This is a genomic window from Campylobacter sp. RM12637, from assembly GCF_020137645.1.
GTDB lineage: Bacteria > Campylobacterota > Campylobacteria > Campylobacterales > Campylobacteraceae > Campylobacter_E.
Genome location: NZ_JACGAV010000005.1, coordinates 1 through 57,671, shown reverse-complemented (window position 1 = coordinate 57,671; position 57,671 = coordinate 1). Strand labels below are relative to the sequence as shown.

The 57,671-nt window shown below is 26.6% G+C and carries 62 protein-coding genes (1 of these 62 running past the window's edge); 50 read left to right on the top strand and 12 right to left on the bottom strand.

Going from position 1 to position 57,671, the window contains the following annotated elements; all coding sequences use genetic code 11:
* The 13 genes in view from AVBRAN12637_RS03975 to AVBRAN12637_RS03915 are tightly spaced (at most 60 nt apart) and all read left to right on the top strand, a layout consistent with a single transcriptional unit that may run on beyond the window.
* Positions 1–91, top strand: partial view of an ankyrin repeat domain-containing protein gene (locus AVBRAN12637_RS03975; protein WP_336607148.1) — the 3' end only. The gene continues 962 nt to the left of window position 1, outside the view; only the last 91 of its 1,053 coding nucleotides appear in the window; its start codon lies beyond the left edge, outside the window; its stop codon occupies positions 89–91.
* Positions 88–837 carry an SDR family NAD(P)-dependent oxidoreductase gene (locus AVBRAN12637_RS03970; RefSeq protein WP_214117569.1) on the top strand — a complete coding sequence of 250 codons (750 nt, stop codon included), beginning with the start codon at positions 88–90 and terminating at the stop codon, positions 835–837. Before AVBRAN12637_RS03975 ends, AVBRAN12637_RS03970 begins: the two co-directional genes overlap by 4 nt.
* Positions 834–2,087 carry a UDP-N-acetylglucosamine 1-carboxyvinyltransferase gene (gene murA / locus AVBRAN12637_RS03965; RefSeq protein ID WP_336615354.1) on the top strand — a complete coding sequence of 418 codons (1,254 nt, stop codon included), beginning with the start codon at positions 834–836 and terminating at the stop codon, positions 2,085–2,087. Before AVBRAN12637_RS03970 ends, murA begins: the two co-directional genes overlap by 4 nt.
* Entirely contained in the window at positions 2,084–3,250 is a 1,167-nt protein-coding gene (locus tag AVBRAN12637_RS03960) for a molybdopterin molybdotransferase MoeA (protein ID WP_336613965.1), read from the top strand. The genes murA and AVBRAN12637_RS03960 overlap by 4 nt, the downstream gene beginning before the upstream one ends.
* Positions 3,234–3,842, top strand: a complete 609-nt coding sequence (gene flgA / locus AVBRAN12637_RS03955) for a flagellar basal body P-ring formation chaperone FlgA (protein WP_336607146.1) — start codon at positions 3,234–3,236, stop codon at positions 3,840–3,842. The genes AVBRAN12637_RS03960 and flgA overlap by 17 nt, the downstream gene beginning before the upstream one ends.
* Positions 3,839–4,381 carry a UbiX family flavin prenyltransferase gene (locus AVBRAN12637_RS03950; protein WP_336613963.1) on the top strand — a complete coding sequence of 181 codons (543 nt, stop codon included), beginning with the start codon at positions 3,839–3,841 and terminating at the stop codon, positions 4,379–4,381. The genes flgA and AVBRAN12637_RS03950 overlap by 4 nt, the downstream gene beginning before the upstream one ends.
* Positions 4,378–4,839 (top strand): pantetheine-phosphate adenylyltransferase, encoded by a 462-nt coding sequence (gene coaD / locus AVBRAN12637_RS03945; protein WP_214120471.1) that lies wholly within the window; start codon positions 4,378–4,380, stop codon positions 4,837–4,839. The genes AVBRAN12637_RS03950 and coaD overlap by 4 nt, the downstream gene beginning before the upstream one ends.
* Complete coding sequence (tmk, locus tag AVBRAN12637_RS03940; protein ID WP_214117563.1) at positions 4,836–5,420, top strand: dTMP kinase; 585 nt, start codon at positions 4,836–4,838, stop codon at positions 5,418–5,420. Before coaD ends, tmk begins: the two co-directional genes overlap by 4 nt.
* On the top strand, positions 5,404–6,648 hold the full coding sequence (gene hisS, locus AVBRAN12637_RS03935; protein WP_336615353.1) for a histidine--tRNA ligase: 1,245 nt from the start codon (positions 5,404–5,406) through the stop codon (positions 6,646–6,648). The genes tmk and hisS overlap by 17 nt, the downstream gene beginning before the upstream one ends.
* Positions 6,645–8,465 (top strand): biosynthetic arginine decarboxylase, encoded by a 1,821-nt coding sequence (speA, locus tag AVBRAN12637_RS03930; protein WP_214117561.1) that lies wholly within the window; start codon positions 6,645–6,647, stop codon positions 8,463–8,465. The genes hisS and speA overlap by 4 nt, the downstream gene beginning before the upstream one ends.
* An 11-nt stretch (positions 8,466–8,476) precedes the next feature.
* A complete protein-coding gene (locus AVBRAN12637_RS03925; RefSeq protein WP_214149962.1) occupies positions 8,477–9,643 on the top strand; it encodes a pyridoxal phosphate-dependent aminotransferase in 1,167 nt (388 codons plus the stop codon).
* Positions 9,640–10,302, top strand: a complete 663-nt coding sequence (gene queC / locus AVBRAN12637_RS03920; protein WP_336615352.1) for a 7-cyano-7-deazaguanine synthase QueC — start codon at positions 9,640–9,642, stop codon at positions 10,300–10,302. Before AVBRAN12637_RS03925 ends, queC begins: the two co-directional genes overlap by 4 nt.
* Before the next feature lie 60 nt (positions 10,303–10,362).
* The gene (locus AVBRAN12637_RS03915) at positions 10,363–10,800 is read left to right on the top strand and encodes a hypothetical protein (protein WP_336612482.1); all 438 of its coding nucleotides are present in this window, start codon (positions 10,363–10,365) and stop codon (positions 10,798–10,800) included.
* A gap of 48 nt (positions 10,801–10,848) precedes the next feature.
* Here the strand turns inward: AVBRAN12637_RS03915 and AVBRAN12637_RS03910 are convergent, their stop codons facing one another.
* The 7 genes from AVBRAN12637_RS03910 to AVBRAN12637_RS03880 are packed head-to-tail and all read right to left on the bottom strand — an operon-like array spanning position 10,849 to position 17,543.
* The gene (locus AVBRAN12637_RS03910) at positions 10,849–11,220 is read right to left on the bottom strand and encodes a flagellar basal body-associated FliL family protein (protein WP_214117557.1); all 372 of its coding nucleotides are present in this window, start codon (positions 11,218–11,220) and stop codon (positions 10,849–10,851) included.
* The gene (locus tag AVBRAN12637_RS03905; protein WP_214117556.1) at positions 11,217–12,503 is read right to left on the bottom strand and encodes an ATP-dependent DNA helicase; all 1,287 of its coding nucleotides are present in this window, start codon (positions 12,501–12,503) and stop codon (positions 11,217–11,219) included. The genes AVBRAN12637_RS03910 and AVBRAN12637_RS03905 overlap by 4 nt, the downstream gene beginning before the upstream one ends.
* Complete coding sequence (locus tag AVBRAN12637_RS03900) at positions 12,490–12,879, bottom strand: hypothetical protein (protein WP_214117555.1); 390 nt, start codon at positions 12,877–12,879, stop codon at positions 12,490–12,492. The genes AVBRAN12637_RS03905 and AVBRAN12637_RS03900 overlap by 14 nt, the downstream gene beginning before the upstream one ends.
* Positions 12,880–12,893: 14 nt before the next feature.
* On the bottom strand, positions 12,894–14,063 hold the full coding sequence (locus AVBRAN12637_RS03895) for an ABC transporter permease (RefSeq protein ID WP_214120632.1): 1,170 nt from the start codon (positions 14,061–14,063) through the stop codon (positions 12,894–12,896).
* Entirely contained in the window at positions 14,060–15,223 is a 1,164-nt protein-coding gene (locus AVBRAN12637_RS03890; RefSeq protein ID WP_214117553.1) for a hypothetical protein, read from the bottom strand. Before AVBRAN12637_RS03890 ends, AVBRAN12637_RS03895 begins: the two co-directional genes overlap by 4 nt.
* A gap of 51 nt (positions 15,224–15,274) precedes the next feature.
* A complete protein-coding gene (gene uvrC, locus AVBRAN12637_RS03885; RefSeq protein WP_336615351.1) occupies positions 15,275–17,047 on the bottom strand; it encodes an excinuclease ABC subunit UvrC in 1,773 nt (590 codons plus the stop codon).
* Positions 17,016–17,543, bottom strand: coding sequence for a hypothetical protein (locus tag AVBRAN12637_RS03880; protein WP_214117551.1), 528 nt, complete (start codon positions 17,541–17,543; stop codon positions 17,016–17,018). The genes uvrC and AVBRAN12637_RS03880 overlap by 32 nt, the downstream gene beginning before the upstream one ends.
* A 147-nt stretch (positions 17,544–17,690) precedes the next feature.
* Here AVBRAN12637_RS03880 and nhaD point away from each other — a divergent pair, with 147 nt between their 5' ends.
* The 5 genes from nhaD (at position 17,691) to AVBRAN12637_RS03855 (ending at position 22,753) form a co-directional block, all read left to right on the top strand.
* Positions 17,691–18,986, top strand: a complete 1,296-nt coding sequence (gene nhaD, locus AVBRAN12637_RS03875) for a sodium:proton antiporter NhaD (protein ID WP_214117550.1) — start codon at positions 17,691–17,693, stop codon at positions 18,984–18,986.
* 12 nt (positions 18,987–18,998) lie between these two features.
* The gene (gene guaA, locus AVBRAN12637_RS03870; RefSeq protein ID WP_214117549.1) at positions 18,999–20,534 is read left to right on the top strand and encodes a glutamine-hydrolyzing GMP synthase; all 1,536 of its coding nucleotides are present in this window, start codon (positions 18,999–19,001) and stop codon (positions 20,532–20,534) included.
* Positions 20,535–20,733: 199 nt separating this feature from the next.
* Positions 20,734–21,357, top strand: a complete 624-nt coding sequence (locus AVBRAN12637_RS03865) for a hypothetical protein (protein WP_336615350.1) — start codon at positions 20,734–20,736, stop codon at positions 21,355–21,357.
* Between the two features lie 33 nt (positions 21,358–21,390).
* Positions 21,391–21,996, top strand: a complete 606-nt coding sequence (locus AVBRAN12637_RS03860; RefSeq protein ID WP_336615349.1) for a hypothetical protein — start codon at positions 21,391–21,393, stop codon at positions 21,994–21,996.
* Positions 21,997–22,012: 16 nt separating this feature from the next.
* The gene (locus tag AVBRAN12637_RS03855; protein WP_336615348.1) at positions 22,013–22,753 is read left to right on the top strand and encodes a hypothetical protein; all 741 of its coding nucleotides are present in this window, start codon (positions 22,013–22,015) and stop codon (positions 22,751–22,753) included.
* 59 nt (positions 22,754–22,812) lie between these two features.
* Here the strand turns inward: AVBRAN12637_RS03855 and AVBRAN12637_RS03850 are convergent, their stop codons facing one another.
* A complete protein-coding gene (locus tag AVBRAN12637_RS03850) occupies positions 22,813–23,313 on the bottom strand; it encodes a hypothetical protein (protein WP_336615347.1) in 501 nt (166 codons plus the stop codon).
* 56 nt (positions 23,314–23,369) lie between these two features.
* Positions 23,370–24,011, bottom strand: coding sequence for a thioredoxin domain-containing protein (locus AVBRAN12637_RS03845; protein ID WP_214117544.1), 642 nt, complete (start codon positions 24,009–24,011; stop codon positions 23,370–23,372).
* Positions 24,012–24,137: 126 nt separating this feature from the next.
* Between AVBRAN12637_RS03845 and AVBRAN12637_RS03840 the strand changes: the two genes are divergently transcribed.
* The 6 genes from AVBRAN12637_RS03840 to AVBRAN12637_RS03815 are packed head-to-tail and all read left to right on the top strand — an operon-like array spanning position 24,138 to position 29,500.
* Positions 24,138–24,707 (top strand): hypothetical protein, encoded by a 570-nt coding sequence (locus AVBRAN12637_RS03840; RefSeq protein ID WP_336615346.1) that lies wholly within the window; start codon positions 24,138–24,140, stop codon positions 24,705–24,707.
* Between the two features lie 50 nt (positions 24,708–24,757).
* On the top strand, positions 24,758–26,695 hold the full coding sequence (abc-f, locus tag AVBRAN12637_RS03835) for a ribosomal protection-like ABC-F family protein (RefSeq protein ID WP_336615345.1): 1,938 nt from the start codon (positions 24,758–24,760) through the stop codon (positions 26,693–26,695).
* Entirely contained in the window at positions 26,682–27,869 is a 1,188-nt protein-coding gene (locus AVBRAN12637_RS03830; protein ID WP_214117541.1) for a M48 family metallopeptidase, read from the top strand. Before abc-f ends, AVBRAN12637_RS03830 begins: the two co-directional genes overlap by 14 nt.
* Complete coding sequence (locus tag AVBRAN12637_RS03825) at positions 27,853–28,656, top strand: HemK/PrmC family methyltransferase (protein WP_336615344.1); 804 nt, start codon at positions 27,853–27,855, stop codon at positions 28,654–28,656. The genes AVBRAN12637_RS03830 and AVBRAN12637_RS03825 overlap by 17 nt, the downstream gene beginning before the upstream one ends.
* Positions 28,643–29,080 (top strand): DUF4149 domain-containing protein, encoded by a 438-nt coding sequence (locus AVBRAN12637_RS03820; protein ID WP_336615343.1) that lies wholly within the window; start codon positions 28,643–28,645, stop codon positions 29,078–29,080. The genes AVBRAN12637_RS03825 and AVBRAN12637_RS03820 overlap by 14 nt, the downstream gene beginning before the upstream one ends.
* A gap of 33 nt (positions 29,081–29,113) precedes the next feature.
* Positions 29,114–29,500, top strand: coding sequence for a hypothetical protein (locus AVBRAN12637_RS03815; RefSeq protein ID WP_214120460.1), 387 nt, complete (start codon positions 29,114–29,116; stop codon positions 29,498–29,500).
* 19 nt (positions 29,501–29,519) lie between these two features.
* Here the strand turns inward: AVBRAN12637_RS03815 and AVBRAN12637_RS03810 are convergent, their stop codons facing one another.
* Positions 29,520–29,921 (bottom strand): hypothetical protein, encoded by a 402-nt coding sequence (locus AVBRAN12637_RS03810; protein WP_239803692.1) that lies wholly within the window; start codon positions 29,919–29,921, stop codon positions 29,520–29,522.
* A gap of 56 nt (positions 29,922–29,977) precedes the next feature.
* On the opposite strand from AVBRAN12637_RS03810, the gene mobB reads away from it, so the two are divergent.
* The 13 genes from mobB (at position 29,978) to AVBRAN12637_RS03745 (ending at position 42,816) form a co-directional block, all read left to right on the top strand.
* The gene (gene mobB, locus AVBRAN12637_RS03805) at positions 29,978–30,448 is read left to right on the top strand and encodes a molybdopterin-guanine dinucleotide biosynthesis protein B (RefSeq protein WP_214117536.1); all 471 of its coding nucleotides are present in this window, start codon (positions 29,978–29,980) and stop codon (positions 30,446–30,448) included.
* Positions 30,448–31,311 carry a class 1 fructose-bisphosphatase gene (locus AVBRAN12637_RS03800; protein WP_214117535.1) on the top strand — a complete coding sequence of 288 codons (864 nt, stop codon included), beginning with the start codon at positions 30,448–30,450 and terminating at the stop codon, positions 31,309–31,311. Before mobB ends, AVBRAN12637_RS03800 begins: the two co-directional genes overlap by 1 nt.
* Positions 31,298–31,483, top strand: coding sequence for a hypothetical protein (locus tag AVBRAN12637_RS03795; protein WP_214117534.1), 186 nt, complete (start codon positions 31,298–31,300; stop codon positions 31,481–31,483). The genes AVBRAN12637_RS03800 and AVBRAN12637_RS03795 overlap by 14 nt, the downstream gene beginning before the upstream one ends.
* 8 nt (positions 31,484–31,491) lie before the next feature.
* Positions 31,492–33,363 carry a methionine--tRNA ligase gene (metG, locus tag AVBRAN12637_RS03790; RefSeq protein ID WP_214120458.1) on the top strand — a complete coding sequence of 624 codons (1,872 nt, stop codon included), beginning with the start codon at positions 31,492–31,494 and terminating at the stop codon, positions 33,361–33,363.
* Between the two features lie 3 nt (positions 33,364–33,366).
* Entirely contained in the window at positions 33,367–34,206 is an 840-nt protein-coding gene (locus AVBRAN12637_RS03785; RefSeq protein ID WP_214117532.1) for a hypothetical protein, read from the top strand.
* Positions 34,203–35,603 carry a UDP-N-acetylmuramoyl-tripeptide--D-alanyl-D-alanine ligase gene (locus AVBRAN12637_RS03780; protein WP_336615342.1) on the top strand — a complete coding sequence of 467 codons (1,401 nt, stop codon included), beginning with the start codon at positions 34,203–34,205 and terminating at the stop codon, positions 35,601–35,603. Before AVBRAN12637_RS03785 ends, AVBRAN12637_RS03780 begins: the two co-directional genes overlap by 4 nt.
* A gap of 110 nt (positions 35,604–35,713) precedes the next feature.
* The gene (locus AVBRAN12637_RS03775) at positions 35,714–37,141 is read left to right on the top strand and encodes a catalase (RefSeq protein WP_214120328.1); all 1,428 of its coding nucleotides are present in this window, start codon (positions 35,714–35,716) and stop codon (positions 37,139–37,141) included.
* Position 37,142: 1 nt separating this feature from the next.
* On the top strand, positions 37,143–37,607 hold the full coding sequence (locus tag AVBRAN12637_RS03770) for an ankyrin repeat domain-containing protein (protein WP_214120329.1): 465 nt from the start codon (positions 37,143–37,145) through the stop codon (positions 37,605–37,607).
* Positions 37,608–37,890: 283 nt separating this feature from the next.
* Positions 37,891–38,592, top strand: coding sequence for an ABC transporter substrate-binding protein (locus tag AVBRAN12637_RS03765; RefSeq protein WP_336615341.1), 702 nt, complete (start codon positions 37,891–37,893; stop codon positions 38,590–38,592).
* A gap of 9 nt (positions 38,593–38,601) precedes the next feature.
* Positions 38,602–39,297 carry a substrate-binding periplasmic protein gene (locus AVBRAN12637_RS03760; protein ID WP_336615340.1) on the top strand — a complete coding sequence of 232 codons (696 nt, stop codon included), beginning with the start codon at positions 38,602–38,604 and terminating at the stop codon, positions 39,295–39,297.
* A gap of 309 nt (positions 39,298–39,606) precedes the next feature.
* The gene (locus AVBRAN12637_RS03755; protein WP_214117526.1) at positions 39,607–40,323 is read left to right on the top strand and encodes a transporter substrate-binding domain-containing protein; all 717 of its coding nucleotides are present in this window, start codon (positions 39,607–39,609) and stop codon (positions 40,321–40,323) included.
* 9 nt (positions 40,324–40,332) lie between these two features.
* Positions 40,333–41,526, top strand: a complete 1,194-nt coding sequence (locus tag AVBRAN12637_RS03750) for an argininosuccinate synthase (protein WP_214150519.1) — start codon at positions 40,333–40,335, stop codon at positions 41,524–41,526.
* A 261-nt stretch (positions 41,527–41,787) separates the two neighbouring features.
* Positions 41,788–42,816: a cytochrome-c peroxidase gene (locus tag AVBRAN12637_RS03745; RefSeq protein ID WP_336615339.1), complete on the top strand. Its 1,029-nt coding sequence runs from the start codon at positions 41,788–41,790 to the stop codon at positions 42,814–42,816.
* A 31-nt stretch (positions 42,817–42,847) separates the two neighbouring features.
* Here AVBRAN12637_RS03745 and AVBRAN12637_RS03740 read toward each other — a convergent pair whose 3' ends face one another.
* Positions 42,848–43,210, bottom strand: coding sequence for a histidine triad nucleotide-binding protein (locus AVBRAN12637_RS03740; protein WP_214117523.1), 363 nt, complete (start codon positions 43,208–43,210; stop codon positions 42,848–42,850).
* Positions 43,211–43,294: 84 nt separating this feature from the next.
* Between AVBRAN12637_RS03740 and pheS the strand changes: the two genes are divergently transcribed.
* From pheS to AVBRAN12637_RS03675, 13 genes are all read left to right on the top strand, one after another.
* Complete coding sequence (pheS, locus tag AVBRAN12637_RS03735) at positions 43,295–44,287, top strand: phenylalanine--tRNA ligase subunit alpha (protein ID WP_336615338.1); 993 nt, start codon at positions 43,295–43,297, stop codon at positions 44,285–44,287.
* Positions 44,284–46,590 carry a phenylalanine--tRNA ligase subunit beta gene (gene pheT, locus AVBRAN12637_RS03730; RefSeq protein ID WP_336615337.1) on the top strand — a complete coding sequence of 769 codons (2,307 nt, stop codon included), beginning with the start codon at positions 44,284–44,286 and terminating at the stop codon, positions 46,588–46,590. Before pheS ends, pheT begins: the two co-directional genes overlap by 4 nt.
* Positions 46,587–47,864, top strand: coding sequence for a 3-phosphoshikimate 1-carboxyvinyltransferase (gene aroA, locus AVBRAN12637_RS03725; RefSeq protein ID WP_336615336.1), 1,278 nt, complete (start codon positions 46,587–46,589; stop codon positions 47,862–47,864). The genes pheT and aroA overlap by 4 nt, the downstream gene beginning before the upstream one ends.
* 3 nt (positions 47,865–47,867) lie before the next feature.
* On the top strand, positions 47,868–48,695 hold the full coding sequence (locus tag AVBRAN12637_RS03720; protein ID WP_214117519.1) for a 4-hydroxy-3-methylbut-2-enyl diphosphate reductase: 828 nt from the start codon (positions 47,868–47,870) through the stop codon (positions 48,693–48,695).
* Positions 48,696–48,779: 84 nt separating this feature from the next.
* The gene (locus AVBRAN12637_RS03715; protein WP_214117518.1) at positions 48,780–50,435 is read left to right on the top strand and encodes a 30S ribosomal protein S1; all 1,656 of its coding nucleotides are present in this window, start codon (positions 48,780–48,782) and stop codon (positions 50,433–50,435) included.
* A gap of 2 nt (positions 50,436–50,437) precedes the next feature.
* Complete coding sequence (locus AVBRAN12637_RS03710; RefSeq protein ID WP_214117517.1) at positions 50,438–50,920, top strand: hypothetical protein; 483 nt, start codon at positions 50,438–50,440, stop codon at positions 50,918–50,920.
* 23 nt (positions 50,921–50,943) lie between these two features.
* On the top strand, positions 50,944–51,513 hold the full coding sequence (efp, locus tag AVBRAN12637_RS03705) for an elongation factor P (RefSeq protein ID WP_214117516.1): 570 nt from the start codon (positions 50,944–50,946) through the stop codon (positions 51,511–51,513).
* Positions 51,514–51,515: 2 nt separating this feature from the next.
* Entirely contained in the window at positions 51,516–51,848 is a 333-nt protein-coding gene (locus AVBRAN12637_RS03700; RefSeq protein ID WP_336615335.1) for a hypothetical protein, read from the top strand.
* Between the two features lie 38 nt (positions 51,849–51,886).
* Entirely contained in the window at positions 51,887–52,150 is a 264-nt protein-coding gene (locus AVBRAN12637_RS03695; protein ID WP_214117514.1) for a DUF2018 family protein, read from the top strand.
* Positions 52,150–52,935, top strand: a complete 786-nt coding sequence (cmoB, locus tag AVBRAN12637_RS03690) for a tRNA 5-methoxyuridine(34)/uridine 5-oxyacetic acid(34) synthase CmoB (protein WP_336615334.1) — start codon at positions 52,150–52,152, stop codon at positions 52,933–52,935. Before AVBRAN12637_RS03695 ends, cmoB begins: the two co-directional genes overlap by 1 nt.
* A gap of 1 nt (position 52,936) precedes the next feature.
* Positions 52,937–53,413, top strand: a complete 477-nt coding sequence (locus AVBRAN12637_RS03685) for a PaaI family thioesterase (protein WP_214117512.1) — start codon at positions 52,937–52,939, stop codon at positions 53,411–53,413.
* Positions 53,414–53,867: 454 nt separating this feature from the next.
* Entirely contained in the window at positions 53,868–54,026 is a 159-nt protein-coding gene (locus AVBRAN12637_RS03680; protein WP_336615333.1) for a hypothetical protein, read from the top strand.
* A gap of 817 nt (positions 54,027–54,843) precedes the next feature.
* Complete coding sequence (locus tag AVBRAN12637_RS03675; RefSeq protein WP_214120637.1) at positions 54,844–55,905, top strand: tyrosine-type recombinase/integrase; 1,062 nt, start codon at positions 54,844–54,846, stop codon at positions 55,903–55,905.
* Positions 55,906–56,365: 460 nt separating this feature from the next.
* Here AVBRAN12637_RS03675 and AVBRAN12637_RS03670 read toward each other — a convergent pair whose 3' ends face one another.
* On the bottom strand, positions 56,366–57,508 hold the full coding sequence (locus tag AVBRAN12637_RS03670; protein WP_336615332.1) for an MFS transporter: 1,143 nt from the start codon (positions 57,506–57,508) through the stop codon (positions 56,366–56,368).
* Positions 57,509–57,671: the final 163 nt, after the last annotated feature.

Here is a 57,671-nt window from a genome sequence, read left to right as displayed (position 1 = left end):
ATTAAATGCACTAGATTATGCGATGATTTATAACAATAAAGAAAATATTGAGTATTTAAAAAAATTAGGATTAAAGGAGAAAGAACAATGAAAACAGCGTTTGTAACAGGTGCTAGTAGTGGTTTTGGAAAAGCGATTGCTAAAAGACTTTTAAAGAATAATTATAAAGTAGTAGTTCTTGCAAGACGCAAGGAAAAATTATTAGAATTTGAAAATGAATTTAAAAATAATGTATATATAGCAGAAGCTGATGTAAGAGATATAAATGCTTTAAAAAATGTTGTAAATAATTTGCCTAATGATTTTAATAAAATTGATGTTTTAGTTAATTCAGCAGGATTAGCATTAGGTTTAGGAGAGTTTTATAAATTAGATTTAGCAGATATTGAAACTATGGTTGATACTAATATAAAAGGGCTTTTATATGTAACTCATTTGATTTTACCAAGAATGCTTGAAAACGGCGGACACATATTTAATTTTGGTTCAGTTGCTGCTAATAATCCTTATTTTGGTGGTAATGTATATGCAGGAACTAAAGCTTTTGTGGGTCAATTTAGCCACGCATTAAGAAATGATGTAAGAAAAAATAATATAAAAATTACTGATATTGCACCAGGATTATGTAAGACAGAATTTAGCGAAGTGCGTTTTAAAGGCGATAAAATTGCAGCTGATAAAGTTTATGAAAATACAAAATACCTTGATGCAGAAGATATTGCTGATGCAGTTATTAGTATTATTAATTTAAAAGACCATGTAAATATAAATAGAATAGAATTAATGCCTGTTACTCAAACTTGGGCAGGTTTTCACATACAAAAGGATAATGAATGAAATATTTAAAAATAGAAGGAAATGCAAAATTAAGTGGTAGCGTAGAAATTAGTGGAGCTAAAAACGCAGCTTTGCCATTACTTGCTGCTGCTTTACTTATTAAAGGAAAATGCACTTTAACAAATCTTCCTTTAGTATCAGATATTAAGACTATGTTAAGATTGCTTGAGAATTTAGGAGCTACATATGAACTAAATAATCATAGCGTTACAATTGATTCAAGTAATGTATTTAATACAAAAGCACTTTATGATATTGTTCGCAAAATGCGTGCTAGCATATTGGTTTTAGGACCTTTGCTTAGTAGATTTAAAATTTGCGAAGTATCTTTACCAGGTGGCTGTGCTATAGGACAACGCCCAATTGATATGCACTTAAGTGCTTTAGAGAAAATGGGTGCTAATATTGAATTAGTTGATGGCTATGTAAAAGCTAGTGGAGAGTTAGCAGGAGCTAAAATACATTTTGATAAAATTTCTGTTGGTGCTACTGAAAATACAATTTTAGCAGCAGTTTATGCTAAAGGTGTAACTACTATAATAAATGCAGCTTGTGAGCCTGAAATCGTTAATTTATGCGAGTTTTTAGTAAAAGCAGGTGTTAATATAAAAGGTATTGGGACAAATACTATTGAAATCACAGGAGTAACCAAATTAAATACTGATTTTACTTGCGAAATTATTCCTGATAGAATTGAAGCAGGAACATATCTTTGTGCAGGTGCTATTACAAAATCAAATATAGAAGTTAAAAATATAATTCCAGAGCATTTGGGTGCATTATTATCAAAATTTGATGAAATGGGGATTAAATACGAAACTTTAAAAAATAGTATTAAAGTATATTCAAGCGATTATAAAGCGGCAAATATTAAAACTAGCGAATATCCAGGCTTTCCTACTGATATGCAAGCTCAATTTATGGCTTTATGTCTTAAGGCAAATGGAGAAAGTATTATTGATGAAAGATTATTTGAAAATCGTTTTATGCATGTAAGTGAGCTAAATCGTATGGGTGCAAATATCAAGCTAAATGGACATATTGCCAATGTTAAGACTTCTAATTTGCAAGGTGCTGAAGTGATGGCAACTGATTTAAGGGCTAGTTCTGCATTAATTTTAGCTGCACTTGCTGCAAATGGGACTACTAATATTCATAGAATTTATCATTTAGAGCGTGGATATGAGAATTTGTGTGAGAAATTAAGTAAATTAGGTGCGAAATTAGTTGAATTAAAGGAAGAAGAATGACAATTAATGAAGCATTAGAAAATATAAAATCACTTAATCACACTCAAAGCACCGAAATTGTTAATTTATTTGATGCAAAAGGAAGAGTTTTAGCGAATGATTTTTATGCTAAATGCAATGCTCCTTTATTTACAAATTCTGCAATGGATGGCTATGCTTTAAAGGCTAGTGAGTTTAAAAATGGTCTTAAAGTTTTAAAGACTATTTTTGCAGGAGATATGAGTGAATGCGAGATTAAAAGTGGCGAATGTGTAAAGATTATGACAGGTGCAAGAGTGCCAAAGGGTGCTGATAGTGTTTTAATGGTTGAAAACTCTATTATTAAAGATGATTTAATGTATGCTACAAGTGATAATTTAAAAGTAGGTGAAGCTATAAGATATGAAGGCGAAGAATACAAAAAAGGCGAATTAATTATCAAAAAAGGCGTAATTACTGATGAAATTATTATGATTTTAGCTAGTAATGGAGTTTTTAATATTGAAGTTATTAAAGAAATAAAAGTTGGTATTTTTGCAAGTGGTCTTGAGATTATTGAGCCTTATTCAAATGGATTTGGTGTTTATAATTCTAATGCTTATGGAATTTATTCTGCTTTTAAGAGTTTTTCTAAACCTTATTATTTAGGAGTTTTAAAAGATGAATATGAGTTTGTTTTAAATTCTTTAAAAGGTGCTTTAGATAATTTTGATTTAGTTGTAAGTATCGGAGCTGCAAGTGTAGGTGATGCTGACTTTATCAAAAAAGCTTTAGATGAACTAGGTTTTAAGCCTATTTTTACTAAGGTAAAAATGAAACCTGCAGGTCCTGTTAGCTTATATTTTAAAGATAATAAATATATTTTGGTTTTACCGGGTAATCCTATGAGCGCTTATATTGGGGCTTTAATTTATGCAAGAGCTTTAATTTATAAAATGCAAGGAATTATATATGAAAAGCCAAGTTTTTTATATCCTATATCAATGGATTTAAAGATTAAAAATAATAAAGAAAATGTAGTTATTGGAAATATTATAAATGATACTTTTGTTCCATTTAATAATGCAAAACTTAGTAGCGGACAAATTACTCCATTAAATAAATGCACTCATTACATAATTTGTCCTATTGATTGTGATATTAAGCAAAACGATAAAGTAAGAGTTTATGAACAAAGTATTTAGTTTATTTGTATTAAGTGGGGTTTTGTTTGCTAATAATTTAAGCGATGAATTATTAAAACATTGGAAAAAACAAGATGAGTTTTTAGAAATAAAAAGTCTTAGTTTTAATCCTAATATTAATAATTGCAAAATTATTACATATCCAAATCTTAGCAAACAAGGATTTTTTAAAGCAAATTGCAATGATAAAGATATGCAAATATCTTTTAAATTACAAGCTCTTACTAAGGTTTATATTTTAAAAAAAGATGTCTTAAAGGATGAAGAAATAGGGCTATTTGATTTAAAAAGTGAAAAAATTGATTTTTCAAAATTACCTTATAATGCTTTAAGAACACTTGATAATAGTATTAAGTTTAAAAGCAAAGTAAGAGCAGGTAGTATTATAAAAACCTCTATGCTAATGCCAAATTATTTAATTAATAAAGATGATAGTGTAGTTGGTATTTTAGATGATGGAGATTTGAGTGTGTTTGTTGATTTAATAGCCTTGCAAAGTGGAGTAAAAGGTCAAAGAATTCGCCTTAAAAACACTCAAGGACACAATCTAACTGGCGAAATAATTAATGAAAAACAGGTCTTAATAAAATGAGATTTTTAGTAGCGATTAATGGAGCTAGTGGAGTTAATTTGGCTTTAAAATTAGCTAAGGTATTAAGCAAAGAAAATGAAGTGTATTTAATCCTTAGTAAAGGTGCTTTAAAGGTTTTAAAAGAAGAAAATAATAAAAAAATAAAAAAATACATTAAAAATACAAATATTACTCTTTTAAAAAATGATGATTTAGCTGCACCTGTATCAAGTGGAAGCTTTAAGCTTGATGCGGCGTTTTATTATGCTAGTAGTGATTTTTTAGCAAAGGCTAGTTATGGTTTTAGTGATACTTTAATTCTAAGAAGTTTTGCCGTAAATCTTAAAGAAAATAGAAAAATCATAATAGCTCCAAGAGAAATGCCATTAAATGAATTAATGCTTAAAAATATTTTAAAATTAAATAAATTAGGCTGTATAATAGCCCCTGCAATTTACGCTAAATATTCTAAGAGTTCTTTTAAAGAATTTGTAATAGGTAAATGGTGTGATTTGCTTGGAGTTGAATATAAAAAATTTAAAAGATGGAAAAGCGAATGAAAAAAGCAATTTATCCAGGCACATTTGATCCGATAACAAATGGGCATTTAGATGTAATAAAAAGGGCTTTAAAAATTTTTGATAAATTAATAATAGCAGTTGCTAAAAATGATAAAAAAAAGCCTGATTATGATTTAGAAACTAGGATTAATTTAGTAAAAAATGCAACAAGTGGATTAAATGTAGAAGTAATAGGGTTTGACAATTTATTAGTAGATTTTGCAAAAGAGCAAAAAATATATACTATTGTAAGGGGTTTAAGGGCTGTGAGTGATTTTGAATATGAGTTACAAATGCACTATGCAAATGCTGAATTAAACGAAGAGATAGACACTATTTATTTAATGCCAAGCCTTAAAAATGCCTTTATTTCAAGCTCAATTGTAAGAAGCATTAAAGCTCATGGTGGAGATATTTCAAAATTAGTTCCATCTAGTATTTTAAAGGATTTAAAATGAATTATTACGCTTTTGAAGGAATTGACACTCTAGGCAAAAGCACTCAAATTAAGCTTTTACAAGAATTACCAAATTCTTATTTTAAATTCCAGCCGATTTTTGTAAAAGAACCCGGTGAAACTACTTTAGGAATAAAATTAAGAGAATTGATTTTAAATGAAGAAATGAGTAAAAAGGCTAGAATGTTTTTATTTTTAGCTGATAGGGCTGAATTATTTTCAAAAATTGATTTTACTAAAGAATTTATTATAGCTGATAGGAGCTTGTTTTCTCATTTAGCTTATGAAGTTGATAGTGATTACAAACAATTATTGGATTTTAATTTATTTGCAACTAATAATGTTTTACCTAATCATATAATATTTTTTAAAGGCAGTAAGGAATTATTAGAAAGTAGATTAAATAATAAAAGCCTTGATAAAATAGAGCAAAAAGGCGTAGAATATTTTTTAAAAGTTCAAGAAAATTATGAAGCGATTTTTAAGGCTTTAAATTTAAAAGTTTTTACAATAGATGCAAGTCTTAGTATAGATAAAATAAATACAATGATTAAGGAGTATATAAATGATACATGCAATTAAAGGAATGAATGATTTATTAGATGATGATGCGTTAATTTACGAAAAGATTATAAAAACTTGTGAAGAAGTAGCAAAAACTTATGGTTATAGCTATATTGAAGTGCCACATTTAGAAGTTACTCCGCTTTTTAAAAGAAGCGTAGGAGAAAGTAGCGATATAGTTGGTAAAGAAATGTATGAGTTTTTAGATAAAAGCGGGGATAGTGTATGTCTTAGACCTGAAGGAACTGCTGGGGTTGTAAGAGCTTTTATTGAACATAAGATGGATAAAGCTGGAGTTGTTAAAAGATGGTTTTATCACGGCTCAATGTTTCGCTATGAAAAACCACAAAGAGGTCGTTATAGAGAATTTCATCAATTTGGCTTAGAGTGTTTTAATATAGCTAATGTTTATGAAGACGCTAGTGTGATTATGATACTTGCTAAAATCTTTAAAAAACTTGATATTAATTATACTTTAAAAATCAATTCTTTAGGCTCGCCTGAATGCCTTCAAAACTATAGAAAAGCATTAAGAGAATATATTGCAAACATTGAAAATAGTTCTGGTTTTAAATTCTGTGCTGATTGTGCTAAAAGAACACAAACTAATGTTATTAGAGTATTAGATTGTAAAAATGATGAATGTGCTAAACACTTAACAAACGCTCCTAAATTAAGTGAGTTTTTAGATGATGAGAGTAGGGCTGATTTTATTAAATTACAAGAGATTTTAAAAGATAATGAGATTAGTTTTGTAATTGATGAAAGATTGGTTCGCGGGCTTGATTATTATTCAAAAACAGCATTTGAGTTTGAAAGTAGCGAAATAGGTGCAAAGGCTGCAATAGCTGGTGGTGGAAGATATGATTATTTGGTTGAGTATTTAGGCGGAGCTAAAAGCTATGGCGTTGGATTTGCTATGGGTGTTGAGCGTGTTATGGATATTTTAAAAAGTAAAAATATAGAGCAAAAATTACAAAATACTTATTTTTGTATATTAGATGAAGAATTATTGCCAATTGCTTATAAATTAGTTGATAATTTAAGAGAAAACGGAAAAACAATTAATCTAAATTACGAAGCAAAAAAATTAGCAAAACATTTAAATATAGCAAATAAACAAAACTATAAATACTTTATTGCAATTGGTAGTGATGAAGCTAGTAAAAATGAAGTATTTTTTAAAGATTTAGAAAGTGGCGAACAAAAAAGTATAAAATACGATGAATTAAAGGAAATTTTATGAATGATTATGGCATAGATATTTGGGGAGATGATAATTTTATCATTAAAAATGGCAAGGTATGTTTAAAATACGGAAGCGAACCTGCCATTATTGATATAGTAAATACTCTTTTAGATGATGGATATAAAGGTCCTATAATTTTAAGATTTAATCATTTGATTAAAAAACAAATAGAACAAATCTATATAAATTTTAATAATGCCATTAAAGAATTTGATTATCGTGGTAGTTTTAATGCTGTTTATCCACTAAAAGTCAATCAATTTCCTGGTTTTGTAAAAAGTCTTGTTAAGCTTGGTAAAAATCTAAATTATGGTCTTGAAGCTGGTAGTAAAGGAGAATTATTATTAGCTATGGCTTATAACAATGAAAATGCTCCAATAACTGTTAATGGTTTTAAAGATAAAGAACTAATAACAATGGGCTTTATTGCTGCTGAAATGGGGCATAATATAACTTTAACTATTGAAGGTATTAATGAGCTTGAAGTAATTATCAAAACAGCAAAAGAGCGTTTTGGGATAAAACCAAAAATCGGTCTTAGAGTAAGGCTGCATTCTTTAGGTAGTGGCACTTGGGCTAAAAGTGGTGGGATTAATTCAAAATTTGGTCTAACATCAACTGAATTAATAGAAGCAGTAGGGCTTTTAAAAGAAAATGATTTATTAGATTGTTTTACTATGATACATTTTCATATAGGCTCACAAATTAATGAAATACATCCTTTAAAAAAAGCTTTAAGCGAAGCAGGAAATATTTATTTTGAATTACGCAAAATGGGTGCAAATAACCTTGAAAATATTGATATTGGTGGTGGTTTAGCAATTGAGTATTCACAATTTCAAAAGACTTCTCAAAGAAACTATACTTTAAGTGAATATGCAAATGATATTGTATTTATTCTAAAAACTCTAGCAGCACAAAAACAAGAAATAGAGCCAAATATTTATATAGAAAGTGGTCGTTTTGTAAGCGGTTCTCACGCAGTATTAGTAGCACCTGTTCTTGAACTATTTTCTCAAGAATATTCAGAAAGCAAAATGCAGTTAAAAGAAAAAAACCCGCAATTAATAGATGAATTATGCGATTTATACAAAAATATAAAGCCAAGCAATGCAGTAGAATATATGCACGATAGTTATGACCATTTAGATAGTATTTTAACCTTATTTGACTTAGGATATGTAGATTTACAAGACCGCTCAAATGCCGAAATATTGGTTCATCTAATAGGTAAAAAAGCAGTTTCTATGCTAAGTCCAAAACATTTATTAAGAACTCAAAAAGAAGTTCAAGAAAGATATTTGGTCAATTTTTCAATGTTTCAAAGTTTGCCAGATTTTTGGGGCTTAGGGCAAGAATTTCCTATAATGCCACTTGATAGATTAGATACTCAACCAACAAGATCAGCTAGTATTTGGGATATAACTTGTGATAGTGATGGAGAAATATCGTTTGATGCTGCTAAGCGCCCTTTATTTTTACACGATGTTGATGTAGAGCAAGAAGATTATTTCTTAGGATTTTTCTTAGTTGGTGCTTATCAAGAAGTATTAGGAATGAAGCATAATTTATTTACCCATCCAACTCAAGTTAGTATTGATATTGATGATAAAGGTTATGAGATTGAAAGCATTATTGAAAGTCAATCAATTAGGGATATTTTAGAAGATTTAGACTACGATATTCGTGAAATTGATGAAAAAATTCAAGATAAAATAAATTCTTCGGAATTAATAAATGAAAAAACTAAAAAACATATTTTAGGTGAGCTTTTCATATTTATGCACGATAATGGATATTTAAAGAAAATTTAAAAGGAGAGAATATGCAATTTTCAGAAAAAATTAAAGGTTTAGAAGAATCAATAACTTTAGCAATTACAGCTAAGGCAAAATTACTAAAAGAGCAAGGTGTAAGAGTTATTAGTTTTAGTGCAGGAGAGCCTGACTTTGATACTCCGCAAGTTGTAAAAAATGCAGCTATTAAAGCGATAAATGATGGATGCGGAAAATACACTCCAGTATCTGGAACTACTGAAGTTTTAAAAGCAATTTGCACTAAGCTTAAAAAAGACCATAATTTAGATTATGAGACAAGTGAAGTAATAGCAAATGTTGGAGCTAAACATAGTTTATTTAATGCAATTCAAGCACTTGTTTGTGATGGTGATGAAGTAATAATCCCAGCTCCTTATTGGGTAACTTATCCAGAGCAAGTTAAGTATTCGGGTGGAGTTCCTGTGATTGTAACTCCTAAAAAAGATTTTAAAATCAGTGCTGATGAATTAAAAGCTGCAATTACACCTAAAACGAAAATATTAATATTGAATAATCCTAGTAATCCTAGTGGAGCTTTATATTCAAAAGATGAATTAATGGCATTAGCTAAAGTTTTAGAAGGCACTAGTATTGTTGTATTAGCTGATGAAATGTATGAAAAATTAGTTTATGATGGAGAATTTGTAGCGTTTGCAAGTTTAAGCGAAGATGCACTAAAACGCACGGTTACAATAAATGGACTTAGCAAATGTGCTGCAATGCCAGGATATAGATTTGGTTATAGTGCTAGTAAAAATAAAGAATTAAATAAATTAATGAAAAATCTTCAAGGTCAATGCACAAGTAATATTTGTAGTATAACTCAAGCTGCTGCAGTTCCTGCTTTAGTTGGAGAGATTGATAAAGATATTGAGATGATGAAAAAAGAATTCAAAAAAAGAAGAGATAAAGCTTGTGAAATGATTAATAGCATTAATGGGCTTAAATTAAGCGTAAAACCTAGCGGGGCGTTTTATTTATTTATTGATTGTTCTAGTATTAATCCTGATGATGTTGAGTTTTGTGCTAAGCTTTTAGATGATAAAAAAGTAGCTTGTGTGCCAGGAAGTGGATTTGGCATGAGTGGGTATTTTAGAATTTCTTATGCAACTTCAATGGAAAATATCATAGAAGGTATAGAAAAAATCGCAGAATTTGTAAAGGAATATAAGTGAGTAAAATCGCTATAAGTATTTTAAGTGGAGGGCTAGATAGCTGCGTTAGCACTGCTTGTGCTATAAATGAAGGCTATAAAGTAATAGCCCTTCATTTTAATTATAGTCAAAGAACAGAGCAAAGAGAATTGCAAGCTTTTAATGAAATTTGCAAGTTTTATAATATAGAAAAATTAGTTGTGGATATGGATTTTTTCAAACAAATTGGCGGCTCTAGTTTAACTGATATGAGTTTAGAAATTCCAAAAGATGAATTAGGTAAAAATGGTGAATTGCCAAATACTTATGTGCCTTTTAGAAATGGGATTTTTTATAGTATTGCTGCTGCTGTTGCACAAAGATTTAATGCTAGTGCGATTTATACGGGTTTAGTTAGTGAGGATTCTAGCAATTATCCTGATACTACTTTAGATTTCGTTGAAAAAACCGCTTCGTTTATAAAAGAAGGTAGTGGAGAAGATATTAAAATAATTACTCCTTTAATCAAGCTAAAAAAATCAGATATAGTAAAACTTGGAATGAGCCTAAAAGCACCTTTAGAGCTTAGTTATAGTTGTTATGATAGTAATGATTTAGCTTGTGGTAAATGTGAATCTTGCCAATTAAGACTAAAAGGATTTAGCGAAGCTGGGTTTAATGATTTGATAAAATATCAGTAAGATAAGATTTAAAATAAGAATTTAAAATTCTTATTTTAAATTCTATTAAAAGGAAAAATTATGCTAAAGGTTATTTCTAAGATTGATGGATATATCATTTCTTATATATCTTTTTTGATGTTTTTTAAATATTTGTCTGATTATATTGCTTCAAATGTTTCAATTCAAATTCTTTTATCATTTGTGTTTATGTATTTAATCAAACTAGCCTATCAACAATTTTTAAAAATAGAATATAAAAATATACAAAATAAAAATCAGATTTTTTCTATGTTTAAAATAGGCTTATTGCCAGCTATTTTATTGTATTTTTTATGTGTGGATTTTTACGAAGCTTTTTTTACTAATTATATGAGCTTTTTATTTATTAAATTTCCTATTGTTTTTTTAAATTCTTTTTTAAATATTTTATTTTTCGTAATTTTAATAATTATTTTAGCTTTTGTTTTGGGTTATATTAAATACTCTCAAGATAAAGATTTAGCTAATAATTTATGATAATAATTTTAAATAAGTTCTAAAATTTATGAACTTATTTATTAATTTTTATATTAAATTTGCGTCTTTTAATATCTCTTTTATCGCTTCTGCACTATCTTTGCTTTTTAGATTTATGATTAATATATCATCAATATTTACAGAGTATTTTTTACCTGCGTATTTTATTATGGTTTTTTTGAGATTTTCCTTACCAAGTTCTGTAAATAAATCTTCGTAATAATAGCTAGAAATCACCATATTAATACTATCTTGTATATAATCATTTTCGTTATTAACATTATCTCCTATGATTTTTAAACTTAAAGTAATTTTTTTAAGCCCGTTTGATTTTGAATACAAATCGGTCTCAAAATTATTAATTTCTATACTATTTGCAAATGCAAAAATACTAAAAAATATTAGCATTATTTTTTTCATAATTGTTCCTTATCGCAAAATTGATAAAATGTCTTTACCACTTGATTTGTCTTTGCCTTTAGTCTAAACAAATTCTCATACGATTTATCACTTCCATTAAAAATAATTTTAAAATTATTAGGATTTGAACTTCTTGATAATGCAACATATAGCTGACCTTGTGCAAAAATCCTATCGCATTTGCAAATTAACTTATCAATACTCATTCCTTGACTTTTATGTATAGTAATAGCATATGATAATTTTAGTGGGAATGCTTTTAATATAGCATCAGGCTTGGTATCAACTAAATTAGGATTAACCCTATAGCTAGCTGCTATTTCAGGGTCATTAAAGTATAAAAATTCTTTAGGGTAAACTGAATAAATCATTCTATTAGATTTAATCTTTAGTTCCTGCTCACTTTTATCCCACGCAATTATTTCTCCTTGCATTCCATTATAATAATTATCAGAATTATAAGTAAAAATAACTTTAGCTCCAATTTTAAAAATAAATTCTTCTTCAATTGGTTGAGCTTTTAGCCATTGTTTAAATTCTTTTTCTTGTTCTTCGTTTAATTCTGTATTTTTTTTAATACTTGAGTTAAAAACATATTCTTCATCATCAATTTTTTTAAGTTTAGCATTATTTATATTCTTTGCTTCTTCATTGGTGCCACAAATAATTGTATAATCATCATAATTATTTATATCATCTTGAATTTTATACTTTTTAAAATACTCTATGCAAGTATTAGTTATATTGCCAATCCTAATACTTCTTAGATTTTCATAAAATTCCTTATCTTCCATTCTGTGCTGGGTAATTAACTCAATCACCTTAAAATTACATTCATTCCAGTATTTAGAGCAAAAAGCATAATTTCCATCGGATTTTACAGGTTCGAGTTGATAAAAATCTCCAACTATTAGTAATTTTATATTGCTATAACCAAAAAGCCTTGAATAAATCATATCAAAAACATCACTACTAATCATTGAAATTTCATCAATTATTATTAAATCTATATTTGATAAAGACTTATTTAAAGCCATTAAATCATCTTTACTTGTTTTTAGCTCATTAATGTTTTTAGCTAGGCGTAATTTAAAAAACCTATGAACGGTGTCTCCACCAATATTAATAGCAGCAAGTGCAGTGCTTGCTAAGACTATGGTTTTAAAAGCTTCACTTTTTATTATTTTTTCTATGGTGTAGGATTTTCCAACTCCTGCACCACCTGTTAAAAATACATTTCTTCCTTGCTTTAATAAATCAATGATATGTTTAATTTGATTCATCTAAGATATTTACTTTATAGTTTTTAGTAGTAAGATTATTTAATCTTAACATTAAATCATCAAAATTATCTCCATCATAAGGATAAAAAGCTACACAATCTCTTGCTTTAGTATTTAAAAAATCATATATTTCATTACTTATTATTTGTGTTTTTTCTTTACTTGTTCCAGAAAATAATATTATTATTCCACTATCTAGTTCAAATACACAATCAGTTTTTCTTAAAATACTAGCAATTACTTTTCTATGCTCTTCATCAGGGCTTTTGATATAAGTAAGACAAAATTCAAAATCTATATCATAAAAATACCTATAAATATTAGCAGTAAAAAATTCTACAACTTTTCTCATATCTTCTTTTTTAAACATTTGCATAACACAACTCCTTTTTATTCATTTCTTAAAGTTTTTAATACATCAATTTTACTTGCTTTATATGCTGGATAAAGTGATGATAACACTACTATTAAACTAGCACCTAAAATAATAAAGCAAAAATCACTTATACTTAAGTTAATAGGTAGTTTTGAACTACCATAAACATCAGCTGGTAAAGAAATAATATCAAAAGTATCTAAAAACCAAAGTCCAAAAAATCCTAATAAACAACCAAAAATAATTCCAACAAATCCTATAAAACAACCAATGGTAAAAAATGATTTTTGTATTTCGCTTTTGCTTGTTCCTAACGCTAAAAGTAGGGCTATTTCATTTCTTCTATTTAAAACTATCATAAATAAAGAAGTAATTATATTTAAACTAGCAATAATTACTATCATCATTAAAATAAAAAATAATGCTTTTTTTTCTAAATCAATTGCACTTAAAATATTGCCGTTTTGTTCCCACCAGCCAACTAAAAAATAATTATTTTTGTATTTTTCATTTAATTTTTTAATTTCTTCTTTAGGATTTGCAGTATCTATGTGAATGCCTGTTATGTCATTATTTTTTAATACCTTTTGTAAATCTTTAATATCTACATATACATATGATGAATCATAAGCATTTAGACCTGAATGAAAAGTATTATTTACATAAAAACTTTTTATATTAGGTGTAATACTAAAAGCATTTGCATTAAGATTTGTAAAAATTATATGTATTTTATCTTCTTTATTAACTTCTAATCTTGAAGCTAGTAAATTGCCTAAAATTGCAGGGAATTTCAAATTAGAATTTAAATAATAATCTTTAAAAATTTTATTTACTTCTTTTTCTTTTTCAAAATCAATCCCAAAAATTATAGCACCTCTCATTTCATTACCATATTTAATAGCGGCTTGTGTTTGAATAAAAGGACTAATTTTATAATTTTTACTTAATTCATTTATTAATTCTTCATCAATTAATGTGGTTTTAGGATATAAAGTAATTGGATAATTCATAGTAAGTAATTTATCAATAAAGCTTTTATTCATTCCATTCATTACTGCCATAGTTATTATTAAAACACAAACTCCTAAAGCTACTCCGATAAAAGCAAGTAGCTTAGTAATCATAATAAATGGCATTGATTTATCAAATCTTAGGTATTTAAAAAGCAAGTATCTAATCATAAATATTTCTTCATTACTTCTGCAATTTGTGTTTCTGTAGCATCTTTAATAATCAAATCTGCAAAATCTAAATTCTTTTTAGCGTGTTTATTGCCTAAAAATAACATTATAAAAGTATTTGGATTTTCGCTTTTTACTTGATTAATATTGCTAACTAAACTTTCATAATCAAATAAAATAGCCTCATATCCAATGGCAATGATTTTATAATTATTTTTTAGTTCATCTTTAAATGAACTTATACTATCTACTTTTTTATTCAATTTTGCGTGTTTATTTGCGATATGATATAAATAATCACTTTGCATATCAGAACTAAGCAATATTAATACATCGTTTTGATAATTTGTTGTATTCATATCACTCTTATAATCATTTAGCATTGTTACTAAAATATTTTTTAATTTATTTTTATTAAAAGGTCTTTTTAAAAAACTATCTTTATTGCAATTTTCACTTAAGATAATTGTATTTTTTTCTTTATAATTAAAATTTTCATCGGCTATAACGCAGGCATAATTTGAAAAATCATTAATTTTTGTATAAAAATCAACACTAATTCCGTATTGATTTAGTAATGTTTCTAGTAAAAAGTTTTCTAATAAATCATTATTTAAAATAGCTATTTTTGCACCTTCAAAATTAGGATTTAACTCATTATCAAAATTATCGTAATTAGTTTCGTATGTAATTGTAGTTTTTGTTAAAGAGTATATATTTTGAATATTATCTTCATTATGCTTTTCTATTAATTCTTTAATTTGATTTAAATTCTTATCATTTGTATAAGATAACACGGCATTTATATTCTTTAATTGTTTAGCATTATCAATTAAATGCTTATGTAAAAATTCGTTGTGATTTTGCAAAGCCATCATTTTTTGTTTGATTTTACCAACCTCATCAACGATTAATCTTAAATTCTTATTCAAATCTAAGTTATCGCTATTAGCACCTAAACTTTTTAAAATTTCTTTTAAAATATTTATTTTTTGGTTAGCACTTTTTTTTCTAATTAATGCAGCCATAAAACTAACAGCATTAAATATCAAAATTATTGCTAGAATAATTGTAAAAATTGTTTGATTTAATAGGTTTTCTATAAATAAACTTGCTATTAAAATAGCACATAATAATATATTAAACAAGCTTGGGAACACAACAATCCTTTATATAATTTAGAGCATAATTATGTCTATTAAATTAAATGATTACTTAATAATTTGGCTAATTTTCGTTGCTACATTTTTATTTGTCACTTTTGCTATTTCATCATAACTTGCATTGTATATATTTTCATAATTTTCAAAGTATTTTAATAATTTTACGATACTAGCTTTTGAAATTCCAATTTGCTCTAATTTTGATGATTTTATATCTTGCTTTCTTTTTGCGTTTTGATGGCAAGTAATTGCAAATCTATGAGCTTCATCTCTTAGTTTTTGAATAAATTGCAATATTTCATCACTTGTTTTAAGATTAAATTCCTTATCCTTAAAATGTATTTTATCCCTAGCAGCACCTTTTGCTCTATGTGCTAAATGATTTAATTTTTCTTTAGAAATTGCAATTACATCTAAATTGATTTCATTTTGAGCTAAAAGCTCGTTTGCTAAATCTAATAAAGCCTTTCCACCATCTATAATCCATAAATCAGGACAGGCTGATTTATCAAAAGAATTTATCCTTCTAGTAAGCATTTCTCTCATTTGTTCATAATCATTATTGCTAGTAAGGTTAAATCTTTTATAATTATTTTTATTAAAACTATTAGAAAACACATCATAACTAATTAAAGCTCCGATTATTGCTTGACCTTGAAAATGTGAATTATCAAATACTTCAATATTATAAGGAGTATTGCTAAGATTAAAAAAGCTTTTTAGTTTATTTGCTATATTATTTTCAGTCTTTTCAAGATTTATTAAAGCATTGTTTTTAGCTAATTGAATTAGTTTTTTTATCTCTAAAGTTTTTGCGATTTTTATATTTACTTTATGATTTGCAAGATTGCTTAAGTATTCTTCTAAGAGTTCTATATTTTCATTGTGATTTTCTATATAAATATTGTTTGGAATTATTCCTTCTTTATAGTTTGCTAGTATTAATTGGGTTAAAAAATCACCTTCTTTATTAGATATTTTTTCATTTATTACGCTTATTACTTTTCCGTGATTTATCACTAATCTAGTGCTTGATAAAAATTCATTATTATTGGTTATTGCAAATACATCAAAACTAACATCTTTTGCTAAATCCACTTCAATTTCTTGATTTAAATTCTTTATATGATTTATCATATCTCTTATTTTTGCCGCTTCTTCGTAGTTTTCATTATCAGCATATCTAAACATTTTTTCATTTAAAATTTGTAGCATTTGTTTTGGATTTTTAAGGGCTTGTAAGGCTTGTTTTAAGATATTTTCATATTCATCTTTAACGCTAAACTCACAAGGAGCTAAACATCTTGACATATCATAAAATATACATCTTTTTTTACAGCTTTTCATTTGTCTTAATGGATAACATAAATACAATGCTTCTAACAAATCCTTAGCCCCACTAGCATAAGGCCCATAATATTTAGTCAGTGGGTCTTTTTTAACCTTTCTAGTTATCTCAAATCTTGGATAAGCTTCTTTTAAATCACAGCAAATATATGGATAAGTCTTATCATCTCTTAATAAAATATTATATTTTGGTCGCATTTGTTTAATTAATGAATTTTCTAAAATCAGTGCGTCTAATTCACTATTTGTAGCGGTATATTCTAAATTATTTGCTTCTTCAATTAATTTTATAATTCTAGGAGAGTTTTTAGGATTTGCTCTAAGGCTTGGAGTAAAGGCAAAATAGCTTTTAACTCTTTTTTTTAAATCTTTTGCTTTACCTACATAAAGCAAGGTATTATTATGATAATATCTATAAACTCCAGAAGAATTTGGTAATGATTTAATTTTGTCTAAGAGATTTGATTTTTGCATTTGTTTTTTTGATACTTTCTTTTAGATTATTTATTAATATTTTTTGTTCTTCATATATCGCTAGATTTTGAAAATTCTCACACATTAAGTCTTTTAAAAATATTTTTGGTTGTTTTGATTTTTCATAATCAATATATGCTTTTAAAATAGCATTAGAATTAATTATAATTTCCTCTTCAAATAGATTTAAAATAGCAGCGTCTTTTGGATTAATTCTTTTATATATTTTAATATGTTCTTTTAATGTTTTTATAGTTGAATCATTTCTTAAATCTTGTGCTAAAGTCGGATGATAAACTCTAATTCTAAAGCAATTTTTATTATATTTTTTAAATACATCACAAACTACACCTTTTTGAGTTAATTTATATTTAAGGTCAGGTGGCATACTTAAAATAAATAATTTTAATTGCTTATTAATCTTTAAAAATAAAAGGTTTTTATTATGAGAAGAAAGAATATTATGAATATTTTCAATGTTTTTAAATTCCACCATATTGTTTTACTTGCTGCCTTGTTGTTTTCTGCTTGTGGGTATAAAAGCGACCCAAGTTATTATAATAACAAGTCAACGCAAACGCAAAAATTACCCTTTGTTGAATTAGAGTAAATAATATCTATCATTTTTTTAAAAGGAGCTTTTATGGAAATTACATTTTCATGGGCGGGAATTTTATGTTTAGTGATATTTATCATCGGTTACTATTTTATCGCAGCTGAAGATAAATATCATATAAATAAAACAAAACCTGCAATATTTATTGGAACTTTAATGTTTATTATTTTAGGGCTTTATTTGTGTCTAAATGGAAAAAGCACAGAGCCATTAGAGCATGAAGTAAAGGATTTAATAGAAGAGATTGCTGAAATAGTGTTTTTCTTAATGGTTGCTATGACTTATATTGAAGCTTTAATTGAGCGTAATGTGTTTAATACCTTAAAATATAAGCTTGTAACAAAGGGATATACTTATAGAAAATTATTTTGGCTAACTGGGCTTTTAGCATTTTTCATATCTCCTGTTGCTGATAATTTAACTACAGCTTTAATTCTTTCAACCGTTTTACTTACAATTGACAATCAAAAAAAGGAATTTTTAGTTCCTGGTGCTATAAATATAGTTGTAGCTGCAAATGCAGGTGGAGCTTGGAGTCCTTTTGGAGATATTACAACTCTTATGGTTTGGACTGCTGGTAAAAGTCCTTTTATAGACTTTTTCGCATTATTTCCTGCTAGTTTCCTTGGTTGGTGGCTTACTGCGTTTTTATTAAGCAAATTCGTTCCAAATGTAAAACCTAATTTTGATGAAAAATCTTTAAAAGTTGAGCGTATAAAAGATGGTGGAAAAATCATTATTTTCTTAGGTGCTTTAACGATTTTTAGTGCAGTTTTAATGCACTCATTATTTGGCTTACCTGCTATGTGGGGAATGATGTTTGGCTTATCACTTTTAAGTCTTTATACTTATAGATTTAATGTCGCTCGTGGTAAAAAAGATATAAATATATTTTCATATATGACTAAAATTGAAATGGATACATTGTTGTTTTTCTTCGGTATTTTAGCCGCTGTTGGAGCACTTCATTTTGCAGGTTGGCTAGCTTATGCTTCAAGATTATATGATTTTGCTGGAGTTATGAGCACAAATATTGGAGTTGGATTTTTAAGTGCAGTAGTTGATAATGTGCCTGTAATGAGTGCAGTTTTAAAAGCAAATCCAAATATGAATATAGATGATTGGCTTTTAGTAACCTTAACAGCTGGAATAGGTGGCTCATTAATTAGTTTTGGTTCTGCTGCTGGGGTTGGAGTAATGGGAAAAATGCGTGGAATTTATACCTTTGGCTCTCATATGAAATATGCTTGGACTGTTTTATTAGGTTATGTTCTAAGTGTTATTGTTTGGTGGTTACAATTTGAATATTTTGATTTATATTAGGAAAGGAAATTAATGGAAAAAGCAGATATTTTAGTGCTTGACTTTGGGTCGCAATATACCCAACTTATTGCTAGAAGACTTAGAGAGCAAGGAGTTTATACACTTATTTTACCATTTAATATTAGTGCGAATGATATTAAAAATTATGAGCCTAAAGGTATTATTTTAAGTGGTGGTCCTGCTAGTGTTTATGCAAATGATGCTTATTTTTGCGATAAAGAAATTTTTGATTTAGGTTTGCCGATTTTAGGGATTTGTTATGGAATGCAGTTAATGGCTCATCATTTTGGAGCAGTTGTTGCACCTGCAGGACATAAAGAATATGGTAAAGCTAAAATTAGCATTCAAGAAGATAGTTGTTTATTTAAAAACTTACCTAAATCTCAAGTGGTTTGGATGAGCCATTCTGATAAGGTTGAGAATTTACCAGCAGGATTTAAAACTATTGCTGTTAGTGATAATAGTCCATTTTGCGTATATGGTAATGATGAGAAAAAAATGTATGCCTTACAATTTCATCCTGAAGTTCAACATAGTGAATTTGGTAAAAATATTCTTAAAAACTTTGCAAAATATGTTTGCAATTGCGAAAGCGTTTGGAATATGGGTTCATTTGCTAAGACACAAATTGAAAAAATTAAAGAGCAAGTTGGAGATAAAAAGGTTCTTTGTGCAATTAGTGGTGGTGTAGATAGTAGCGTTGTGGCTGCATTGCTTGCTAGTGCTATTAAAGAACAAACTATTTTAGTTTTTGTTGATACTGGATTGCTTAGAAAAAATGAAAAAGAGCAAGTAGAAAGTATGCTTAAATTAAAATTTGGAATAGAATTAAATACAATTGATGCAAGAGAAATTTTCTTAAAGAAATTAAAAGGTGTAACAGACCCAGAAACTAAGCGTAAAATTATCGGAAATACCTTCATTGAAATATTTGAAGATTTTGCAAAAAAACAAGAAGGTGTTGAATTTTTAGCTCAAGGCACTTTATATACTGATATTATTGAAAGTAGCGTTGTAGGTAGCTCAAAAACAATTAAGAGCCATCACAATGTAGGTGGCTTACCTGAAAAGATGAATTTAAAATTAGTTGAACCTTTAAAAGAAATATTTAAAGACGAAGTAAGATTGCTTGGACTTGAATTAGGTCTTACTAAAGACTTAGTATATCGCCATCCTTTCCCAGGTCCAGGACTTGCAATTAGAATTATGGGTGAAGTAAATGAAGAAAGCCTAAATATCTTAAAAGAAGCTGATGATATTTTTATTCAAGAACTTAAAGCAAATGGTTATTATGATAAAACTTGGCAAGCATTTTGCGTATTGTTAAATGTAAGAAGCGTTGGAGTAATGGGTGATAATAGAACCTATGATAATGCAATAGCTTTAAGAGCAGTTGATGCAAGTGATGGTATGACAGCTACATTTTCTCATTTACCTTATGAATTATTAGAGAATGTAAGTAGAAGAATTATAAACGAAGTTAATGGAATTAATAGAGTAGTTTATGATATTTCTAGTAAGCCACCTGCAACTATAGAATGGGAATAAAATTCCAAATAACTCTAGCTTAATTAATACCTAAGCTAGGGTTAATAAAACTCTTTTAAAAACATTTAAATCCTTTTATAAAAATATCAAGCTTTTTAATGAGAAGATTTTAATATAAAATAAATTATATTAATAAAAATTAGAATTTTAATTGTATTTTATGTATTTTAAATACTATTCAAGCAAAAAAGGTAAAACTATGAAATGTATTGGTAAAATTTTTAATATTTTAAAACTTATCATAGGTATTTTGAAAAATATTTTTCTTGCTTTATTTATAATTTTTTTTATACATCTTGTATCTTTAATTTATATCAATGTTTGTAATGATATATTATTGCTTTGCACGATAGTTTTTGCTTTTCTTTATTTGTTAACATCAATGATTATAAGAGATTATAAACCTTCTAAAAAAGTTTTATATATTTTTATTACTTTATCAACTTTGCTAATAATTTCACAATTTTATATAACACATATAAAAGAACCAAATGAATTAATAAAAATGATTATAAGTTCTAATAAAGGATATTTTACAGATGGAAAGAAAGGCGGATATATCTATGTGATAAAAAATGATTTAGATTTATTTGATTATGTTAATACAAAAATAAGAGATAATACTAAAAAATATTTTGAGGATAGTGGATTTAAACAAATTAAATTTAAAAATAATGTTTATTCTTGCAAGAAGATTATAAAAGGTCAATATTATGATATAACATTCGTTAGTAATGAAACAGACAATGGTATTGTAATGAAAGATATTGTAATAAGATACGAGCCATTTCTTGGAATAGAATATATACAAGATTTATTTTAATAAAAAAGGAAAGTAATTAAAAACTATATTAATATGCTAATATCTTGGGTTATTATTAATTTAAATAGCAAGGATAAAGCTTTAATAGATTTTGATTATTTTAAAGCTATGTTTTTTCCATTTTCTTATTTGAAGATTAGTATTTATAGATTTTTATTATTCTTGTTTTATTTATCACTTTATTATTCTGTTGATTTAGGACTTTTAACTAAAGCATTTTCACATAACTCAAATGATAGCTATATATTTTTCAACATAATTTTTACAATTATTCATTTTTTATTACTGCCTTATATGTGGTTTTTTGCTAGTTTTAAAAATAAAATTTCACATAAAATCAATATTGAATATGCGTATATAAGTTTGATTTTTATTGTTGCATTATTGTATCTTTTTTATAATATTTTTCCTAGTTTTAGCTTATTAGTTATATCTTTAATAATACATATTGTGTGTTATTTTTTTAGAGTTAAGACAATTTATTTATTTTTTTTAACTATTGCTATTTTTATTACTTATTATCAACAATTTTATAAAATATTTTCAGAAGAAGTTATTTTAAATATTAATTTGTTTTATATGTATTTAGCTCTTGCAATAAATTATATTTACAATAAAATTATTTCAAAACTAAAATAATATAATGCGAGAATATATGACTTTTAAAAATGATTTTATTGTATTTATAAAAAATATACTTTTTTATCTAGCTTGGTTTTTCTTTTTCGTAGCTTTAGCTTTGTTTTATTTAATCTATATAAATCCATTGAGTTTTAATAATCACTTGGATTTTATAATTTATTTGATAATTTTAAGCCTATCTTTTATGCTTTATTATATAATTTCTAAAAGATTAAAAAACTTTGAAATATATTTAAAAGATAGATTTTTTAGTGTTTTAAAATATTTTTCATTTTATATAATGTTTATTGCCTTAGCTAATGCTTTATTTAATCTTTATGTAAAAAATGATTTTATTTTAGACATTATTTATGCGATTTTATTTTTCATAATTTATAAATTAGTTGGTAAAAATACAATTAAATACCAAGCACTTATTTTAGCTATCTTACTAGTATTTTGCGTCTATAAATATTATGATTATTTTTTAAAACAGCCAAATGAACTTGTAATGCAGATTATAAAGGCTAAAAAGATTAATTTTGATGATTATTTTTTATTAGATGATATTAATTTAATCAATGCACTTAATAAAAACATAAAGGATAAAAGCCCTTATGAAGTTTATGAATATTTTAAAGAATTTAAAATGCTAAGGTGTTATAAAAATGCTAATATTTGTTATAAAAATGTAGTGTTTGGTAAGACTATTTTCATAGCTTTAATTTATAAAGATAAAGTAATCCAAGAAATTCATTATAAGTTATATAAGTAGGATTTGCTTATTTTGTGTAAAGTAGATTTATTTTCTATCTGCTTTATAATATATTTTATTTATTTGATATCTTGCAATTTTATTGCTATATCAACTGGGTTTTTATAAATAGTATCTTGAAAATACAGCATATTATTTTTCTCATTTTTTCTAAATCCATATTCTTTTAGATATTTAAGAATTTCATCATTGTTTTTATCTAGTAATACAGCGTTGAGTTCTTTTGTAGTAACTTCATTTATTATGCAATATCTTTGATTTTCTAGGCAAGTTTTATTAGCATTTATGATTTTTACTATTAAGTCATTTGGCTCTTTTATAAAAAATTCATAGTATTTATAAGCAGATACTAAAGCTAAAATTATTAAAAAGTATTTATTAAATTTAATCTCATCTAATCTCTTTTTAATACTTCCATAAATAGCAGAAAGCAAAATTGCAGATATAAAATAATAAGCAAAATTAAAGCCCATAAAAAGTTCAATCAAGCCAACAACTACGCATAACCAAGATAAATAATAAGATAAATATTGTAAGAGTTTTATAATTTTATGCAACATTTCACTACTTCATAATACAAGTATTAGAAATATTTAGGATTTACCTAAGTAAATCCTTATTTTTTAGATAGTTCGTTTATCATATCTATAAGCATTTGTGGAGATTTTGCATAAGCTAAATTGATTACATATTTTCCATTTACAATAAAAGTTGGAGTTCCGTAAGTATTAGCAATTTCATTTGCAATATCAGTTGAGCTTAATAAATATTTTCCTTCAGGGCTTTGCAAGAAACTTTCTAATTTTTTCTTTGAAATTCCAAGAATACTTAGACCAGATTTATAAAATTCATCAGGATTATTATTCCAAGTTGATTTATTTTTAAACATTTCAACAAAATAAACGCTACTAATTTTATCATATAGGCTATTTTTATCAATCAAGCTAATTTTATTTTTTTCATCTTGATAATGTGCGTATGCAAGTAAATTAGCCATTTCTTGACCAAATTTTCCCCAAGTTTTTACCATCATTAATCTAATATCTAAATCTTTTAATTGCTCTTTTATTAGTCCTAAAGTATTGTGATTGTGGTGTAAATAACAATGCGAACATTGATAAGACCATATTTCTGTTAAAGAATTATCAGAATTTGGGATTGGATTTTCAAGCACATTGTATTCTACACCTTCACTTAAGGCAAATAAGTTTGAACTAACAAGCAACACTAAAGCTAACTTTTTAATTTGTTTTAACATTTTTTCTCCTTAAAAAAATTGCATAAATATATAAAATTTTAATTAATAAAAATTTTCTATTAGAAATGATAATGATTAACAAAATATCGTATAATAATGGTTCAATTTAAAAAAAAGGATAAAAAAATGAAAAAGATATTTTCTTCAATCATCGCTACTGCGATTTTAGGCTCAAGTGCTTATGCAATTACTATTGATGAAGCTAGTGTAAAAGCTCATTTTGTTGGCTTTAAAATGGAAAAAAAATTAGGTGTTCCTGGTGTTATTGATGATGCTAAATTTGAATTTAGCAAAACAAGTGGCTCTGTTGTAGATATTTTAAACGGAACTAAAGCAAGTATGGATTTTGCTAACGAAAATACAAAAGATAAAATTCGTGAAAACAATATCCATAGAACTTATATTGCAAATCTAAAAAATAGCAAAATTGAAGCTAGTTTAAAAGATGTAAAAGGTGATGAAACAAGTGGTAGTGCTACAGGTGTAATCACATTTAATGATATTACAAAAGAAATTCCAATGACTTATAGTGTAACTGATGGTAAATTAGTTGTAAAAGGAGTAATCAATATGAATACTGATTTTAATACAACTGAAGCATTCACAGCACTTTCAACTGATAAACAAATCTCGGCACTTCACGGAAAGAAAACCCACGAAGAAGTTGAAATTTATTTTGATGTAGATGTTAAATAATCTTTAAAGGCTAGAATACTAGCCTTTAAAAAACTTAAGGATTATTTAAATTGATTTTAATAGATTGTATTGATATTGATAAAGCTTACGGCGAAAAAGTTATTTTAAAAAATGTAAATTTTAGTATAAACGATGGCGAAAAAATCGCAATAATAGGTAAAAACGGGCAGGGCAAATCTACATTTTTAAAAATAATTACTAAAGAAATAGAACCTGATAATGGTAGGGTTTTGATTAATTCAAGTATAAATTTTTCTATGCTTTCTCAAAGCATTAATATAGATTATAATCTTAGTGTAGATGAATATATTAAATTAGAATTAGGCGATATTTTTAATGCTTTAAGCGAATATAATGAGATTAATTCTAAACTATCAACTAATCCAAATGATAAAGAATTATTACAAAAACAACAAATTTTATTTGATTTAATAGAGAGCAAGGACGCTTGGAGTATTGATAGCAAAATAAATAGAGCTTTAAAAGAATTTGAATTAAGTAGTTTTATAAATAGAAATCTAGCAAGTCTTAGTGGTGGGGAATTAAGAAGATTAAGCCTTGCTTGTATGTTGCTTAAATCTCCTGATGTTTTGATTTTAGATGAGCCTACGAACCATTTAGATGTAACTATGTGTAAATACCTTGAAGATATGCTAAAAGCTAGTAAAAAATGTGTTATTTTTATAAGTCATGATAGATATTTTATAGACAATATTGCAAGTAAATGCGTAGAAATAGAAGATGCAAAATTAAGAGAATTTGAAGGTGGGTATTCAAATTATTTACAAGCTAAGGCAAGATTGCTAGAGAGCCTTAATAAAAGCTATGAAACCTTAGTAAAACAATTAAAAAGCGAAGAAGAATGGTTGCGTCGTGGGGTAAAAGCAAGGCTTAAGCGAAATGAAGGCAGAAAAGAGCGTATTTTTAAAATGCGTGAAGAGGCTAAAAAAAATCCTAGTATTTTGAATAGACTAAAAGTTGAGCTTGCCCGTGCAAGTGATATAAAATCAAATCCACTCATAGCAAATAAGAAAAAAATGCTTTTTGAATTACACGATATTAGCCTAACGCTAGGCGAAAAATTATTATTTAAGCCATTTAATGCAAGGATTTTACAAGGTGAAAAAATAGCAATTGTAGGCAAAAACGGCTGTGGAAAATCTAGCTTTTTACAAATTTTACTTGAAAAACTTCGCCCTAGCAGTGGTTTTATTAAAAAAGGTGAGATAAATATAGGATATTTTGACCAGAAAAAAAGTGATTTAAAAGATGATGAAACTTTGATTGAGTATTTTTGTCCAAATGGCGGTGATACTATCAATGTGAAAGGCTCTAATATGCATGTATATGGATATTTAAAGCATTTTTTATTTCCTAAAGAACAACTTACTTATAAAATCGGCTCACTTAGTGGTGGCGAAAAAAGTAGGGTGGCTTTAGCAAAACTTTTTACAAAAGATTATGAAGTATTAATTTTAGATGAGCCTACTAATGATTTAGATATTGCTACGATTAATATTTTAGAGCAGTATTTAATGGATTTTAAAGGTGCTTTGATATTTGTAAGTCATGATAGATATTTTACGGATAGACTTGCTACTAAGCTTTTTGCCTTTTCAAATCAATCAATTGAAATTGAAACTATGAAATTTAGTGAGCTTTTAGAATTAAACGATGAATTAAGCGAGTTAAATAGCGAAATAGAAAATGATAAAGAAAAACCAGTAAAAGTTGAGCGTAAAAAAAGCGTAAAATTAAGCTATAAACAAAATAAAATCCTAGAAGAACACCCAGTTAAGATTGAAGAGATTGAAAAAGAAATTAGATTATTAAATGAATACTTAAGCGACCCTACAAAATATGAAAAATATGGGATATTAGCTCTTAATGAAAGACTTGAGAATTTAAATCAGGAATTAGAGCTTTTAGAAAATGAGTATTACGAAGTTTTAGAACTTACAGAAAGGTTAGAAAATGTTGATAATTAGTATAATTAGTGTAATTTTTGTGATTGAAACAATACTTAAATTACTTGAAATAAATCATATTAAAACAAAAACAAATAAAGGTTTTTTAAGTGATGAGCAATTTATAGAATTTAAAAATATAGCTATAGTTGAGCATAAATTTTCAATACTAAATAATTTTTTAGCACTTATTTTAAATTGCGTATTTATATTGGTGTTATTTAATGTATTAAAGGTTCATTTTGAGCCTAATTCACTGCTTGATAATACTATTTTAGTTTTATTGTATTTTATTATAAATTCTTGCATTCTAACTTGCTTAGATTATTATAAAACTATGGTTGTTGATACTAAGCACGGCTTTAATAAAAAAACTCCTAAAATGTATTTTAAAGACCTTTTAAAATCATTAATCTTATTAGTAATTATAGGTGGAGCTTTAGTTTATATTTTGCTTTTTGCTATTGCTAAATTAGGCGAGTTTTGGTGGATAGGTGGCTTTGTTATTTTATTTATTTTTAGTCTTTTAGCTATGGTTATTTATCCTAATTTTATAGTTCCATTGTTTAATAAATTAAGCCCTGTAGAAGGTGAATTAAGAGATGATATTGCAAAATTATTAGATGAATGTGGCTTTAAAAGTAATGGGGTATTTAGTATGGACGCTAGTAAAAACGATACTAGACTTAATGCTTATTTTGCGGGTATGTTCGGAGCAAAAAAAGTAGTTCTTTATGATACTTTAATCAATGCTATGAGTAAAGATGAATTACTTGCCGTATTAGCTCACGAATTAGGGCATTTTAAACATAAAGATATTTTAAAAATGCTTTTTATAAGTGGTTTAAATCTATTAATTACCTTTGCGTTTTTTGGATATTTTTCAAGTTTTTTTGAAAATCAATTTAATTTAGAAGGCTTTGTATCTAGCCCGTTGTTTGCTTTTATTATGGTAGGCTCGGCAATTTCGTTTATTTTAAGTCCTATTTTAAATTCTATTTCAAGAAAAAATGAATTTAGTGCAGATAAACACGGAGCAATAAAAACTAGCAAAAATGATATGATAAGTGCTTTAAAGGTATTAGCTATTCATAATAAAGCCTTGCTAGATCATAACGCTATTTATGAAATGATTTATAAAACTCATCCGAGTTTAAGTAGAAGAATAAGTGCATTAAATGATAGCCACATTTAACGAATTAAAAGCCCTAAGCAATGAAGTAATTGCAAGACAGATTATAATGGAGTATTTTTCATATTCAATGCTTGAGTATTCAGTCGCAAGGGCAAATGTGATAAATCCAAGCGATAAAATTAAACTCTTAAGTATTGCAAACGAATACAAAAACGGCACTCCATTGCAATACATATTCTCAAAAACTTATATAAAAGATTTAGAATTTAAATGTGCTAAAGGAGTGTTAATTCCTAGAAATGATACTGAAATATTAATAGATTTAGCAATAAATCTAATAAATCAAAATAATATAAAAAATATTTTTGAAATAGGTTTTGGAAGTGGGATTATTAGTATATTTTTAAAATTATTTACAAAAGCAAATATAAAAGCTTGTGATATAAACAAATTAGCCTTAAAACTAGCTAATGAAAATGCTAAATTGCATAATGTAAATTGTGATTTTTTTATTAGCGATTTTATGAAAGTTAATTTTAAAGACTATGAACTAATTATCTCAAATCCTCCATATATTAGCACCGAATATAATTTAGATAAATCAGTATTAAAAGAGCCTAAAACAGCGCTTTTTGGTGGTAAAAAAGGATATGAGATATTATTTAAAATAATTGATAAATGTTATTTAGAAAATGTGAGATTTTTAATGTGCGAATTTGGATATGATCAAAAAGAAATCCTAAATGATTATCTAAAAGAAAAGAATTTTAAGGCTAGTTTTTATAAAGATTTAAATGGTTTTGATAGAGTTTTTATAGCAGAAAGGTTAAATTATGAAAAAAATTAATGATTTTTTATTAGCTGGAATAATTTTTGTAGAATTATTCATAGGAATTGTTGTTGCTCCTATTATTTTTTATCCTAGTGCAATTATTGGAGATGGGATTTTAAGTCACTTTCAAAGCGGACTTTTGATGACACAAGTGTTTGTAAAATTTAATTATTTGTTACTTTTCGTAAGCTTTTTAAATATTATTTATGAAAGTATTTCAAATAAATTATTTAGTTTAAAGCCAATTTTAAGCCTAATAATTTTGATTTTTGCCTTAGTATTCGTATTTTATTATACAGCTAATGTGCTTGATATGCAGGCTTTAGGTGTTACTGATAGTAAAGATTTTAATGATAATCATAAGCAAAGTGAAATGATTTTTAAAGTTATGGTTATTTTACAATTAATATTATTTTTTACTAAGAAAAAAGAAAAATAGGCTATAATCGGCAAAATTTAAAAGGAGTTTAGTATGCAAATTAACAATAACATACAAAGCAATGTCTTAATGGCTCAAAATAAACCTACTCAAAAAGTTGAAGATACTTCGGTAGAACAATTAAATGAGAAAAAAGTAAGTGAAGAAAAATTAAGCGAGAAAAAATATCAAGAAATCAGCACTCAACAAGATGAAATGATTTCAAAAATTCAAAATAATAATACAAATAAAGTTGATTTGAAAAATGATTTAGAAAAAATAGAAAATAGTTTAAAAACAGCAAATAACAATAACGATAGATTTAAAAATGAAGATTTTTCTAAATTAAACGCTAATTTTTTAAAGCAAAATGAAGAAAGTTTTAAAAACGCTCAACAAGTTAATTTTAACCAAACTCAAATAGCATCATTATTAGCGTAATTTTAAGGGTTTTTAGCCCTTAAAATTGATATTCAAGAGATTTTGAAATTCTTTGTATTTTAACGCTTCTTGTTTCTTCATTATTTAAAGTAATTTCCATATCAATATTTGTCTTTTTACTAGCAGTATTTATTATTTTGTAAAAATATAAAAAATCATTTTTATAAGGCAAATTAAATTCATTTTTTGGCAGTTTTAAAAATTGAACCAAATACCCTTCAATTATTATATGTTCAATTTCATTTTTACTAGCAATCACAAAATAATCGTTATTATCCTTAACTCCTAAATAACTAATAATGCAATCATTTACATAATAAGACCTTAACATTATTTCTTCTTTTGAATTATAAAATTCATCATTTTGCCTAACACAAGCTGTAAAACATATCAAAATTACTAAAAATAAAGCTTTTTTCATTACTTCTCTTTCGTTTAATTTATAAATTTATAATTTTTAATAAAAAAGGTTAATCAATGAAAAAAGCATTCGCATTTACTGGCCCATCAAATTCGGGCAAAACTACACTAATTTGTAAAATTTCAGAGCATTTACAAAAGCTTGGCTTAAAGGTAGCAATAATTAAGCACGACCCAAAAGATAAAGCAGTATTTGATACGAATGGTAAAGATAGTTTTAAATTCTATCAAACGGGTGCTGAAGTTGCAGTTTTAAGTCCTGTAAAAACCACTATTTTTTATCACGAAAGCTTAGAAATAGAGCAAATAATAAAGCAATTTAGTGCTGATATTGTTTTAGTTGAAGGACTTAAAAGTTTGCCTTTACCAAGATTATGTGTGTTTTGCAAAGAAGTTGATGAGAGTTATTTAGAATATTCTTTAGCATTAGCTAGTTATTCTAATAAAGATTATGGTTTAAAGCAATTTAATTTAGATGATATTGCTAGTATTAGTGAATTTGTTTTGAATAATGCTAAGGAGATTTAATGCAAGAAATAATAGAAGCTATAAAACAAAGCGTTTTAAAGATTAAGCAAAGCTTTGATAACCCTGAATATGGCTATACAGAATTAAGCAATGCTAGTGGGGATTTACAATTAAAACAAGATGTATTAAGCGATATGATAATTACAAACGAGCTTAGTAAAATTGGCTCAATTAAAGCAATTATCAGTGAAGAAAAAGAAAATCCACAATTTTTATACGATGATGCAAAATATATAGTTGCATATGACCCACTTGATGGCTCTTCTTTATTTGATGTTAATTTTGCAGTAGGAAGTATTTTTGCTATCTATGAAAATACTGCAGAGCCTAATAGTTTAAAAGCAGCTATTTATTCAATTTATGGTCCTAGAACCCAATTAGTAGTTTGTATAAATGAGCCAAAATTATATGAATATGATGGAAAAGAATTTAAATTCTTAAAAGATTTAAAACTAAATGAAAAAGGTAAATTAAACGCAACAGGCGGCACTCAAAAAGATTGGAGCAAGGCTCATAAAGCAATGATTGATAAAATATTTAGTGATGGATACCGCTTAAGATATAGCGGTGCTATGGTTAGTGATTTACATCAGATTTTAATAAAAGGTGGGGGATTGTTTTCATATCCAAATACAAGCGAAGCTACATTAAATGATGGTAAATTAGGAAAACTTAGGGCTTTATTTGAAGTATTTCCTTTCGCTTATATTTACGAAAAAGCTGGTGGATTTTCAAGTGATGGGATAAAAGGCTCTAAAGGATATGAGAGTTTGCTTAATTTAAAATTTAGCACAATTCACGCAAGCACACCTTGCTATCTTGGTTCAATCAGTGAAAAGGCATATTTAGATGAATATTTATGAGAGTAATTTGCAAATTGCTAAAAAGAATTTGCAAGATTGCCAACAAAAAACACAAAATAAATTATCTTGTATAGATTGTGAAAAGCTCTGTGAGTGCGATATAAGAAATGCTTTTGTAAAGGCTACTTATGAAAATATGTCGCAAGGTGCTTCACAAGATTTTAATTTTTAAGGATTTAGATGAAAACATATATTACAACTCCAATTTATTATGTAAATGACAAAGCTCATATAGGTCACGCATATACCACTATAATTGCTGATACGCTTGCTAGATTTGCTAGACTTAAAGGAGATGAGACTTTCTTTTTAACAGGCACTGATGAGCATGGTCAAAAAATAGAAGAAAGCGCTATCAAAAATAACGAAAGCCCAAAAGCTTATGCTGATAAAGTTAGCAAAAGTTTTAAAGATTTGTGGGCTGAACTTGAAATTAGTAATGATTATTTTATTAGAACAACTGATGAAAATCATAAAAATTGTGTTCGTAAAATATTTTTAAAAATGTATGAAAAAGGCGATATTTATAAAGATGAATACGAAGGTCATTATTGTGTATCTTGCGAGACTTTTCATACAAAAACTCAATTACTTGATAATGATAAATGTCCTGATTGTAAAAAGCCTACTAGAATTTTAAAAGAAGAAAGCTATTTTTTTAGATTAAGCAAATACCAAGATAGATTATTAAAATGGTATGAAGATAATCCTACTTGCATTATGCCAGCTAGCAAAAAAAACGAAGTAATAGCATTCGTAAAACAAGGCTTAAGGGATTTATCGGTAACTAGAACTAGCTTTTCTTGGGGTATAAAAATACCTGATGAATTAAATGATAGTAAGCATATAGTTTATGTATGGCTTGATGCCTTGAGTAATTATTTGAGTGCTTTAGGGTATTTAGATAATGATGAAAAAATGTCTTTTTGGCCTGCAAATATTCAATTAGTTGGTAAAGATATTTTAAAATTCCACGCAATTTATTGGCCTTGTTTTTTAATGAGCCTTGATTTAGAGTTGCCTAAAATGATAGGAGCGCACGGCTGGTGGACGGTTGAAGGCGAAAAAATGAGTAAAAGTGTAGGAAATGTAATAAATCCTATTGATGTTAAAAATGAATTTGGCAATGAGCCTTTAAGATATTTTTTATTATCTCAAATGCCTTTTGGAAATGATGGAGATTTTAGCAAACTTGCAATGGTTAATAAAATAAATGCTGAATTAGTAAATGAATTAGGTAATTTATTAAGCAGAAGCATATCAATGGCTAAAAAATATTTTGATTTGAAAGTGGAATTTGAATCAGGATTTAGCGAAGAATTAAATAAAGCAAATGAATATTTTAAAGCAAGTATAAATGCTATAAATGAGCTTAGAATGAATGAATATATAAGCGAAATTATGAAAGCTTTAAGTATAGCAAATGCGATGGTTTCAAAATATGAGCCTTGGACTATGATGAAAAACAACGAAAGCAAACAAACTCAAAGCTTATTAGCAGTAATTTTTAACATTTTAAAAAATGCTAGTATTTTATTAAGTCCTGTTATGCCAAAAGCTAGTGCAAAAATAGCTAATGCTTTAGGAGTAAATATTGATACTAAAACATATAACGATATGTTTAATTTACAAAAAGAATTTAATTTAAACGAATGCGAACATTTATTCTCAAGAGTTGAGCTTAAAATTGAAAGCAAAGAAGAAGTAAAACAAGAATTAAAAGAGCCAAAAATCAAAATTGATGATTTTGCAAAAATCAAAATGCAAGTAGCAACCGTCTTAGAATGTGAAAATGTAGAAGGTAGTGAGAAATTATTAAAATTCCAACTTGATTTAGGAACTGAAAAAAGACAAGTTTTAAGCGGAATTGCGAAATATTATAATGCTAAAGATTTAGTTGGCAAACAAATTATTTTACTTGCTAATTTAGAGAGTAGAAAAGTATTTAAGCATTTAAGTGAAGGTATGATTTTAAGTGCTAAAAATTCAGATGAAAGCTTAGTTTTATTAACACCGCTTACTAAATGTGAAAATGGTGCTGTGATTGGATAAAAATTGGAAATAACTAATTTTTCAGAATTAATTAATGCAAAAATTATTAATAAGCCTAGTGTTTCTAGGCTTAAAGATTTTTGCCTTAATTTAAATAGCGTTACTAATGCTAGTGCGTTTTTTACCAATGAACAAGCATTGGCAAATGAAGCTATTAAAAAAGGTGCTTATGCGATAATTAGCACTAAGGATTTATCAATTAGTGATAAAGAAGTAGCATTTTTAAAAATAAATGATTTTGAATTTGCTTTAACAAGATTGCTTGCGTTTTATTCAATTGATAAAAGGGTGGTTTTATTAGATGAATTAAGCATAGAATGTTTAAATAGGCTAAATATTACTACTTTAAAAAATGACTTATTTTATGATTTTGAAAATATTTTAAAAAATAATTTAATCTTTTGCTCAAGCAAGGAATATTTAGATAAATTAAGCTTAAGCTATGAAAATGTAAAGTATTCTTATGAAATTATTAAACGCTCTAGTTTTTTTTATCAAGATTTAATATTAAATGATGAGTATTATTACAATGTTTTTATACCTATAATATTTACAGAACAATTTGCAAAAATCAATGTATTTAAAGAACTAAATATCAATTATTCAAATCTTAAATTATTAGATTTTATATTTTTAAATGACAATAATGAAATAGTCAAAATGAGCGAAGGCTCTAAAGTTGTGTTTTTTGAAAATAACGAATTAATCATTAGCGAAATCAAAAAACATTTAAATTTATTTGAAATCACTGAAATAAAAAATCATACTTATATGTTATATAAAGGCGATAAAAATAAATTTATTAATGAATTAAATGTATTTAACGAAGGGTTATTTTTATGATTTATATAGTTTCTTTTGCGTTTTCTTTTTTGATGCTTTATTATTTAGCTTTAGTATTGCAGTTAAATAATTATAAATTTAAAAGAGTTTTATTTAATTTTTCTAAAAAGCGTTGGCATTTTTATTATCTAATAGCACCATTTTTACTCTATGTAATTACTTGTGATATTAATCATTTTTTAGCCTTAGGAGTGGCTATAATTTATCTTTTAGCTTTAATTTTTTTAGCAAAAAATATTGATAAACCTTTAGTATTTACAGCTAGGATTAAGAGATTATTTTTATTTAATTTATTAGGTGCTTTTGTATTTACCCCAATTCATTTTTATTACAAACTTGACCCACATACCTTAGATATTATAATTTTTGCATTTTTACTTTCGTATATTTGTGAGTATTTTGTAAATAAGAGTTTTTATGATAAAGCTTACAATAAAATAAGCAATTTAAAAGATTGTAAAGTAGTATTAATCACTGCAAGTTATGGTAAAACAAGTATCAAACATTACCTAGCTAGTATTACTCAAAACTATTTTAAAATTCATTATGCTAAAGGTAGTATTAACACTCTTTTAGGGCTTATTAAAGATATTAATGAAAACCTAGACCCAAATACAAATTTATTAATAATAGAAGCAGGTGCTAGAAAAAAGGGCGATATAGAAGAAATCACAAAATTAGTCCGCCCACATTATGTAATAATAGGACAAATTGGCACAGCCCATTTAGAATATTTTAAAAATATAGAAAATACTAAAGAAGTTAAAAAAGAAGCCCTAAAAAGCACTAGATTAGAATTAGCAATCACTCATAGTAGTGTAGGGGAGAGCTTTAGCTATGATAGTGCTTTAAGTGAGATAAAAGCTAGTTTAGATGGGCTTAGTTTTAAATGCAATGATGAAAAGTATTTTGCTAATTTATTAGGTAGTTTTAATGCTAGTAATTTATGTGCTTGTATTTACCTAGCTAAGGCTTTAGGTTTAAATTACGAGCAAATTAGCAAAGAAATAGCTAATTTAAAAGCTACAGAACATAGATTACAAATCATCTCTCGTGAGCCAAAATTTATAATTGATGATGGGTTTAATGGTAATTATGATGGTATGAGTGATAGTTATAGAATAATTAAAGATTATAATTTAGGCAAAAAAGTCTTAGTTAGTCCAGGCATAATTGAAGCAAGTGAAGAGTTAAACAAAAAACTATGCGAAGTAATTAATGAATGTTTTGATTTAGCAATTATTACAAGCGAGACTAATGCTAGAATATATGATGAGAATTTAAAAATTAAAAAAATCATTCTAAAAGATAAAGCAAAATTAATTGAAACTTTAGCTAATGAAACTAAAGAAAAGGATTTAATAATATTCTCAAATGACGCTCCTAATTTCATATAAAATAGAATAAAATTATTAGCTAAAAAATTTTTTAGATAATAATTTTTATTATTTACCAATTATTATCCTATGTTATTTATTATTACTTCACATTTTTAAAAGGAGATATAATGAAACAATTAACAACGGATTTTGGTAACCCAATAGGTTCAAATCAAAACTCACTTAGTGCAGGTGCAATGGGACCGCTTTTAATGCAAGATTATCAGTTGATTGAAAAACTTGCTCATCAAAATAGAGAAAGAATTCCAGAGCGTGCAGTTCATGCAAAAGGAAGTGGAGCTTATGGAGAATTAAGAATAACACAAGATATTAGCAAATATACAAAAGCAAAAGTTTTTGCTAAGGGTGAAGTTACTCCACTTTTCTTACGCTTTTCAACAGTTGCAGGTGAAGCAGGTGCAGCTGATGCTGAAAGAGATGTTCGTGGTTTTGCGATTAAGTTTTACACAAAAGAAGGTATTTGGGATTTAGTAGGTAATAATACTCCTACATTTTTCTTAAGAGATGCTTATAAATTCCCTGATTTTATTCACACTCAAAAAAGAGACCCAAGAACTCATTTAAGAAGCAATAATGCGGCGTGGGATTTTTGGACTTTAACTCCTGAAGCACTACATCAAGTAACAATTCTTATGAGTGATAGAGGAATTCCTGCATCATATCGTCATATGAATGGATATGGTTCTCATACTTATTCATTTATTAATGATAAAAATGAAAGATTTTGGGTTAAATTTCACTTTAAAACCAAACAAGGAATTAAGTGCTTAACAAATGAAGAAGCAGAAAAAATCATTGCAAAAGATAGAGAATCTCATCAAAGAGATTTATATGAGAATATTGAAAAAGGAAATTTCCCTGTTTGGAGTGTAAAAGTTCAAATCCTTGCAGAAAACGAAGTTGAAAAACTTGGATTTAATCCATTTGATTTAACAAAAGTATGGCCTCATAGCATTGTTCCATTAATTGAAGTTGGAGAAATGATATTAAATCGCAATCCACAAAATTACTTTAATGAAGTAGAGCAAGCTGCATTTAGCCCAAGTAATATTGTTCCAGGTATAAGCTTTAGCCCTGATAAAATGCTTCAAGCTAGAATTTTTAGCTATCCTGACGCACAAAGATACAGAATTGGTGCAAACTATCATCAATTACCTGTAAATAGAGCTAGAAATGAAGTTAGCACATATAATGTTGCAGGTGCTATGAATTTTGGTATAGGTGATAATTTAGCTAATGGTGCTTATTATGAGCCAAATACTTTAGGTGGTGCAAGTGAAAATGCTAAATATCTTGAGCCTGATTTGGCAATAGGTAATAGTGCAGCTAGATATGCTCCGCTTGATAATGATTTTTATACACAACCAAGAAATCTATTTAATATCTTACCTGCTGATGAAAAAGAAAGACTATATAAAAATCTAGCAGCAAGTTTTGATGGTGTAAAAGATGAAATCATTGCAAAAGCTCTAGCACATTTTGAAAAAATTAGCCCTGAATATGCAAATGGCGTAAGAAAAGCTTTAGGAAAATAAAATGCAATTAAGTAGTGCCGAATTAGCAAGATACGATGAATTATGTAAAATGGCGTTGGATTTTGCAAGAAATAATGATTACAACACTCTCCTTAACATGATAAAGGCAGGATTTAATGTTGATTTTAAAGACCATCGTGGAAACACACTTTTAATGTTGGCTTGTTATAACGGCTCTTACGAATGCGCTCAAATGCTTATTAGCAATGGTGCAAGTGTTGATATGAAAAATGATAAAGGTCAAACTCCACTAGCTGGAGTTTGCTTTAAAGGTTATTTAAATATCGTAAAACTACTAGTAGAAAACGGAGCGAATATTGATGAAAACAATGGTTTAGGAATGACTCCTTATACATTTGCCTTAATGTTTGGAAGAACTGAAATTGCTGAATATTTAGCTTCGCAAAAATCTAGTATATTAAAAAAATTAACGTTAAAACTCTTAAAACTCTTCAAAAAAGTATAAAATTTAAAGCAAATAATATTTTTTATAAATAATTAATATTATTTGCTATTTTATGATATATTTTGCAAAAAATTTTAAAGGAGATAAAATGTTAAATTGTAACAATCTAAATTCTTTTGTATTATTAACTAAAGCCCATTGACCCTTACTCTTATTTTTTAATTTCCCAATTTTTATTATTGTTTATTTTTTTTTAGTTTTTTATTTTTAGCATTTTAAGCTTTATAGCTTTATTTTATTTGCTTGAAAATAAATTTGTTTTATTGTTTTTAAAGGAAAAATTATGAAAAAATTTATTATTTTATTAGCATTTGTAATGCAAATTTTCGCACAAGATTTGATTAAAGTTGGAATTGACCCAGCATATGCACCATTTGGATATATGAAAGATGGTAAAGCATATGGATTTGATATAGATTTAGTAAATGAAATGGCTAAAATATTGGATATTAAAGTGGAATTTGTTCCTATGGATTTTGATGGTTTAATAGGTGGTTTAAAACTTAAAAAAATTGATATGATAGCTTCAGGACTTAGAAATACACCAGAAAGAGCTAAAAGCGTTGAGTTCAGTGATTTTTACTACATAAGTAGTAATTATTTTTTAAAACAATCTTCAAGAACTGATATTATTGAAATTAATGGACTTACTATAGGAGCACAATTAGGCTCAATTCAAGCTGATATATTAGCTAGATTTAAAGATGTAAAAATATTTTTAAATGCTGATACTTCAAATTTAATCTTAGCATTAGTTGGTGGCAAAATTGATTCTGTTTTAGTAGATAAAACTGTAGCCAAAGGATATTTAAGAAATTATAAAAATTTAGTTGTATTTAAGAAAACTGAAGAAAAAACTGATGGTCTTAGTTTTGCTTTTGCTAAAGGAAATACAAAGTTAAGAGATGAATTTAATAGGGCACTTAAAATTATAAAAGATAGTGGAATTTATGATAATTTAATAAAAAAATATGATATGGAATAAGGAAAAATTATGAAAAAATTAATTATTTTATTAGCATTTGTAATGCAAATTTTCGCACAAGATTTAATTAAAGTTGGTATGTCGCCTGGTTTTGCTCCGTTTGGATATATGAAAGATGGTAAAGCATATGGATTTGATATAGATTTAGTAAATGAAATAGCTAAAGTATTGGATATTAAAGTGGAATTTGTTCCTATGGATTTTGATGCTTTAATGGGTGCTGTTAAATTAGGCAAAATTGATGTGATAGCTTCAGGACTTAGCAATACTCCTGCAAGGGCAAAAAATGTTGAGTTTAGTGATATTTATTATACTGGTTCAAATTGTTTTTTAAGATTAAAATCAAGAACTGATATTAAAGATTTAAATAATTTAGTAGTAGGAGTGCAATTAGGTTCAATTCAAGCTGCAATGCTTAATGAAATTCCTTCGGCAAAACCATTTTTAAATTCTGAAATTTCAAATCTAATCTTAGCATTAGTAAATGGCAAAATAGATGCTGTTATAGTTGATAAATTAGTAGCTAGAGGATACTTAAATACCTATAAAGAAATTGAAATATTTAAAGATATACAAGAAAAAGGTGGCACTAGCTTTGCATTTGCTAAAGGTAATATTAAATTAAGAGATGATTTTAATAAGGCTTTAGAAATTGTAAAAAGTCAAGGAATTTATGAAAAATTACTAGAAAAATATGAAATGTGATATTTTTTAATACAAATTTTGTTAATTTTGTTACAAATCGTAACGAAATTAACAAAAAAAAATAATTTTTTATCATCATTAACAAAAAATATTGATATTATTATTTAAATTATTTTAAAGGAGAAAAAATGCAAAAGAGTGTTGCTAAATTATTTTTAAGACTTCGTTGATGCTTACTACTATTTTTTAATTTCCCAGATTTTATCATTGTTAATTTTTATTATTGTTAGTTTTATCATTGTTATTTAGGTTATTTTAGTTTTTTGCTCTAAGCAATTTAGTTATTTATTTTTATTAAAAGGATTAATTATGAAAAAGTTATTTTTAGGTTTTGCACTAGTTGCACAAATTTTTGCTCAAGATATTTTAAAAGTAGGAACATCTCCAGGTTATGCACCATTTGAATATATGAAAGATGGTAAAATTGTTGGATTTGATATGGATTTAGTGGAAGAAATAGCAAAAATACTAGATATTAAAGTTGAATTTGTTGCTATTGAATTTGATGGTTTAATCAATGCTTTAAAAGCAGGAAAAATTGATGTTATAGCTTCTGGAATGAATGAAACCCCACAAAGAGCAAAAAGTGTTGATTTTTCTAATTCATATTATAACGGGGTAAATTATTATGTTAAATTAAAAGAAAATACTAATATAAATTCTTTAGAAGATTTATCAAAAGGGGCTAAATTAGGAGCTCAATTAGGCACTTTACAAGCTGATGAAGTTAGTAAAATTAAAGGCGTAAAACCATATTTAAATTCTGAATTAATAGTTTTTGTTTTAGCAACGGTTAATAAAAAAATAGATGGTTTTGTATTAGACGCTGCTGTGGCTAAAGGCTATATTAATACTTATCCTGAACTTAGCGTATTTGCTAAAACACCAATTTTAGGTGATGGAGTGAGTTTTGCATTTGCTAAAGGTAATACAAAATTAAAAGATGATTTTAATAATGCCTTAAAAATTCTAAAAGACAACGGAACTTATGTAAAATTATTACAAAAATACGATTTAGATAATTAAGGAGAAAGTATGAAAAAAATTGTTTTAGCTTATAGTGGTGGGCTTGATACTTCAGCAATTATTCCTTGGCTTAAAGAAAATTATGATTGTGAAGTGTATGCTTTAGTAGCTGATGTGGGTCAAGATAAAAATGAATTAGTAGATGTTAAACAAAAGGCGTTTAATTCAGGGGCAAAAGATTGTGTGGTAGTTGATTTAAAAGAAGATTTTGTTAAAAACTATATATATCCTACAATTTTAAGCGGGGCATTATATGAAGGCACATATTTACTAGGCACTTCAATGGCAAGACCGGTAATTGCTAAGGCTTTAGTTGATTATGCAATAAGCATTAATGCTGATGCTATCGCACATGGAGCTACAGGAAAAGGTAATGATCAAGTAAGATTTGAATATACTATAAACGCACTAGCACCTAAGTTAGAAGTTATAGCTCCTTGGAGAATTTGGAATATGAAATCAAGAGAAGATTTGCTTGATTTTTTAGCGTTAAAAAATATTAAAACAACTGCGAGTAAAGAAAAAATCTATAGCAAAGATGCAAACGCTTGGCATATTTCAACTGAAGGTGGAGTTTTAGAAGATACTACAACTTTTAATAATGAAGATTGTTTTTGTCTAAGTGTAAATCCAAAAATCGCTCCTAATGAAGCTGAATTAGTAAAATTAAGCATTGAAAAAGGTGTGGTTACAAAGGTAAATGATATTAGCCTAAGTCCTTACGAAGCGTTAAATAAGCTTAATGAAATAGGGGCAAAACACGGAGTTGGTAGGATTGATATTGTAGAAAATAGGCTTGTGGGAATGAAATCAAGGGGATGCTATGAAACACCTGGCGGAACAATTATAAATACTGCTTTAAGAGCGTTAGAGCAAATCGTTCTTGATAGAGATAGCTTAAAATTAAGAGCTATGTTAGGACTTGAAATGAGCTATTTAGTGTATGATGGTAAGTGGTTTTGCCCTACAAGAGCTGCTATTAGTGCTGCGATTAATGAATTTAGCAAAGATTTAAATGGAGAAATAATTATAGAATTATATAAAGGCAATTGCAATGCAATGAGTAAAAGCTCTCCTAATAGTCTTTATGATAAAGATTTTGCAACTTTTAGTGAAGATGAAGTTTATAATCAATTTGATGCAGCAGGATTTATAAGACTATTTAGCTTAAGTGCAAAAATTAGAGCACTAAAAAAATCTTAATTTAATATTTTAGGTCTTTTCATTAAGACCTAAAATTATTCTATTTCTATATTTACTTTATATACAATCTAATTCTATTTTCTAGCTATTCAAAACACTATTACGATATTTATTTTAATTTTTACACAAAGCATAGTGATGAATTAAATAATATTTTTTATCAAAAAATAAATTATAAAACTATAAAATTTTATATAAATAATATTTTTTATTATCTAAAAAACTTTATAATCTTTTTACTTTAATTAAAAGGAGAAAATAATGAAAAAAATTATGTTATCTTTAAGTTTATTAGTAGGTTTAAATGCTGCTAGTTTAATTGATGAAGCAAAAGAAGCAGGTTTGGTTGCTATACCTAGCGATAAAGCCAACTTAGAAGAATTAATTAAACAATACGCACCTGATTATGTAGAATATCCTACCACTAAAGAAAGAGTTGAACTTGGTAAAAAACTATATTTTGACCCAAGAATTTCAAAAAGTGGAATTATATCTTGTAATACCTGTCATAATTTGGGTTTAGGTGGAACTGATGGAGTTCCAGCAAGTACAGGGCATAAATGGTCTCCTAATCCACATCATCTAAACTCTCCAACGGTTTATAATTCTGTATTTAATTCTTCGCAATTTTGGGATGGTCGTTCAGGTCATTTACAAGACCAAGCAAAAGGACCTATCCAATCATCAGTAGAAATGGCAGCTATACCAAGTGAAGTTGTGAGCAAAATTACTTCAATTCCTGAATATGTTAATGATTTTAAAAAAGCTTATGGAGATAAAAAAATTGATTTTGATTTAATTGCTACAAGTATTGGTATTTTTGAAAGAACCTTAATAACTCCATCAAGATTTGATGAATTTTTAAATGGTAATGAAAAAGCTTTAAGTAAAGAAGAAAAACAAGGATTAAAACTATTTATAGATAAAGGTTGCACTGCTTGTCATACAGGTATTAATCTTGGTGGGACACTACAAGCATTTGAAGTAGCTAATAAATATAAATATGCAAATATAGGTGATTTTAAAGGAGATAGCGATGGTTTAATTAAAGCTCCTACATTAAGAAACATTGAATTAACCGCACCTTATTATCATAATGGTGCTATTTGGGAATTAGATGAAGCTGTTAAATTAATGGGAAAAATCCAATTAGGAATAGAAATAAATGATGAAGAATCACAATTAATAATTACATTCTTAAAATCACTAACAGGTAAAATGCCTGATATTACATATCCTAGCTTACCTGCTTCAACTTCTAAAACAATCAAACCTGATTTAGAATATTAAAACATTCCTAGCTAAATGCTAGGAATTTAAATTAAAATAATGCTTCTTTATTTTCTTCAACTTTTGGGATAAATAGTTTTAATCCACCTAGCATATGAAAATGCAAATGAAACACTTCTTGTCCTGCATCAGCACCTACATTAGTAAGTAATTTATATCCGCTTTTATCAAGTCCTAATAATTTTGCAACTTCGTGAATAAAATCTGTCATTTTTGCCATTGTAGCACCGTCAACTTCTTGAAAACTTACAAATCTTTTTTTAGGAATTATTAATATATGAACAGGAGCTTTTGGGTCTATATCGTGAAATGCTAAAAATTCATCATTTTCTAAAACTTTACTAGATGGGAGTTCGCCTATTACAATTCTTTCAAAAACATTTAAATCGCTCATTTTCTTTCCTTTTTTTAATAGTCTTAATCGTTTATTTATGTAATTTACACTAAAATTGTAAAAAATCAATAAAAAGGCTAACTCTTGGAAGATATTTTAATTAGTTTAGATAATTGTTCTTCGCTTGAAGAATTAGAGCAAATAAAGGTGCAAATTCTTGGTAAAAAAGGTTATTTAACAAGTGAATTTGCTAAGTTAAAAGACTTAGAAGGTGATGAAAAAAAACAAAAAGCAGAAATTTTAAATAAATTAAGAGATGAATTTAATGATAAATTTACACAAAAGCAAAAATATTTAAAAGATGAATTTATAAAAGCAAAAGCTAAAAAAGATGCTTTCAATTTTGCTTATTTTGATGAGCGTTCAAATTCTGGTGCTCTTCATCCTGTAATGAGCACAATGGATAAGATAATTGATTATTTTTTAAGACAAAATTTTAGTCTTGAAGAAGGTCCGTTGATTGAAGACGACTTTCATAATTTTGAAGCTTTAAATTTACCTAAATCACATCCTGCTAGAGATATGCAAGATACTTTTTATTTTATAGATAAATTACTACTTAGAACTCAAACAAGTCCGGTGCAAATAAGAACTATGAAAAAACAAAATCCACCTATTAGAATGATTGCACCTGGTGCCGTATTTAGAAGAGATTTTGATATTACACACACTCCTATGTTTCATCAAATAGAAATGCTTGTGGTTGAAGATGGAGATAAAATATCTTTTGCTAATTTAAAATATGTTTTAGAAGAATTTTTAAGATATATGTTCGGAGATGTAAAAGTTAGATTTCGTCCAAGCTTTTTCCCATTTACAGAGCCTAGTGCAGAAGTTGATATATCTTGTGTATTCTGCGGCGGTTGTGGTTGTAGAATTTGTAAGCAAACTGGCTTTATTGAAGTTATGGGTTGTGGTATGGTTCATCCAAATGTATTTAAAAATGTTGGCTATAAAAATGTTAGCGGATATGCTTTTGGTTTAGGAGTTGAGCGATTTGCAATGCTACTTCATAAAATACCTGATTTAAGGTCATTATTTGAAGGAGATTTAAAATTATTGGAGCAATTTAAATGATAATTAGTAAGAATTGGTTAAATGAATTTATAGACTTAAAAAATATTAGCACAGATGAATTAGTAAAAACTTTAAATAGCATAGGTTTAGAAGTTGATGGAGTAACTACAATTATAGCTCCTAAAAAAGTTGTAGTTGCAAAAGTAATGAGTAAAGAAAAGCACCCTGATGCTGAAAAATTAAGTATTTGCCAAGTAGATGTTGGTAATGAAGTTTTACAAATCGTATGTGGAGCTAAAAATGTTGAAGCAGGGCAATTTGTAGCAGTTAGTTTAGAAGGTGCACAAATTGGTGATATTACTATTAAAAAAGCTAAATTGCGTGGGGTTGAGAGCAATGGAATGATATGCTCATCAACTGAACTTGGATTTGCTAAAATAAATGATGGCATTATGGTTTTAGATAATAGTATAGGCGAACTTACTTTAGGTAAAGAATTATGCGAATATCCTTTATTTAATGATGAATTAATTGAAATTGAGCTAACTCCTAATCGTGGGGATTGCTTAAGTATTAATGGTATAGCAAGAGATTTAAGTGCAGCATTAGATATTAATTTAAAAGAAAAAAAACCTTTTAAAGATGTTGATAATGCAGAAGGCATTAGAAGAATTTTGAATGTTCATTTTAGTGATGGAATTGATGGTAATTTAAATATAAAAGCAATAGAATTATTAAATAATATTGAAAATACTTTAAAGGTTAAATTAAGATTAGCTAGTATTGAAGAATTAAAAGATAATGCTATAGAAAACTTATTATCTTATACAACACATGCAAGCGGGGTATTATTTAATGCAGTTGATTTAAGCAAATTGTGTAATGAATGCGAGCAAATAAGTTTAGATGTAAAAACCAAAGAAAACAAAGAATTTGTTATTAAGTATAAAGATAAAGAATTAGCAATTGCTGGAATTACACAAAATGAAGAATTTAAAATAGATAAAGATAGTAAAAAAATAATCATAATTGCAAATTATGTAAATCCTAAAATAATCGCAAATACTCATAAAAATTATAAAAATACAGATATTTATAAAAGTTTTAGGGGTAGCGAACCAGAGCTTAATATAGGAATTGATTATTTATTTAATTTGTTACAACTTAATAAAAACATTAAAATTTATGGTAGTTCTTGTCAAAATACCCCAAGCAAAGAAAAAATATCAATTAATTGTAATATTAGCGAGCTTGAAAATATGATAGGTCAGTCTTGCGAAAAAAATGATGTTGTGAAAATTTTAAAAAGACTAGGGTTTGAATTAAGTATTGCTGAAGATAATCTATATTTAAAAGTTCCATTTTATAGACACGATATTAATAATTCTGCTGATATTTGTGAAGAAATAGTAAGAATGATAGGCATTGATAATATTAAGCCTAAACCACTTGATTTTTATGAATTAAACAGAACAAACAACACTTATTTAAAATATAAAAAATCTCTTGAATTAAGAAATAGGGCTTTAATGTGTGGATATTTTGAAAGTATTGGCTATGTTTTTGATAGCAAAGAATTTTTAGAAAAATTAAATTTAAAATATATCAAAAATGAAATTATAAACCCAATCACAAATGAAATGAATACGCTAAGAAGCTCTATCATTAGCACACTTTTAAAACAAGCTAGTTTTAATTTTAATAATTCAAGAAAATCAGTAAAATTATTTGAAATTGGTAGCGTATTTGATGAAAACGGACAAGAAAATAAAAAATTTGCTTTAATTAGCTCTGGCTTAAGTGAAAATGCAAATTTAAAAAATCACGCAAAACCTAAAAATGTTGATTTTTTCACATTCTTAAATGAATTAAAAACAATATTAAAGGATTTTCAATTAAAATCTAGTGATTATCATTTATTTAGTGAATTTGAAAGAGCTGATATATATAAAAACAATCAAAAAATAGGGGTAGTTGGAAGATTAGATTTACATTTAGAAAATGAATTAGAATTACCGGTTACTTATTTATGCGAAATTGATTTTAATGCTTTAGAGTATGATTTTATACAAGCAAAAGCTTATTCAAAATTCCAAGGAACAACTAGAGATTTAAGTATTTTAGTGCCTAAAAATTATGATTATTCGGTTATAAAATCAACTATAAATAAATTAAACATTAAGAATTTAAAAGATTTTAAAATCGTAGATTTATATCAAGATGAAAGCTTAAAAGATTATGAAAGTTTAAGCATAAGTTTTTCATTTGTTGATGATGAAAAAGTATTAAAAAATGATGATATAAATAATGAAATGAATGAAATTATTAGTGAATTAGATAAAATAGGATTAAAATTAAGATGAAAATAAAAGCATTAAATAAACAATTTGATTTAGTTTTGGAAAATATAGCTGCAGATAAATCTATCTCTCATAGAGCTGCTTTATTTTCTTTATTAACTAATGGGGAGTGTAAGGTTAAAAACTATCTTTATGCACAAGATTGCCTACATACTTTAGAAGTTGTAAGAAATTTAGGTGCTACAATAAAAATATATGAAGATAAAAATGAATTAGTTATAACACCGCCTAATGCTATCAAATCTCCTAATGTAGTTTTAGATTGTGGAAATTCTGGGACACTAATGAGACTTTTAATTGGTTTTTTAGCTAGTCAAGATGGTTTTTTTGTTTTAAGCGGAGATGAATATTTAAACAAAAGACCTATGAAAAGAGTAAGCGATATACTTAATAAACTAGGGGCTAAAATTGATGGTAGAGAAGGGGCAAATTATGCTCCTTTAGCAATTAGGGGAGAGAAAATAGATTATTTTACTTTTGAAAATACTCTAAAATCAGCACAAGTAAAAACTGCATTAATATTAGCTGGATTATTGAGTAATGGTTGCGAAATATACGAAAGCGAATTAAGCAGAGATCATTCAGAAAATTTATTAAAAATGATAAAAGCGCCAATAAAAACAGATGGTTCTAAAATAGAAGTAAAACCATTACAAGATAAATTACAATCGTATGAAATAGAAGTTCCAAATGACCCTTCTTCTGCATTTTTCTTTGCTGTTTTATGTGCTATCAGTGATAATTCCACTCTAGTTTTAAAAAATATGCTTTTAAATAAAACTAGAATTGAAGCATTTAAAATTCTTGAAAAAATGGGGGCAAATATTACATATCAAATAGAGAAAAATGATTATGAAAATATAGGAACCATTACTATAAAAAGTTCTAAATTAAAGGCTGTTGAAGTTAGTGAAAATATTTCTTGGCTAATTGATGAAATACCAGCATTATCAATAGCATTTTTATATGCTGAAGGAAATTCTATTGTCAAAAATGCAAAAGAATTAAGAGTAAAAGAAAGCGATAGAATAAAGGCTGTCCTTGAAAATTATTCAATTTTAGGTGTTGAATACGAAGAATTTGAAGATGGATTTATGGTTGTTGGAAAAAGTATAAAAAATAATAATGTAATGCTAAAAAGTTTTGCAGACCACAGAATAGCTATGAGTTTTTCTTTGCTAGCTAAAGATTATGAAATAGAAATTGACAATGTTGAATGTGTAGATGCTTCTTTTACAAATTTTTATGAAATTTTATCTTTATTTGAAAGACAATAAAATATGAAAATAGAATTAGCTAAAAGTTACGGATTTTGTTTTGGAGTTAAAAGAGCTATCAAACAAGCAGAAAAGACTAAAGATGCAGCCACTATTGGGCCATTAATTCACAATAATGATGAAATATCAAGATTAAAGAACGATTTTAATGTAAAGACTATTAATGATATAACAGAATTAAATGATGAGAAAAAGGCTATTATAAGAACGCATGGAATAACAAAACAAGACTTAGACATATTAAAAGAAAGTGGTAGAGAAATTATAGACGCAACTTGCCCTTTCGTTAAAAAGCCACAAGAAATTGTGGAAAAAATGAGCAACGAAGGGTATGAAATTGTTATTTTTGGAGATAGCAATCATCCAGAAGTAAAAAGCGTAAGAAGTTATGCTACTACTAATAATTATGTAGTTTTAGATGAAAAAGAACTGATAGATATTAAGTTTAAAAATAAAGTAGCTTTAGTAAGTCAAACTACAAAAAAAGTAGAAAAATTTATGCAAATAGCTAATTTTTTAATGTTAAAAGTAAAAGAAGTAAGAGTTTTTAATACAATTTGCGATGCAACATTTAAAAACCAAGAAGCTATTAAAATTCTTGCAATGAAAAGTGATGTTATGATAATTGTTGGCGGTAAAAATAGCTCAAATACAAAGCAATTATTTTTAATAGCAAAAGAGCATTGCAAAGATAGTTATTTAATTGAAAATGAAAATGAATTAGATTTTAATTGGTTTAAGGATAAAAATCTATGCGGAATTAGTGCAGGAGCTAGCACACCTGAATGGATTATTGATAAAGTTGTTAAAAAAATAGAAAATTTTACTTAATATTAAATAGTCATAAGTGAAATAGTGATAGAATAGGGCACAATCATTTCTTAATTTGATTAATTTTATTACAAAAGGACCAAAATGGCTAAGTTAAATGGAGCTCATAACAATTTAGAAGATTTAGAAAACATTGATTTCGCGGCAATGTTAGATGAGTTTGAAAGCGAAAAAAATCCTGAAAATATTTCAGTAATTGATGGAAAAATTATTAAAATTGAAGGCGACGAAGTATTTGTTGATATACAAGATAAATCAGAAGGTGTTTTAAACATTAGTGAAATCACAAAAGATGATAAGCTATTGTTTAATGTTGATGATGTTATTAAAGTAACAGTTGTAGGTAGTTATAATGGACGCCGTTTATTATCATACAAAAAAGCACTTCGTAAAGAAAAAGTAGTTGAATTTATTAAAAACTATAATGAAGACAATAACGATACTTTTGAGGTAAAAATCATAGGAAAAAATCGTGGTGGTTTTGTTGCAGTAGATAATAATGAAGTAGAATTTTTCTTACCAAAATCACAATGCTCTCATAAAGAAATTAATACTTTAATGAATAAAAAAATTAAAGTTAAAATATTAAAAATTGATGAAGAAACACAAAGTATAGTTGTGTCAAAAAGAAAAGCAAACGAAGAAGACCGCAAAAAGAAAAAAGAATTAATTAATAATATAATCAACGATTCAGAACTTAAAGAAGGTGTTGTTAGAAAACTTACAAGCTATGGAATGTTTGTTGATATTGGTGGAGTTGATGGCTTAGTTCATTATAGCGAAATATCTTATAAAGGTCCTGTAAATCCTAGTACTTTATACAAAGAAGGGGATAAAGTTTTAGTAAAAATTGTAGGATATGATGAAGAGAAAAAACATATTTCTTTATCAATCAAAGCAGCTTTAAGTGACCCTTGGGATGAAATTAAAGATAGCTTAGAAATTGGAGATATTTTAAAAGTAGTAGTTTCTAATATTGAAAATTATGGAGCTTTTGTAGATTTAGGAAATGATATTGAAGGATTTTTACATATAAGTGAAATTTCTTGGGATAAAAATGTTAAAAATCCAAGAGATTATTTAAAAGAAGGTCAAGAAATTGATGTTGAAGTAATTGAAATAGATTATGAAAAACGCCGTTTAAGAGTATCTCTTAAAAATTTACTTCCAAAACCTTTTGATGGCTTTAATGAGAAATTTAAAGCAGGAGATATTGTTGAAGGCGAGATTAGCACTATTACAAATTTTGGAGCTTTTGTTAAAATTGACAATATTGAAGGTTTATTATTAAATGATGATATATCTTGGACTGAAAATGAAACTTGCAAAAAAGTTTATAAAGTAGGGGATAAAGTAAAAGTTAAAATTAGAAAAATTGATAGTGAAAACCAAAAAATTTCTTTAAGTGTTAAACATTTAGAAGAAAGTCCTAGTTCATTATTTGCTAAAGAACATAGATTAGGTGATGTTATTAAAGGTATTGTAAGCGATATTAAAGACTTTGGAGTGTTCGTTAAAGTAAATGATAAAGTTGAAGCTTTAATTAAAAATGAAGATTTAGGAGAAGTTAAGCCTAATATTGGAGATGAAATTGAAGGAGCTTTAATTTTCACTAGAAATGGTAAAATTCGCTTAAGTATAAAAAAATTAAATTTAATTAAAACTCGTGAAGATTTAGAAAAATTTAATTCTGATGATAAAATTACAATAGGTGATATAATTAAAGATCAATTACAATAGTAATGAAACAACACTCGTTATATTTTATATTTGGAATAATTTTTTTTATTTTAGTATTGGTTTTAATGCTATTAATAAAATCTGCAAATTATAAAGATTTGCAGATTTCTAAAATTATTGATGAAAATATTGAAATTATTAAAAATAAAATATCAAATAATGAGTGGTATGCTAAATTAGCTAAAGATGAATTGGGAGATTCTTACCCAATATCAAATGAACTTTATGTTCATTTTGAATTACAAGATACAGGTAATTTAAGTAAAAAGAAATTTTTTAAATTAAATATAGATAAAAACGATAATTATTCTTTGTTTTGTGTAAAACAAACTATATCTAATTTAAATTTGAAATATTTTTTAATTAATAATAAAAAATATTCTCAGATAGTCATAGATACTAACAATATTTCTTTATTACATTACCTTATAGATAGTTTAAAAAACTATAATATCAATTCTGATTTTGAAGAAATTTGGATTTAATTTAATTTTAAAGGATTAACAAAATGGCATCTTATTCAATGGGTGATTTAAAAAAGGGTTTAAAAATAGAAATAGAAGGTGTTCCTTATAAAATAGTGGAATATCAACATGTAAAGCCAGGTAAAGGTCCTGCTTTCGTAAGAATAAAAATAAAATCTTTCATAAATGGTAAGGTTTTAGAAAAAACTTTCCACGCAGGTGATAAATGTGAATCTCCTAATTTAGTAGAAAAAGAAATGCAATATTTATATGATGATGGAGAATTTTGCCAATTTATGGATAATGAGACTTATGAGCAAGTAGCTATAACAGAAGAAGATGTTGGCGAAAGTAGAAAATGGATGATTGATGGTATGAATGTAAGCGTATTATTCCATAACGGAAAAGCAATAGGCGTTGAAGTTCCGCAAGTTGTTGAACTAAAAATAGTTGAAACTCAACCGAATTTCAAGGGTGACACACAAGGCTCTAATAAGAAGCCAGCTACTTTAGAAAGCGGTGCAGTTGTTCAAATACCTTTCCATGTATTAGAAGGGGAAGTTATTAGAGTAGATACTCAAAGAGGCGAGTATATAGAAAGAGCTAATAAATAATTATGAACGATAAAGCAAAGCGTGTAAAATACTTAAGAGCTTTAGAAAAGGCTGCTAATCGCTTTGCTTTAGCCTTAAAAAAAGAAGATTTTTCAGATGGTATTTTCGCATCTAGTATAGAGCAGAATTTAAAATTACTAAATAAATGTGAGCCTGTTTATCTTGATTCTACATATTCAAAAGAATTAGAAAATTTTGTGAATTTATGCTGTTTTTCTCAATTAGACAGATTTGAATTAATTAGCAAATTTAATACTCTAGAGAAAATAAAAAAGCAAAATCAATACAAAAAAATAAAACATAAAAATCAATTGTATGATAATTTATTTAGTTAAAATATATTTTTATTTAAATAAGTTATTGGAGAATTAAAATGGATGATTTTGATAAATTATTTGAGACCACACCAGAAGAAAAATTAATAGATGTATTACAAAACGCACCAAGAGGTGCAGTTCAAAATACTATAGTAACGCATAGTAAAGAATTTTTAGCATTAAAATTATTATTAGAAAAGCAAAATATAGACTATACACAAGTTGAAGAATTTATATTTAATAATGATGCTTTGCTAAATGAAATGCTAAATGATGTTTTTATAGATTTAACAGCAAAAATTTTAGGGCATGAGGGATAATGAAAGTTATTTTTGATGATATTGTTGAAATTTATGATAATACATTAAATGAAGAAGATTTATTAATTAAAGCAAAAAGCCTTAAACCTTGGAGAAAAGGGCCTTTTAAAATAAATAATATTTTTATAGATAGTGAGTGGAAAAGCAATATAAAATATAATATTTTAAAAAAGCATATTAGTTGTATTGAGAATAAAATAGTGGCTGATGTTGGGTGCAACAATGGTTATTATATGTTTAGAATGCAAGAATTTAGACCGACTAAGATTGTCGGATTTGACCCTTCTCAAAGGTGCTATGAGCAATTTACTTTTTTAAATTCCTTATTTAAAACAAATATTGTATTTGAGAGATTAGGGGTAGCCGATTTGCCAAGCTACAATCATAAATTTGATGTAATTTTTTGCTTAGGGGTGATTTATCACAGAAGCGACCCAGTGCAAATGCTAAAACAATTAAAACAAAGTCTAAACACTAATGGGATTGTATTTTTAGATACTATTTATTTTGATAGCGAACAACCTTTTGCTTTAGTTCCAGATACAAGTTATGCAAAAATGTCTAATGTATATTTTATACCAAGTATTAAAGCATTGCAAAATTGGTGTAAAAAAGCTAATTTTAAAGAATTTGAAATATTAGCAACTTCTAAAACAACAATAGAAGAGCAAAGGAAAACAGATTGGATTGATGGATATAGCTTGGAAGATTTTTTAGAAGATGATGATTTTACAAAAGAAGGTTATCCTGCACCAAAAAGAATATATATAAAATTAAAGGTATAAAATGGCTGAAGAAAAAAATGATATAGAAGAAAATTCTACAGAGATTAAAATCAATGTTGAAGCTTGCCCTACAATAAATACAGAAATTTGTGGCAACATTACCGAAACAGATGAAAACAAAGCAAATCTGCAATTAAAAATAACATCTGAATTAATTTCAGATTCTGAAGGTTTAGCGCATAATGGTTTTATATATTCTGCAGGAGCTTATGTTGCACAAGTAGCAATTAACAAAAAAAATACCTGTGTTATAGGCTCAAGAACTAGTTTTTTTGCGCCGGCTAAAATAGGGGATATTATATCTTTTGAAGCAACTGCTAAATTTGATAATAGTAAAAAAAGAGAAGTTTTAGTAAAAGCATATATAAGAGAAGTATGCGTATTTGAAGGTATTTTTTATGTTCTAGTAACAGATGAACATATATTAAAAATGCAAAAAAGTGAATTAGCAAAATACCAGAGCAAAAAACAAGAATAATAATTTTCTTGTTTTATAAACTAAAACCTTTTATACAAATCAAATTCAAAATATATAAAAAACACTACACTTAAAACAACGGCACTTGCATTTGCCTTAACTTAAAGCATATTTGATATTTAGTTTAAAATAAGTATTTAAAAAGTGCTTAAGCATTATATATTTGACTTCAAAAGATATCAATAGCAAATATTATATTGAGTCATTTTATGATATTGATTGACAGGCGGACTAGACTAAGTCACCTTGCTAGCGAAGCATTAAAGCCTTGTATATTAGCCTACAATACACATTTAAAGCCCTTGTCGCTCAATAAGAGCTACTTATATCGCGCATTTGTATTATACAATTATGTATTAATAAGAGCTTAAAATGGGCTTAGATTTGGGAATAGGCCATAAAATTAGCTTTTGATGGATTTAATGGAATTAAAGACAAACAAACTTCTTTAAAAGTGCTTGGTCGTGTAACAAAGCTAAGTGCTGATGATATGAATAAATTGAATGTAAGTATTACTAAATTAGCAAGTAAAGAGTTAAAAAATTTTAAAGATGAACTAAGTGGCAATTTAGCCAGAATTGGTGCTTTAGCTGTGCCTGTGAAGTTTGCGTGAGATTTTGAGAGTGCATTGGCTGATTTCAATAATACTGCCAAGCTTAGTGATTTTGAGCTTTTTAGCAAATAACATACATATATTTCTATTGTCCAATAAAATATATGAGTTTATAAAACATAATTCAAAATGCTATTAAACGCAACAAGTAAGCTTAAAATAGCATTTGAACTAATAGTTGCAAAAAAAGACTTAATAAGAATTTGTTATAAACAATCTAAAATCTTTAGTTTTATTAAAATTGCAGAGTGGTGATATGGTTTTAAAATACTAATTTGAAAATTATAGTTTTCAATACTAATATAATATATAAACATATTAAATATGCTAATAATCAATTTAGATTGCTTTTATTTTTAAAATAATTTAATAGCCTTACGGAGCTTAAATTATATACTTATACCAATCACTTATGTATTTTTTATATGCCTACGCCAATAATTTCAATACTATAAAAATACTTCATTTCCAAACATAGCAAAATTAGATTTAATAAGGTTTTAGAATTTAATTTATATATGTAATATAATTTTCAAACTATTTTTTATATGCTTGACATAAATTTGAGTTATTTCTATATTAATTATTTTAATAAAATATATAAATAATTTTTGATATTTTATACGATATTTAGTATATTTATAAAAATAATCATATTATTTTATGTATTATTTTATGTAAAATTATCATATTTTTTTATTATTATTTTTAATAAAATTTTACATATTAAATTTATATTGAAAACTAAGTTTATAATATAATCTTCTTTTATTATAATTTTTTTTCTATATTAAACAACTTATTTTAAGGAACAATTATGAAATACCCTTTAGATTGTGAAGACAATTTTTCAAAATCATTTTTATTTTGGATAGCTAAATTTCTAAAATTTAAATTAAATTCTTTATCAAATAAACTACTTGAAAAAGCAGAAGAATTAAGAGAGATTAATATTGCTTTAAGTAAAAATAATTTCACTATAGAAGAATTAGATGAGTTAGCTAAAAAATCAAGAAATATAGGAATGATTGGTGTAAATACTTATTTTAACCCTATTAAAAAATTTTACGAGCAAATAATTCACTATAAGCTGTACTCTCTAAAACTAATTGATGAAGAATTAGTAATTGAAATTCTATCAAGCATAACAGCAGGTCTTAGTGATGCGAGTAAAAAAAATCACAAAATCGCTATAGTTAATTTTTTTAAATTTTTAAGTTCGCAAAATAAAGATGATGATAGTTCTTATGTTTATGAAATAGAGTTAAAAAACTGGTCAGGATTAAATTCATCATCAGGACAAAAACTACCAGAATTTATGAGTGAAGAGCAAATGAAAACATTTTTAAATACTCTAAATAATTATGAGTTTAAAAGTAATCAAGACAGAAATAAACTTGCTATAAAAATCATATTATTTACTGGAGTAAGGGTTAATGAAGTTCTTAGATTAAGGTTAAAAGATATTAGCTATGAAAATGATTTGATAAGCCTTAGAATTCATGCTAAAGGTAATAAATATAGAGTGGTTTTACTAAATATAAATTCCATTAAAGAGCATTTAGAATATTTTAATAATTTCGCCGAACCTAATCAATACTTATTTACAAATAAACAAGGTAAGCCATTAACTCAAGCTTATATATCAAGATTAATTGAAAATGTATTATTAGCAGCCGGTATTCGCAAAGAAAAAAATGGAGCTCATATGTTAAGACATAGTTTTGCTACCCTACTTTATAAAAAAGAAAAAGATTTGTTATTAGTCCAAGAAGCCTTAGGGCATGCTTCGCTTAATACTTCAAGAATTTATACTCATTTTGATAATGATAAATTAAAATTAGCAGCAAAAATAGCTAATAATTTAAAAGAAGACTAAAAAGTCTTCTTATGTATCCATCAAAACTATTAAATTAATTTAGCTCAAAATAAGTATAAAAAAACTTTTTTCATTATATAGGTTATAAATCCATATTTTTCTTATTTTGTTTAGCTTAGTTATAGTGTTTATCCTAAAAAAAGTATAAATTATAAAAATACCCATAACTTAAACTACCAAAAAATACACCTAATCCGTAAAACTCTCATTTATTCCAAAATTTAAACTTAATACCCTACTTTATTTTGAACCTATTTTTTATAAAAAAAATTAAAACAAATAAATCACTTTAGCCAAAACAACTATAAACTATAAATAAAAGAGCATAATACTAAATTTTATTTTGTTTAGCTGAGTTTTTGTTCTATATATAGTGTTTATCCTATAAAAAGTAATAGCACAAATACACCTAATCCGTAAAACTCTAATTTATTCCAAAATTTAAACTTAATACCCTACTTTATTTTGAACCTATTCTTTTATAAAAGAAAACTAAAAAACAACTAGCTAAAATAAAACTAGCACAAATAAAAAACACTTTTTCATCATATAAGTTATAAAAATACCCACCACTTAAACTACCAAAAAACGCACCTAATCCGTAAAAACTCTGATTTATTCCAAATATTTTTGAGCTAATTTGTTTAGGTATCTTTTTTCTTATCATAGAATAAACACTAGGCATAATAGAGCAAAAACTAATACCGGTTATAAACCTAACTAAGCAAAATAACCAAAAATTATGGCTAGTAAAATAATGCAATATTAAACATATAAACAAAGCAAAAGTGCTAATTAAAATCAAATTAACTTCTCCATAATCTTTTGCTAATTTTGATAATTTCGGAGCAAATATAGCACTAGCAATTCCTGCTAAACTAAAGCAAAAACCTGTAGCTAATTCTTTATGGTCTACTAATTTTGAAACAAATAAGCCGATTATAGGACCTATAAATGTTTGAGAATACTGCACTAAAAACGAAGCTAAACACAAAACTATTACAAATGAATACAAGCCTTTATCAAGCCTTATTTTTTCGCCTTTAGGAACTGGAGTAAAATCTTCTTTTACAAAAAATAATATCAATAAAAATATACTAATTAATAAAAATCCCGATATTGCAAACTGAACTCTAAAATCAAAAAAGTGCATTAATACTCCACCAAACAATGGTCCTAAAAGCGAGCCTGTTATCTGAAATGAGCTAAGTTTTGCAAGAGATACATTCACATCATCTTTAGGAGCATTAACAGCTATTAATGCAATACAAGCAGGGTTAAACCCAGAAAAAAATCCCATAATAAATCTAAGTGTTATAAATGATTCTGCGGTTTTTAAAAATACGCTAATTAACAAGCACAAGCCCATACCAAAACTAGCTCTTAAAAGCATTTTTTTACGACCATATTTATCAGCTAAAATACCCCATAATGGTGCAAACAACGCCATAGTAAGTGTGCTACCAGCATAAGCTAAACCACTATATAAGCTAATCTTATCTCCATTTACTCCATATTCTTGCATAATAAATGGTAAAAGCGGTAGAATTTGATTAAGCGCTAATGTGCTTAAAAATGAACCTAATGAAACTATTAAAAGCATAAATTTAAAATTACTTTGCATAGGTTTATTATAGTTCTTGTTTGTAATTAAAGCTACTTTTATAGTGAATAATTAAGTTATTTAAAATGAATTGAAAGCTTTAAATATTCGTTGCTTAAGTTAGATTTTATTTTAAAAACCTAATAAACCACTAAGATATTTT

Excerpts from the sequence above, each read along its gene's own strand:
- AVBRAN12637_RS03970 (WP_214117569.1), top strand. The coding sequence starts at position 88 with ATGAAAACAGCGTTTGTAACAGGTGCTAGTAGTGGTTTTGGAAAAGCG.
- murA (WP_336615354.1), top strand. The coding sequence starts at position 834 with ATGAAATATTTAAAAATAGAAGGAAATGCAAAATTAAGTGGTAGCGTA.
- AVBRAN12637_RS03960 (WP_336613965.1), top strand. The coding sequence starts at position 2,084 with ATGACAATTAATGAAGCATTAGAAAATATAAAATCACTTAATCACACT.
- flgA (WP_336607146.1), top strand. The coding sequence starts at position 3,234 with ATGAACAAAGTATTTAGTTTATTTGTATTAAGTGGGGTTTTGTTTGCT.
- AVBRAN12637_RS03950 (WP_336613963.1), top strand. The coding sequence starts at position 3,839 with ATGAGATTTTTAGTAGCGATTAATGGAGCTAGTGGAGTTAATTTGGCT.
- coaD (WP_214120471.1), top strand. The coding sequence starts at position 4,378 with ATGAAAAAAGCAATTTATCCAGGCACATTTGATCCGATAACAAATGGG.
- tmk (WP_214117563.1), top strand. The coding sequence starts at position 4,836 with ATGAATTATTACGCTTTTGAAGGAATTGACACTCTAGGCAAAAGCACT.
- hisS (WP_336615353.1), top strand. The coding sequence starts at position 5,404 with ATGATACATGCAATTAAAGGAATGAATGATTTATTAGATGATGATGCG.
- speA (WP_214117561.1), top strand. The coding sequence starts at position 6,645 with ATGAATGATTATGGCATAGATATTTGGGGAGATGATAATTTTATCATT.
- AVBRAN12637_RS03925 (WP_214149962.1), top strand. The coding sequence starts at position 8,477 with ATGCAATTTTCAGAAAAAATTAAAGGTTTAGAAGAATCAATAACTTTA.
- AVBRAN12637_RS03915 (WP_336612482.1), top strand. The coding sequence starts at position 10,363 with ATGCTAAAGGTTATTTCTAAGATTGATGGATATATCATTTCTTATATA.
- AVBRAN12637_RS03910 (WP_214117557.1), bottom strand. The coding sequence starts at position 11,220 with ATGAAAAAAATAATGCTAATATTTTTTAGTATTTTTGCATTTGCAAAT.
- AVBRAN12637_RS03905 (WP_214117556.1), bottom strand. The coding sequence starts at position 12,503 with ATGAATCAAATTAAACATATCATTGATTTATTAAAGCAAGGAAGAAAT.
- AVBRAN12637_RS03900 (WP_214117555.1), bottom strand. The coding sequence starts at position 12,879 with ATGCAAATGTTTAAAAAAGAAGATATGAGAAAAGTTGTAGAATTTTTT.
- AVBRAN12637_RS03895 (WP_214120632.1), bottom strand. The coding sequence starts at position 14,063 with ATGATTAGATACTTGCTTTTTAAATACCTAAGATTTGATAAATCAATG.
- uvrC (WP_336615351.1), bottom strand. The coding sequence starts at position 17,047 with ATGCAAAAATCAAATCTCTTAGACAAAATTAAATCATTACCAAATTCT.
- AVBRAN12637_RS03880 (WP_214117551.1), bottom strand. The coding sequence starts at position 17,543 with ATGGTGGAATTTAAAAACATTGAAAATATTCATAATATTCTTTCTTCT.
- nhaD (WP_214117550.1), top strand. The coding sequence starts at position 17,691 with ATGGAAATTACATTTTCATGGGCGGGAATTTTATGTTTAGTGATATTT.
- guaA (WP_214117549.1), top strand. The coding sequence starts at position 18,999 with ATGGAAAAAGCAGATATTTTAGTGCTTGACTTTGGGTCGCAATATACC.
- AVBRAN12637_RS03865 (WP_336615350.1), top strand. The coding sequence starts at position 20,734 with ATGAAATGTATTGGTAAAATTTTTAATATTTTAAAACTTATCATAGGT.
- AVBRAN12637_RS03860 (WP_336615349.1), top strand. The coding sequence starts at position 21,391 with ATGCTAATATCTTGGGTTATTATTAATTTAAATAGCAAGGATAAAGCT.
- AVBRAN12637_RS03855 (WP_336615348.1), top strand. The coding sequence starts at position 22,013 with ATGACTTTTAAAAATGATTTTATTGTATTTATAAAAAATATACTTTTT.
- AVBRAN12637_RS03850 (WP_336615347.1), bottom strand. The coding sequence starts at position 23,313 with ATGTTGCATAAAATTATAAAACTCTTACAATATTTATCTTATTATTTA.
- AVBRAN12637_RS03845 (WP_214117544.1), bottom strand. The coding sequence starts at position 24,011 with ATGTTAAAACAAATTAAAAAGTTAGCTTTAGTGTTGCTTGTTAGTTCA.
- AVBRAN12637_RS03840 (WP_336615346.1), top strand. The coding sequence starts at position 24,138 with ATGAAAAAGATATTTTCTTCAATCATCGCTACTGCGATTTTAGGCTCA.
- AVBRAN12637_RS03830 (WP_214117541.1), top strand. The coding sequence starts at position 26,682 with ATGTTGATAATTAGTATAATTAGTGTAATTTTTGTGATTGAAACAATA.
- AVBRAN12637_RS03825 (WP_336615344.1), top strand. The coding sequence starts at position 27,853 with ATGATAGCCACATTTAACGAATTAAAAGCCCTAAGCAATGAAGTAATT.
- AVBRAN12637_RS03820 (WP_336615343.1), top strand. The coding sequence starts at position 28,643 with ATGAAAAAAATTAATGATTTTTTATTAGCTGGAATAATTTTTGTAGAA.
- AVBRAN12637_RS03815 (WP_214120460.1), top strand. The coding sequence starts at position 29,114 with ATGCAAATTAACAATAACATACAAAGCAATGTCTTAATGGCTCAAAAT.
- AVBRAN12637_RS03810 (WP_239803692.1), bottom strand. The coding sequence starts at position 29,921 with ATGAAAAAAGCTTTATTTTTAGTAATTTTGATATGTTTTACAGCTTGT.
- mobB (WP_214117536.1), top strand. The coding sequence starts at position 29,978 with ATGAAAAAAGCATTCGCATTTACTGGCCCATCAAATTCGGGCAAAACT.
- AVBRAN12637_RS03800 (WP_214117535.1), top strand. The coding sequence starts at position 30,448 with ATGCAAGAAATAATAGAAGCTATAAAACAAAGCGTTTTAAAGATTAAG.
- AVBRAN12637_RS03795 (WP_214117534.1), top strand. The coding sequence starts at position 31,298 with ATGAATATTTATGAGAGTAATTTGCAAATTGCTAAAAAGAATTTGCAA.
- metG (WP_214120458.1), top strand. The coding sequence starts at position 31,492 with ATGAAAACATATATTACAACTCCAATTTATTATGTAAATGACAAAGCT.
- AVBRAN12637_RS03780 (WP_336615342.1), top strand. The coding sequence starts at position 34,203 with ATGATTTATATAGTTTCTTTTGCGTTTTCTTTTTTGATGCTTTATTAT.
- AVBRAN12637_RS03775 (WP_214120328.1), top strand. The coding sequence starts at position 35,714 with ATGAAACAATTAACAACGGATTTTGGTAACCCAATAGGTTCAAATCAA.
- AVBRAN12637_RS03770 (WP_214120329.1), top strand. The coding sequence starts at position 37,143 with ATGCAATTAAGTAGTGCCGAATTAGCAAGATACGATGAATTATGTAAA.
- AVBRAN12637_RS03765 (WP_336615341.1), top strand. The coding sequence starts at position 37,891 with ATGAAAAAATTTATTATTTTATTAGCATTTGTAATGCAAATTTTCGCA.
- AVBRAN12637_RS03760 (WP_336615340.1), top strand. The coding sequence starts at position 38,602 with ATGAAAAAATTAATTATTTTATTAGCATTTGTAATGCAAATTTTCGCA.
- AVBRAN12637_RS03755 (WP_214117526.1), top strand. The coding sequence starts at position 39,607 with ATGAAAAAGTTATTTTTAGGTTTTGCACTAGTTGCACAAATTTTTGCT.
- AVBRAN12637_RS03750 (WP_214150519.1), top strand. The coding sequence starts at position 40,333 with ATGAAAAAAATTGTTTTAGCTTATAGTGGTGGGCTTGATACTTCAGCA.
- AVBRAN12637_RS03745 (WP_336615339.1), top strand. The coding sequence starts at position 41,788 with ATGAAAAAAATTATGTTATCTTTAAGTTTATTAGTAGGTTTAAATGCT.
- AVBRAN12637_RS03740 (WP_214117523.1), bottom strand. The coding sequence starts at position 43,210 with ATGAGCGATTTAAATGTTTTTGAAAGAATTGTAATAGGCGAACTCCCA.
- pheT (WP_336615337.1), top strand. The coding sequence starts at position 44,284 with ATGATAATTAGTAAGAATTGGTTAAATGAATTTATAGACTTAAAAAAT.
- aroA (WP_336615336.1), top strand. The coding sequence starts at position 46,587 with ATGAAAATAAAAGCATTAAATAAACAATTTGATTTAGTTTTGGAAAAT.
- AVBRAN12637_RS03720 (WP_214117519.1), top strand. The coding sequence starts at position 47,868 with ATGAAAATAGAATTAGCTAAAAGTTACGGATTTTGTTTTGGAGTTAAA.
- AVBRAN12637_RS03715 (WP_214117518.1), top strand. The coding sequence starts at position 48,780 with ATGGCTAAGTTAAATGGAGCTCATAACAATTTAGAAGATTTAGAAAAC.
- AVBRAN12637_RS03710 (WP_214117517.1), top strand. The coding sequence starts at position 50,438 with ATGAAACAACACTCGTTATATTTTATATTTGGAATAATTTTTTTTATT.
- efp (WP_214117516.1), top strand. The coding sequence starts at position 50,944 with ATGGCATCTTATTCAATGGGTGATTTAAAAAAGGGTTTAAAAATAGAA.
- AVBRAN12637_RS03700 (WP_336615335.1), top strand. The coding sequence starts at position 51,516 with ATGAACGATAAAGCAAAGCGTGTAAAATACTTAAGAGCTTTAGAAAAG.
- AVBRAN12637_RS03695 (WP_214117514.1), top strand. The coding sequence starts at position 51,887 with ATGGATGATTTTGATAAATTATTTGAGACCACACCAGAAGAAAAATTA.
- cmoB (WP_336615334.1), top strand. The coding sequence starts at position 52,150 with ATGAAAGTTATTTTTGATGATATTGTTGAAATTTATGATAATACATTA.
- AVBRAN12637_RS03685 (WP_214117512.1), top strand. The coding sequence starts at position 52,937 with ATGGCTGAAGAAAAAAATGATATAGAAGAAAATTCTACAGAGATTAAA.
- AVBRAN12637_RS03675 (WP_214120637.1), top strand. The coding sequence starts at position 54,844 with ATGAAATACCCTTTAGATTGTGAAGACAATTTTTCAAAATCATTTTTA.
- AVBRAN12637_RS03670 (WP_336615332.1), bottom strand. The coding sequence starts at position 57,508 with ATGCTTTTAATAGTTTCATTAGGTTCATTTTTAAGCACATTAGCGCTT.